This window comes from Rhizomonospora bruguierae (assembly GCF_018397995.1).
GTDB lineage: Bacteria > Actinomycetota > Actinomycetes > Mycobacteriales > Micromonosporaceae > Rhizomonospora > Rhizomonospora bruguierae.
Genome location: NZ_BBQH01000030.1, coordinates 1 through 57165 on the forward strand (window position 1 = coordinate 1; position 57165 = coordinate 57165).

At 73.4% G+C, this 57165-nt stretch carries 52 protein-coding genes and 1 tRNA gene (1 of these 53 only partly in view); 25 read left to right on the top strand and 28 right to left on the bottom strand.

The features are described 5' to 3' along the window. The first annotated feature begins 171 nt into the window (after nt 1–171). Nucleotides 172–1122, top strand: a complete 951-nt coding sequence (locus tag KJS59_RS16800) for a hypothetical protein (RefSeq protein WP_213453848.1) — start codon at nt 172–174, stop codon at nt 1120–1122. A gap of 137 nt (nt 1123–1259) precedes the next feature. Here KJS59_RS16800 and KJS59_RS16805 read toward each other — a convergent pair whose 3' ends face one another. Next, entirely contained in the window at nt 1260–1769 is a 510-nt protein-coding gene (locus tag KJS59_RS16805) for a GNAT family N-acetyltransferase (RefSeq protein ID WP_213453849.1), read from the bottom strand. A gap of 414 nt (nt 1770–2183) precedes the next feature. Here KJS59_RS16805 and KJS59_RS16810 point away from each other — a divergent pair, with 414 nt between their 5' ends. Then, entirely contained in the window at nt 2184–2378 is a 195-nt protein-coding gene (locus tag KJS59_RS16810) for a hypothetical protein (protein WP_213453850.1), read from the top strand. A 38-nt stretch (nt 2379–2416) separates the two neighbouring features. Continuing rightward, nucleotides 2417–2953: a hypothetical protein gene (locus tag KJS59_RS16815; protein WP_213453851.1), complete on the top strand. Its 537-nt coding sequence runs from the start codon at nt 2417–2419 to the stop codon at nt 2951–2953. Between the two features lie 214 nt (nt 2954–3167). Here the strand turns inward: KJS59_RS16815 and KJS59_RS16820 are convergent. Next, nucleotides 3168–3244: transfer RNA gene (locus tag KJS59_RS16820), tRNA-Thr, on the bottom strand. A gap of 236 nt (nt 3245–3480) precedes the next feature. Between KJS59_RS16820 and KJS59_RS16825 the strand changes: the two genes are divergently transcribed. Further along, the gene (locus KJS59_RS16825; RefSeq protein ID WP_213453852.1) at nt 3481–4572 is read left to right on the top strand and encodes an ABC transporter ATP-binding protein; all 1092 of its coding nucleotides are present in this window, start codon (nt 3481–3483) and stop codon (nt 4570–4572) included. Nucleotides 4573–4629: 57 nt separating this feature from the next. Here KJS59_RS16825 and KJS59_RS31240 read toward each other — a convergent pair whose 3' ends face one another. The 7 genes from KJS59_RS31240 to KJS59_RS16860 form a co-directional block, all read right to left on the bottom strand. After that, nucleotides 4630–6243 carry a pectate lyase family protein gene (locus KJS59_RS31240; protein ID WP_249714313.1) on the bottom strand — a complete coding sequence of 538 codons (1614 nt, stop codon included), beginning with the start codon at nt 6241–6243 and terminating at the stop codon, nt 4630–4632. A gap of 43 nt (nt 6244–6286) precedes the next feature. Next, a complete protein-coding gene (locus tag KJS59_RS16835; RefSeq protein WP_213453853.1) occupies nt 6287–6622 on the bottom strand; it encodes a hypothetical protein in 336 nt (111 codons plus the stop codon). 234 nt (nt 6623–6856) lie between these two features. After that, nucleotides 6857–8020, bottom strand: coding sequence for a Gfo/Idh/MocA family protein (locus KJS59_RS16840; protein ID WP_213453854.1), 1164 nt, complete (start codon nt 8018–8020; stop codon nt 6857–6859). A gap of 7 nt (nt 8021–8027) precedes the next feature. Then, on the bottom strand, nt 8028–9506 hold the full coding sequence (locus KJS59_RS16845) for a mannitol dehydrogenase family protein (protein ID WP_213453855.1): 1479 nt from the start codon (nt 9504–9506) through the stop codon (nt 8028–8030). After that, nucleotides 9497–10786 (bottom strand): enolase C-terminal domain-like protein, encoded by a 1290-nt coding sequence (locus KJS59_RS16850; RefSeq protein ID WP_213453856.1) that lies wholly within the window; start codon nt 10784–10786, stop codon nt 9497–9499. The genes KJS59_RS16845 and KJS59_RS16850 overlap by 10 nt, the downstream gene beginning before the upstream one ends. Next, entirely contained in the window at nt 10786–12204 is a 1419-nt protein-coding gene (gene uxaC / locus KJS59_RS16855; protein ID WP_213453857.1) for a glucuronate isomerase, read from the bottom strand. The genes KJS59_RS16850 and uxaC overlap by 1 nt, the downstream gene beginning before the upstream one ends. Nucleotides 12205–12236: 32 nt before the next feature. After that, on the bottom strand, nt 12237–13613 hold the full coding sequence (locus tag KJS59_RS16860) for a Gfo/Idh/MocA family protein (protein WP_213453858.1): 1377 nt from the start codon (nt 13611–13613) through the stop codon (nt 12237–12239). Between the two features lie 253 nt (nt 13614–13866). Between KJS59_RS16860 and KJS59_RS16865 the strand changes: the two genes are divergently transcribed. The 9 genes from KJS59_RS16865 (at nt 13867) to KJS59_RS16905 (ending at nt 21580) form a co-directional block, all read left to right on the top strand. After that, entirely contained in the window at nt 13867–14889 is a 1023-nt protein-coding gene (locus KJS59_RS16865) for a LacI family DNA-binding transcriptional regulator (RefSeq protein WP_213453859.1), read from the top strand. A 7-nt stretch (nt 14890–14896) separates the two neighbouring features. Then, complete coding sequence (locus KJS59_RS16870) at nt 14897–16201, top strand: ABC transporter substrate-binding protein (RefSeq protein ID WP_213453860.1); 1305 nt, start codon at nt 14897–14899, stop codon at nt 16199–16201. Nucleotides 16202–16241: 40 nt separating this feature from the next. Next, a complete protein-coding gene (locus KJS59_RS16875) occupies nt 16242–17228 on the top strand; it encodes a carbohydrate ABC transporter permease (protein ID WP_249714315.1) in 987 nt (328 codons plus the stop codon). A gap of 119 nt (nt 17229–17347) precedes the next feature. Next, nucleotides 17348–18109, top strand: a complete 762-nt coding sequence (locus KJS59_RS16880) for a carbohydrate ABC transporter permease (RefSeq protein ID WP_249714328.1) — start codon at nt 17348–17350, stop codon at nt 18107–18109. Between the two features lie 131 nt (nt 18110–18240). Then, nucleotides 18241–18849, top strand: a complete 609-nt coding sequence (locus KJS59_RS16885) for a hypothetical protein (RefSeq protein ID WP_249714317.1) — start codon at nt 18241–18243, stop codon at nt 18847–18849. 101 nt (nt 18850–18950) lie between these two features. Next, entirely contained in the window at nt 18951–19328 is a 378-nt protein-coding gene (locus KJS59_RS16890; protein ID WP_213453862.1) for a hypothetical protein, read from the top strand. After that, a complete protein-coding gene (locus KJS59_RS16895; protein ID WP_213453863.1) occupies nt 19325–20242 on the top strand; it encodes a hypothetical protein in 918 nt (305 codons plus the stop codon). The genes KJS59_RS16890 and KJS59_RS16895 overlap by 4 nt, the downstream gene beginning before the upstream one ends. A 4-nt stretch (nt 20243–20246) precedes the next feature. Then, entirely contained in the window at nt 20247–20753 is a 507-nt protein-coding gene (locus KJS59_RS16900) for a hypothetical protein (RefSeq protein WP_213453864.1), read from the top strand. Next, nucleotides 20750–21580 carry a hypothetical protein gene (locus tag KJS59_RS16905; protein WP_213453865.1) on the top strand — a complete coding sequence of 277 codons (831 nt, stop codon included), beginning with the start codon at nt 20750–20752 and terminating at the stop codon, nt 21578–21580. The genes KJS59_RS16900 and KJS59_RS16905 overlap by 4 nt, the downstream gene beginning before the upstream one ends. Before the next feature lie 6 nt (nt 21581–21586). Here the strand turns inward: KJS59_RS16905 and KJS59_RS16910 are convergent, their stop codons facing one another. From KJS59_RS16910 to cysS, 3 genes are read right to left on the bottom strand one after another with little or no spacing between them, the layout of a single operon-like run. Continuing rightward, nucleotides 21587–24241 carry an Hsp70 family protein gene (locus tag KJS59_RS16910; RefSeq protein WP_213453866.1) on the bottom strand — a complete coding sequence of 885 codons (2655 nt, stop codon included), beginning with the start codon at nt 24239–24241 and terminating at the stop codon, nt 21587–21589. Nucleotides 24242–24292: 51 nt separating this feature from the next. Then, nucleotides 24293–25408 carry a 23S rRNA (guanosine(2251)-2'-O)-methyltransferase RlmB gene (rlmB, locus tag KJS59_RS16915; protein ID WP_213453867.1) on the bottom strand — a complete coding sequence of 372 codons (1116 nt, stop codon included), beginning with the start codon at nt 25406–25408 and terminating at the stop codon, nt 24293–24295. Then, nucleotides 25398–26807: a cysteine--tRNA ligase gene (gene cysS / locus KJS59_RS16920; RefSeq protein ID WP_213453868.1), complete on the bottom strand. Its 1410-nt coding sequence runs from the start codon at nt 26805–26807 to the stop codon at nt 25398–25400. The genes rlmB and cysS overlap by 11 nt, the downstream gene beginning before the upstream one ends. 33 nt (nt 26808–26840) lie before the next feature. Here cysS and KJS59_RS16925 point away from each other — a divergent pair, with 33 nt between their 5' ends. Together KJS59_RS16925 and KJS59_RS16930 are read left to right on the top strand one after the other, a co-directional pair. After that, the gene (locus tag KJS59_RS16925; protein ID WP_213453869.1) at nt 26841–27488 is read left to right on the top strand and encodes an IclR family transcriptional regulator; all 648 of its coding nucleotides are present in this window, start codon (nt 26841–26843) and stop codon (nt 27486–27488) included. A gap of 25 nt (nt 27489–27513) precedes the next feature. Then, complete coding sequence (locus KJS59_RS16930; RefSeq protein ID WP_213453870.1) at nt 27514–28242, top strand: dienelactone hydrolase family protein; 729 nt, start codon at nt 27514–27516, stop codon at nt 28240–28242. A 41-nt stretch (nt 28243–28283) separates the two neighbouring features. On the opposite strand, the gene KJS59_RS16935 is transcribed toward KJS59_RS16930, so the two are convergent. The 5 genes from KJS59_RS16935 to KJS59_RS16955 form a co-directional block, all read right to left on the bottom strand. Further along, the gene (locus tag KJS59_RS16935) at nt 28284–29672 is read right to left on the bottom strand and encodes a class II fumarate hydratase (RefSeq protein ID WP_376771193.1); all 1389 of its coding nucleotides are present in this window, start codon (nt 29670–29672) and stop codon (nt 28284–28286) included. 77 nt (nt 29673–29749) lie between these two features. Beyond that, nucleotides 29750–32806, bottom strand: a complete 3057-nt coding sequence (locus tag KJS59_RS16940; protein WP_213453872.1) for an AfsR/SARP family transcriptional regulator — start codon at nt 32804–32806, stop codon at nt 29750–29752. 337 nt (nt 32807–33143) lie between these two features. Further along, nucleotides 33144–34805, bottom strand: coding sequence for a fumarate hydratase (locus KJS59_RS16945; RefSeq protein ID WP_213453873.1), 1662 nt, complete (start codon nt 34803–34805; stop codon nt 33144–33146). Nucleotides 34806–34816: 11 nt separating this feature from the next. Continuing rightward, on the bottom strand, nt 34817–36223 hold the full coding sequence (locus KJS59_RS16950; protein ID WP_249714319.1) for an outer membrane protein assembly factor BamB family protein: 1407 nt from the start codon (nt 36221–36223) through the stop codon (nt 34817–34819). 108 nt (nt 36224–36331) lie between these two features. After that, complete coding sequence (locus tag KJS59_RS16955; RefSeq protein ID WP_213453874.1) at nt 36332–36835, bottom strand: Lrp/AsnC family transcriptional regulator; 504 nt, start codon at nt 36833–36835, stop codon at nt 36332–36334. 143 nt (nt 36836–36978) lie between these two features. On the opposite strand from KJS59_RS16955, the gene hppD reads away from it, so the two are divergent. The 4 genes from hppD to hisC are packed head-to-tail and all read left to right on the top strand — an operon-like array spanning nt 36979 to nt 40837. Beyond that, complete coding sequence (gene hppD / locus KJS59_RS16960; protein ID WP_213453875.1) at nt 36979–38148, top strand: 4-hydroxyphenylpyruvate dioxygenase; 1170 nt, start codon at nt 36979–36981, stop codon at nt 38146–38148. Between the two features lie 40 nt (nt 38149–38188). Beyond that, nucleotides 38189–38815 (top strand): RDD family protein, encoded by a 627-nt coding sequence (locus tag KJS59_RS16965; RefSeq protein ID WP_213453876.1) that lies wholly within the window; start codon nt 38189–38191, stop codon nt 38813–38815. A gap of 2 nt (nt 38816–38817) precedes the next feature. Further along, nucleotides 38818–39780 carry an RDD family protein gene (locus KJS59_RS16970; protein WP_213453934.1) on the top strand — a complete coding sequence of 321 codons (963 nt, stop codon included), beginning with the start codon at nt 38818–38820 and terminating at the stop codon, nt 39778–39780. Next, nucleotides 39758–40837 (top strand): histidinol-phosphate transaminase, encoded by a 1080-nt coding sequence (gene hisC / locus KJS59_RS16975; protein ID WP_213453877.1) that lies wholly within the window; start codon nt 39758–39760, stop codon nt 40835–40837. The genes KJS59_RS16970 and hisC overlap by 23 nt, the downstream gene beginning before the upstream one ends. A gap of 7 nt (nt 40838–40844) precedes the next feature. On the opposite strand, the gene KJS59_RS16980 is transcribed toward hisC, so the two are convergent. The 4 genes from KJS59_RS16980 to KJS59_RS16995 are packed head-to-tail and all read right to left on the bottom strand — an operon-like array spanning nt 40845 to nt 44645. Further along, the gene (locus tag KJS59_RS16980) at nt 40845–42065 is read right to left on the bottom strand and encodes an outer membrane protein assembly factor BamB family protein (RefSeq protein WP_249714332.1); all 1221 of its coding nucleotides are present in this window, start codon (nt 42063–42065) and stop codon (nt 40845–40847) included. 13 nt (nt 42066–42078) lie between these two features. Then, complete coding sequence (locus tag KJS59_RS16985; protein ID WP_213453879.1) at nt 42079–42543, bottom strand: SRPBCC family protein; 465 nt, start codon at nt 42541–42543, stop codon at nt 42079–42081. A 54-nt stretch (nt 42544–42597) separates the two neighbouring features. Continuing rightward, nucleotides 42598–43803, bottom strand: coding sequence for a fumarylacetoacetase (fahA, locus tag KJS59_RS16990; RefSeq protein WP_213453880.1), 1206 nt, complete (start codon nt 43801–43803; stop codon nt 42598–42600). After that, nucleotides 43800–44645, bottom strand: coding sequence for a hypothetical protein (locus tag KJS59_RS16995; RefSeq protein WP_213453881.1), 846 nt, complete (start codon nt 44643–44645; stop codon nt 43800–43802). Before KJS59_RS16995 ends, fahA begins: the two co-directional genes overlap by 4 nt. 96 nt (nt 44646–44741) lie before the next feature. Here KJS59_RS16995 and KJS59_RS17000 point away from each other — a divergent pair, with 96 nt between their 5' ends. Next, nucleotides 44742–45920 carry a homogentisate 1,2-dioxygenase gene (locus tag KJS59_RS17000; RefSeq protein WP_213453882.1) on the top strand — a complete coding sequence of 393 codons (1179 nt, stop codon included), beginning with the start codon at nt 44742–44744 and terminating at the stop codon, nt 45918–45920. Between the two features lie 74 nt (nt 45921–45994). Here KJS59_RS17000 and KJS59_RS17005 read toward each other — a convergent pair whose 3' ends face one another. From KJS59_RS17005 to KJS59_RS17020, 4 genes are all read right to left on the bottom strand, one after another. Continuing rightward, nucleotides 45995–47041 (bottom strand): tetratricopeptide repeat protein, encoded by a 1047-nt coding sequence (locus tag KJS59_RS17005; protein WP_213453883.1) that lies wholly within the window; start codon nt 47039–47041, stop codon nt 45995–45997. 329 nt (nt 47042–47370) lie between these two features. Further along, a complete protein-coding gene (gene ispF, locus KJS59_RS17010; protein WP_213453884.1) occupies nt 47371–47850 on the bottom strand; it encodes a 2-C-methyl-D-erythritol 2,4-cyclodiphosphate synthase in 480 nt (159 codons plus the stop codon). Nucleotides 47851–47871: 21 nt separating this feature from the next. After that, on the bottom strand, nt 47872–48594 hold the full coding sequence (gene ispD / locus KJS59_RS17015) for a 2-C-methyl-D-erythritol 4-phosphate cytidylyltransferase (protein WP_213453885.1): 723 nt from the start codon (nt 48592–48594) through the stop codon (nt 47872–47874). A gap of 46 nt (nt 48595–48640) precedes the next feature. After that, a complete protein-coding gene (locus KJS59_RS17020) occupies nt 48641–49126 on the bottom strand; it encodes a CarD family transcriptional regulator (protein WP_184535443.1) in 486 nt (161 codons plus the stop codon). Nucleotides 49127–49443: 317 nt separating this feature from the next. Between KJS59_RS17020 and KJS59_RS17025 the strand changes: the two genes are divergently transcribed. Next, a complete protein-coding gene (locus tag KJS59_RS17025; protein ID WP_213453886.1) occupies nt 49444–50313 on the top strand; it encodes a hypothetical protein in 870 nt (289 codons plus the stop codon). Between the two features lie 82 nt (nt 50314–50395). Here the strand turns inward: KJS59_RS17025 and KJS59_RS17030 are convergent, their stop codons facing one another. The 3 genes from KJS59_RS17030 to KJS59_RS17040 are packed head-to-tail and all read right to left on the bottom strand — an operon-like array spanning nt 50396 to nt 53404. Beyond that, nucleotides 50396–51448, bottom strand: a complete 1053-nt coding sequence (locus KJS59_RS17030) for a type III polyketide synthase (RefSeq protein ID WP_376771194.1) — start codon at nt 51446–51448, stop codon at nt 50396–50398. Beyond that, entirely contained in the window at nt 51442–52641 is a 1200-nt protein-coding gene (locus tag KJS59_RS17035) for an acyl-CoA dehydrogenase family protein (RefSeq protein WP_213453887.1), read from the bottom strand. The genes KJS59_RS17030 and KJS59_RS17035 overlap by 7 nt, the downstream gene beginning before the upstream one ends. After that, entirely contained in the window at nt 52628–53404 is a 777-nt protein-coding gene (locus KJS59_RS17040) for a methyltransferase domain-containing protein (protein ID WP_213453888.1), read from the bottom strand. Before KJS59_RS17040 ends, KJS59_RS17035 begins: the two co-directional genes overlap by 14 nt. Before the next feature lie 48 nt (nt 53405–53452). Here KJS59_RS17040 and KJS59_RS17045 point away from each other — a divergent pair, with 48 nt between their 5' ends. The 4 genes from KJS59_RS17045 to disA form a co-directional block, all read left to right on the top strand. Further along, on the top strand, nt 53453–54292 hold the full coding sequence (locus KJS59_RS17045; protein ID WP_213453889.1) for a UbiA family prenyltransferase: 840 nt from the start codon (nt 53453–53455) through the stop codon (nt 54290–54292). 96 nt (nt 54293–54388) lie between these two features. Next, nucleotides 54389–55213, top strand: a complete 825-nt coding sequence (locus KJS59_RS17050; RefSeq protein WP_213453890.1) for a hypothetical protein — start codon at nt 54389–54391, stop codon at nt 55211–55213. Nucleotides 55214–55254: 41 nt separating this feature from the next. Then, nucleotides 55255–56703, top strand: coding sequence for a DNA repair protein RadA (gene radA / locus KJS59_RS17055; RefSeq protein ID WP_213453891.1), 1449 nt, complete (start codon nt 55255–55257; stop codon nt 56701–56703). Nucleotides 56704–56831: 128 nt separating this feature from the next. Next, nucleotides 56832–57165, top strand: partial view of a DNA integrity scanning diadenylate cyclase DisA gene (gene disA, locus KJS59_RS17060; protein WP_213453892.1) — the 5' portion only. Its footprint extends 854 nt past the window's final position; 334 of the gene's 1188 nt are visible here — the first part of the coding sequence; the start codon lies at nt 56832–56834; the stop codon falls past the right edge of the window.

Genomic DNA, 57165 nt, shown 5'->3' on the forward strand with positions numbered 1-57165 from the left:
GGGCTGGGCTGGGCTGGGTGCTGCGGGCCGGGATGGGCGGGGCCGGGATGGGCGGATGACGGCTTTTGGAGTGAGCCGCACCGGTTTATGCCGATTGCTCGTTGAACTCCATGGCCAACCGCACATCCGCCGCGCCCGGCGCGCCGGCCAGGCAGGAGAGTGGGATAACGCATGAACAAGTGGCTCTACCGCACGGTGGGCACCGTGGGGCTCGCCGGCGGCGCGCTCCTGATCGCCGGTCAGGCCGCACAGGCCGACGCCCCCCGGCCCGGCACCGACCCCCAGCAGCTACGCGCCCTTGTGGACGGCCTGTTGGCCCCGATCGGCGACGTCCACCTAGGAGCGGCTCAGTTGGGCCTACCCGCCGACCAGGCCCCGCAGGTCATGTTCGCCTCCCAGGAAGCGTCCACGATCGCCGGCAGCACACTGGAGGCCCCGGCCCTTCCCGGTCTGCCGGATCTTGGAGGGCTTCCCGACCCGCGCGATCTGCCGATCTCGGATCTCACCGCCGCCCTCGGCGCCCTTCCCGCCGGTGGCCTCGGGCTGCTTGCCGCCACCGACGGCAGCGACCACGGGAACGACCGCGGCGGTGTCCGCAGCAGCGGCCTGCACGGCGTCAACCCCGCGGCCGACATCCTGCCGATGCCGGCCGGTCAGCAGGCGGGTCTCACGCCGCTGCCGCTCGACAGCAGCGTGCCGCTCGACACGCTCCCGCTCGCGGACGTGCCGCTCATCGCGGACGAGTTGGCCCAGCCGCTCGGCGGGCTGCTGCCCACCGACGGCCTCCCGAGCCGCGACACCGGCATCACCCCGCTCGACCCGCAGTGGCCGCTTCACGACCTGGTGACCGTGCCACCGGTGAACACGACGGCGCTGCCCTCGGCCAGCCTCCCCCTGCCCAGCGGCGCCGACCTGGGCGACCTACGGACGCCCTCCGCCAGCCCGCCCTCCGCCGGCCATCCCGCCCCGGACCGCACCCTGCCGCGGGGCGCCGAGCGCCCGGTGGCCGGTGAGGACACCCAGTTCACCGAGTCAGGGACGCCCTGGGCGACGATCCTCCCGTTGGATGGTCTTCCCGTCCTCCCCGCGCTGGACGACCCGGGCACCATCAAGCTGATCTGAGCATCGGCGCCCAACGACGTGGCGGGGGTGGCTTGCCGCTCCCGCCACGGTACTTCCGGTCTCGTATGGGCTCTCGTCCACCTGACTCCGCCCCGGCCACGCAGGGGCGGTCAGCGCCGACCGGCGGTCACGCCGCTTCAGGGCAGCGGGTGCGTGTCGATCCAGAAGCGGAGTTCCTCGTCGAGGGTCTGATCCGGCTGTCCGCCGTTGGCGAGGATGACGCGGCGGGACGGCTCGTTGTCCGGGTGGCAGGTGAGCAGGACCCGGGCCAGGCCCAGCCGCCGCGCTTCGACGAGCCCGCTGGCGAGCATGCGGGTGGCGTGCCCCTGGCGGCGCCACGCCGTGACGACGCGGTAACCGATGTGCCCGCCGGCGACCGCGAGTTCCGGCGTGAGTTCGTGCCGGATCACCAGGGTGCCGAGGTAGTGCTCCCCGGCGACGTACCAGTAGATGGACGAGGGCACACCCCACCGGGTGAGGACGCCACGCCGCGCCGCCGCGTGGCCCTCGAAATCCTCGCTGGCCGGGCCGAGCCAGTCGGCGCTGCGCCCGTCCAGCACGCAGTCCGCCTGCTCACCGGTCAGGTAGGAGACCCGGACCGCGGCCGTGGGCGGCACCAGCCTCGGCGGTTCCGGCAGCGTGATCATCGCCCTGATCGTATGCCTCGACGCCGCCACGTTCTGCGCGCGCCGTCCGGTCGCCGGTCACCTGTTCACTAGCTTGGGCCAGCCACGATCCGCCGTCAGCTTGGAAGCCACCACCTGCGAAGCCATCCCTCTGGCCGACCCACCACCCACCGCCGCTCCCGGCCGGCCGCGGGCGCAACATGGGAAGACACGTATTCAAGCTCACCTTCTACGTCGTCGATACCTCCGCGCTGGCGACCGGACGAGCGGTACGGGACGAGTTCATCAACATCGAACGGCCGCCGACCAGCTCACCCGAGGATGATTGCACCTTTTGTACTTTTTAACGACTACAACTCGTCACACCGACGTGTCATGCTGTTCCCACCTATCCTGCGGGTAGAACAAGGGCGACGAGGACGGAGGGCAGCAGAGTTGGCCACGAAGACCGGCGCCGAGTTGATCGAGTTCGGTGAGATTTCCGCCGAGGACCAGCAGGGCATGCTGGAACGTGCAGCACGAAGCCTGCTCAATCTATCGGCGACAGAGTTCCGCCAGCGCTGGGATGCTGGGCTGTACAGGGAAGATGGGGATCCCCGGGTCACGCAGGTGGCAATGCTGCTGCCCTGATGCCTGGCCGGACCCCGTACAACGCTTACAGCGCGTTCGTGACCCCGCTCGCGAGCGCGCTGTCTTGCGTCGCAAGAGCAAAAATCGTGTGCACTAGTGGCGGCAGCAGCCAGCTCGGCAAGGTGCATCTACTCCTGTTGGGCGGCGTCGACGAAGGCGCCTATGTCAGGCCGAAGGGCGGCGCTCGCCTGGAGCTGCGTGCGCGGATGCGATACGAGATCATCGAGGATGACCGCGAAGGCATGGGGCCGTATCGGGTTACCACCCGCTGGTACGAGTACTCACTTCAGGAGTCTGGGGGCCAAGCGGTAATCGAGTACCACTGGCACCCCGGCGGGAAGTCTCATGAGGATCGCCCACATGTGCACCTCGGCACCGCTCAGCTTCGGCCGAACGCTGTCATGACCAAGAAGCAGCACTTGCTGACCGGGAGGGTGACCTTCGAGCAGGTGATCCGCCAAGCCATCGAATACGGCGTCGAGCCGTTGTGTGCTGACTGGGACGACAAGCTGACGGCGGCTGAGACGCCACACGTCCTGCATAGAAGCTGGAGCGTAGCGCCGAGCATGCGTTAGGTGCGACGCAAGACGGCGCTTGGAGAAGCTCCGTCCGACAGCGCTGCTTCGGGAAGCCGTCGGCCCGCCCGGCGTCCGGCTGCACGACCTGCGCTACACCGTCGTCTCGCCGCTCATGGTGCTGGGCGTGCCGCCGCACGTCTGCCGTTGTTGTCTCTGTGGCTGTCACGGCCCGTCTGTCTGATCTTGGCCACCAGGAAACGCCTGGTAGGGCTGGAGCCCCCGGCCGGGCTCGAACCGGCGACATCTCGCTTACAAGGCGAGTGCTCTGGCCAACTGAGCTACAGGGGCATCTCCGTCCGCCCAGCATAGCTACTCGCCGGGCGTCAGGGTCCCAGTGTCGGGTGGCGGCGTTCGTACTACTGGGCGCTTTGTCCCAATCATCCCTGGCACGCCACCGACCAGGGAGGGGTGCACTTGGCAGTGGCGCCGCTGGTGATTACGGTTACGTCACCGGACCCGTGGGGCCCGGCTCTTTCACTCGGATCGTCCGGCACGTTCCTGCCGGTGGAAGGAAGCGCTGCGTCATGGCAACTGTCACGTACAGTAAGGCGACCCGGATCTACCCGGGTACCGAGCGGCCCGCGGTGGACCACCTCGACCTCGAGATCGGCGACGGGGAGTTCCTCGTGCTCGTCGGCCCGTCGGGGTGTGGCAAGTCCACCAGCCTGCGGATGCTCGCCGGCCTGGAGGACGTCGACGAGGGCACGATCTCGATCGACTCGCGGGACGTCACGCACCTGCCGCCGAAGGCCCGCGACATCGCGATGGTCTTCCAGAACTACGCCCTGTACCCGCACATGACGGTGTACGAGAACATGGCGTTCGCGCTGAAGCTGCGCAAGACGAGCAAGGCGGAGATCGACCGGCGGGTCAAGGAGGCGGCGGGGCTGCTCCAGCTGGAGGAGTACCTGAACCGCAAGCCGAAGGCGCTGTCCGGCGGTCAGCGGCAGCGGGTGGCGATGGGCCGCGCGATCGTGCGTGAGCCGCAGGTGTTCCTCATGGACGAGCCGCTGTCGAACCTCGACGCGAAGCTGCGGGTGCAGACCCGTTCGCAGATCGCGACGCTGCAGGCGAACCTCGGCATCACGACGGTGTACGTGACGCACGACCAGACCGAGGCCATGACGATGGGCCACCGGGTGGCGGTCATGCTCGACGGCGTGCTCCAGCAGGTGGACACCCCGCGGGCGCTCTACGACGCCCCGGCGAACGTGTTCGTGGCGGGCTTCATCGGCTCGCCGGCGATGAACATCAAGACGGTGCAGCTGACGGAGCAGGGCGCGGCGTTCGCCGAGATGGTCCTTCCGCTGACCCGGCAGCAGGTGGCGACGGCGCACGCCGACGGCGGCAACGGCAAGGTGACCGTGGGCTTCCGTCCGGAGGACACCGACATCGTGGGCGCCAGCGAGGGCGGCATGCCGATCGTGGTCGAGCTGGTCGAGGACCTGGGCGCGGACGCGAACGTGTACGGCCACGCGGCGATCGGCGGGGCCTCGGAGCGGTTCGTGGTGCGCACCGACCGGCGGCACATGCCGAACATGGGCGACACGGTCTTCATCAAGCCGCGCAGCGAGCACCACCACGCTTTCCACGCCGTCAGCGGCTCCCGCATCTGACCGGCAGCACAGCAGGACGAGGGGGCCCGCCGCCACGGCGGGCCCCTCGTGCTTCGCCTAGATCTTTCCGGTACCCGCACCCGCGGTGACCAGCGACTTGATGTTCGCTGCGGGGTCCACGGAGTAGCCGTACGGGATGCTCGCGACGCTGCCGTTGGTCAGCACCGGACCGGAGTTGACCAGCACGTTGTTGCGGGCGACCAGGTTGCCGCCCGGCGAGGAGCCCTCGCTGGTGTGCGTCGGGTCGGTCAGGTTCTCGAAGTAGTTGCTCTCGACGAGGACGCCCGCGCCGCACGTGGTGGCGACGCCGTAGCTGTAGCTGAGCGCGGTGGTGTTGACGTAGTAGTTGTTGAACACGTGCACCGGGTTGCCGAAGCGGACCCGGGGGTTGCGCTGGGCGCAGTTGCTGAACATGTTGTGGTGGTACGTCACGCGCAGGTGGCCGGTGTCCTCGGACGCGTTGCTGTCGCTGTGCCCGACCAGCGAGCACTTGACGTGGTCGTGCAGCTTGTTCCAGGACACGGTGATGTAGTCCGCGCCGTGCGTGATGTCCAGCAGCCCGTCGTAGTAGTCGGTGCCGTGGGTGGTGTCGCTGGACAGGTCGTTGTGGTCGAGCCACAGCCGGGTGGCGCTGTCGATGTGGATGGCGTCGCCGTTGCCGTTGCCGGCCCGCACGTTCGAGATCTTCAGGTTGCGGACGATCACGTTGCTCACGCCCCGGATGTTCAGGCCGCAGCCGTTGAGGCCGGAGCCGGAGCCGACCCCGAGGATGGTCTTGTTCGCGCCGACCCGCACGTCCGCGGAGCAGGTGAAGTTGCCGTTGACCTGCACGATCGCCGCCGAGTTTCCGGTGACGGCGCTGGTCAGGGCGGCGAGGCTGGTCACGGTGGTGGTGGAGCCGCCGGCACCGCCGGTGGTGCCGCCGCCCTGGGTCGCCCAGCCGATCAGGCCGCCGGCCGGGGGTGGTGGCGGCGTGGTCGAGGTGGGCGGCGTGCTGGTCGGCTGGGTCGTGGTGGGCGGGGTCGTGGTGGGCGGCGAGGTGGTGCCCCCGGTGGTCACGGCCACGTCGTCGAAGGACGCGCTGGCGTACGAGGTGACCAGGGCGATCCGGCCGGCGGTCTGCTGGGTGTTGGTGCCGGCGGCGACCTGCGCGCCGTTGACCAGGCCGCGGATGGTGCTGCCGGACATCTCGATCCGCAGGGTGTACCAGGTGCCGGTGTTGACCGACAGGGCCGCGCCGCCGATGACGGTGATGGAACTGCCGTTGACCGCCTGGAGTTCGGCCCGGCCGGAGTTGAGCAGGGCCAGCCGGTACATCTTGGTGTCGCTGCTGGAGCGGGCGGCGATGGCGACGAGGCGGCCGGAGCCGTTGAACGACAGCGGCTTGACCCGGGCCTGTAGCTGGTAGTCGGTCCAGCCGGTGTCGCCGGCGAAGGCGCGGGCGAGTTCGCTGCCATTGTTGGACTGCTGGTACACCGGGGTGCCGTCGGTGACGACCGTCCAGGTGCCGCCGGACTTGGACCAGCCGTTGGCGTTGCCGTCGTTGAAGTCGTCGGTGAAGGCGGTCGCGGCGTTGGCCACGGCGCCCATGGCGAGCGCCAGCGCCAGCGCGGTCGCGCCGGCACCAGCGGCGGCCAGCAGGCCGCGGCGGTTCGGGTTTCTGATCTGCACGGGTTCCTCCCGGGTGAGATGGGCGGGACGGTCACGTCCTCGGTCAGGCCGGTAGCCGGTTCGGGTCCGCCAGCAGCCCGGCCACGATGGGCACGAGCAGCGCGGGCAGGACCGGTCCGGTGCGCGGGGCGGGCGCCCAGCCGGCGTCGGCGGACAGGTCCGGGGCGGGCGCCGGCAAGAAAGCGACCCGCGAATACGCCGGGTCGACATAATCGGCGCACGACAACGAATTGTTTGCGTGGTCCACGTTGCCGTCGATCCGGCCGCCGGAGTAAATGATCGCGGGCTTGGCGTCCGCCCCGTTGGTGGCGTCGGCACCACCCGGCGCCGCGATCAGTTCGGCGCCGCCCAGGTCGCCGGCGGACGGCGCGGTTGCCATGACGGATGCCAATGTTCTTCTGCGCATCTGCACACCCCCGCACCAGTGGCCGGAAACATATATGAAAGCCGATGCCCCACGGTAGGCATGCGCAATTACGGCAGTCAATGGATTGGGTTTGCAGATAATTTGCAGAATCCCGCGACAATGTCGACCAACCCGGCGCCGAAATCGCCGAGTCCGGGGTGTTGGGCCCGACTTCTAGCGGACCGTCGTCGCCGTTGTTTGCAGGATTCAGCTCACCAACTCGCGATAGGGGTGGGCCGCCCAGGGCACACCGGTTTCGGACAGCAGCGCCAACCGCTCCACGCAGGCGCGCAGCGCCGCATTGATACCCGGGATCCGGTTGACCCGCGCGGGGGGCTCACCGGCCGGGACCACCACGTCGGGGCCGAGCAGGACGGGGTCGCCGGCCGCGCGCACCGCGTCCAGGACGGCGGTGAACGGCGCGGTCCGGGCCAGCGGCGCGACCAGCGGCACATCCCGGTCCGCGCGGTGGTCGAGCAGGTTGGCCAGGAGCGAGACCCGGCCGGGTACCTCGCGCGACGCCGGGTCGCCGGGCAGCCGGAGCCGGTCCGTCGGGTACTCGAGCAGCGCCCGCCCGGCCGTACCGGTGACCGCGATCTCCCCGGCCACGAAATCCTCCCCGGCCAGCGTGACCGCGACCAGCACGGGTGGCCCCTCCCGCGGGGTCAGCCGCAGCGTCGAGGTGTCGTCCACCTCGATCGGTCGGGTGCGGTAGCACTCCACCTCGACCGTGCCGGGGAGCACGCCTCGAGCCGCCCCGGCGTTGCCGGCCACGATGGCGGACTCGGAGACCGCGATCGCCTGCATGACCGCGTGGGCCAGTGGGTTCGCGAGCGCCCCGTCCAGCGAGGGGCGGCCGTCGACGGTGCGCCGGCCCGCCCACGGGGCGCGGGCGTAGTAGGCGTCGTCCCGCTGCCAGCAGGCGAGCGCGCTGACCCCGGTGACCCGGCCGAGCTGGCCGGCGGCGATGGCGCCGGTCAGCTCGGCGAGGGCGGCCGAACCCAGCGCCTGGAAGCCGACCTGGCACGCCCGGCCGGTCTCCGCGACGACGGCCGAGAGCGCCCGGTGCTCCGCCGCCGAGAGCACCGGCGGCTTCTCCAGCAGCAGGTCGGCCCCGGAGCGCAGGACGTCGGTCGCGATCGGCAGGTGGGTGTGCGGCGGGGTGCAGACCACCACGACCTCGGGGGCCGCCTCGCGCAGCAGATCGCGGTGGTCGGTGAAGACCGGCACGCCCGGCGGCGCGTCCCCGACCGGGCGCACATCGGCCAGACCCACCAGGCGTACCCGCCCGGCCGCCGCCAGCTCGGCGATGTGCCGCCGGTGCCAGCGGCCATGCCCGCTCGCCCCGACCAACGCCACCCGCACCGTCACCGGATGCTCACCGCGCGGCCCGGCGGATCGTCTCGGCCACGCCGTGCCGATCGAGGTCCACGAGCCAGCCCACCACCAGGTCGCGGACCACCGGGTCGGCGGCGAGGTCGGGCGGGAAGGTCGCGTCGATGCCGAACAGCGCCGCCACCACCCCCGCGGGGCCGGGGCGGGCCGCGGCCAGCGCCGACCGGATGCGCTCCGCCAGGGGGTCGTTCAGCGGCAGGTCGGCACCGTCGTCGGCCCGGCCGCAGACGAACCGGGCCCAGGCCGCCACCACGAGCGCCGCCCAGCGCGGCGCCGCGCCGGCCGCCCGCCGGTCGGCCAGCGTGTGCAGGACCCGCTGGGGCAGCTTCTGCGTGCCGTCCATCGCGACCTGGAGGGTGCGGTGCTGGATCGCCGGGTTGGCGAACCGTTCCAGCACCTCGTCCCCGTAGGCGACCGGGTCGACACCGGGTGGCGGGGTGAAGCTGGGCGCGATGTCCTCCGCGATGAGCCGGCGCATCGCGTCCGCCATGCCCGGCACGGCGAGCGCCTCGGCGATCGTCTCGCGGCCGGCGAGCGCGCCCAGGTACGCCAGGGCGGAGTGCACGCCGTTGAGCGCCCGCAGCTTGAGCCGCTCCCAGGGGCCCGCGTCACCGGTGAGCACGGCGCCGGCCAACTGCCACGCGGGGCGCCCGGCGGCGAAGTCGTCCTCGATGATCCATTGGCTGTACGGCTCGGCGCCCACCGCCGCCAGGTCCACCACGCCCAGCGCCCGCTCGGCGGCGGCGATCGTCTCCGGGGTACTGGCCGGCACGATCCGGTCCACCATCGTGCCCGGGAACGAGACGTTCTCCGCGACATAGCCCGCCGCGTCGGCGACGCCCGGGTACCGCAGGGCCGCCGTCACCAGGCCGCGCAGGCGGCGCCCGTTGGACGGGAGGTTGTCGCAGCTCAGCAGCGTGATGGGGCCGGCGCCGGCCCGGTTGCGGGCCTGGAGCCCGCGCAGCAGCAGCCCCGGCACGGTGACCGGGGGGCGGTCGGTGCTCAGGTCGGCGACCACGTCGCCGTCCGCCCGCAGCCGCCCGGTCGCCGGGTCGAGCAGGTACGCCTTCTCGGTCACGGTCAGCGTCACCACCCGGATCGCCGGATCCGCGATCAGGGCCACCACCGCGGCCGGGTCGTTGGCGGCGTGCCGCACCCCGGACAGCGCGCCGATGACCCGCGTCCGCGTGCCGCCCGCCGCCAGCGAGGCGACGCTGAACAGGCAGTCCTGCTCGCGCAGCGCGTCGTGCACGGCGATGCTGCGCGGGGCGACGCCGACGATGCCCCAGTCACCGCCGGCCGCCGCCATCGCGTCCTCGGTGAAGACCGCCTGGTGGGCCCGGTGGAACGCGCCGAGTCCCAGGTGGACGATGCCGGGCGCGGGCGGGTCGATCCGCGGGCGGGCCGCGGCCGGCACCCGCGCCAGCGCGGAGCGGGTGAGGCGGTGCGCGGTCACCGCCATGCCGGGCCGTCCGGGAAGGAGAACTCGGCGATCGACTCCGGCCTCATCGTCGCGCTGTACCCGGGCCGCTCGGGCAGTAGGTACCGCCCGTCGCGGGTGCGCACCGGGTCCACGAAGTGCTCGTGCAGGTGGTCCACGTACTCCACCATCCGCCCGTCCAGCGAGGTGCCGACCCGCAGGTAGTCGAAGATCGCCAGGTGCTGCACGTACTCGCAGAGCCCGACGCCGCCCGCGTGCGGGCAGACCGGCACGCCGAACTTGGCCGCCATAAGGATCTCGGCGAGCACCTCGTTGACCCCGCCGACCCGGCAGGCGTCGATCTGCATGACCCCGATCGCCTCGGCCTGGAGCAACTGCTTGAAGATCACCCGGTTGGCGGCGACCTCGCCGGTGGCCACCCGGATCGGCGATACCGCCCGCTGGATGCGGGCGTGGCCGAGCACGTCGTCGGCGTGCGTCGGCTCCTCGATCCAGTACGGCCGGACCTCGGCGAGCAGCCCCATGTTGGCGATCGCCTCGTCCACGTCCCAGACCTGGTTCGCGTCCATCATCAGCAGCGCGTCCGGCCCGATCTCCTCGCGGATGATCCGGGCCCGGCGCACGTCGTCCTCGATCGCGCCGCCGACCTTCATCTTCATCGCCCGCCAGCCCTCGGCGTACGCCTGGCGGGTCAGCGCCCGGACCTTGTCGTCCGGGTACCCCAGCCAGCCGACCGAGGTGGTGTACGAGGGGAAGCCCGCCTCCCGGAGTTCGGCGAGCCGTTCCTGGCTCCCGATCAGTCCTTTGTCGAGGATGGCGGTGGCGTCGTCGGGGGTGAGCGCGTCGGTGATGTGGTGGAAGTCGACGCAGCGCACCAGTTCCTCGGTGGGCAGCTCGGCCAGCAGCCGCCACAGCGGCTTGCCGTCGAGCTTGGCGCGCAGGTCCCACACAGCGTTGACGATGGCACCGGTGGCCATGTGGATGACGCCCTTCTCCGGCCCCAGCCAGCGCAGTTGGACGTCCGCGCTGAGCGAGCGCCAGAACGCGACCGGCGCCGCGAAGATCTCCTCGACCGTGCGCCCGACCACGTGGTGCGCCAGGGCGCGCACCGCCGCGCAGGTGATCTCGTTGCCGCGCCCGTTGGTGAAGGTGAACCCGGCGCCGGTGTGCGGGCCGTCGGTGACCAGTTCCACGTAGGTGGCGGAGTAGTCGCCGCGGTTGATGGCGTCCGAACCGTCGCCCGCGGCCGCGGTCGGGAACCGCACGTCGTGCACGGCGAGGTCGGTGATCGTGGTGACCATCAGCGCTCCAGCTTGAAGATCCGGCGGGGCAGGTGGTACGCGAGGTCGACGATCGTCTCGGCGGCCTCGTCCAGCGGCAGGCGGTGCTCGGCGACCAGGCGGGCCAGGTAGCCCGCGTCGATCCGGCGGGCCACGTCGTGGCGGACCGGGATCGAGCAGAACGCCCGGGTGTCGTCCACGAAGCCGGCGGTGTTGTAGAAGCCGGCCGATTCGGTGACCGCCTCCCGGAACCGGCGCAGCACCTCCGGCGAGTCCAGGAACCACCACGGCGCGCCCAGGTACAGCGCCGCGTACCCGCCGGCCAGCGGGGCCAGTTCCCGGGTGAAGGTGTACTCGTCCAGCGTGTAGAGCACCACCCGCAGGCGCGGATCGTTGCCGTACGCGTCCAGCAGCGGCGTGAGCGCGTGCAGGTACTCGGTCGCCTGCGGAATGTCCCCGCCGACGTCCCGGCCGTGCGTGGCGTGCAGCCACCGGTTGTGGTTGCGGACCGCGCCCGGGTGCAGCTGCATGACCAGCCCGTCGTCGATCGACATGCGGGCGAACTCGACGAGCATGTGCGCCCGGAACGCCTCCGCGTCGGCCGCCGTCGCCTCGCCCCGCAGCCCCTTGGCGTACAGCGCGGACGCCTCCACCGTGTCCAACCGCAGGGTCCGCGCCGTCGGGTGGCCGTGGTCGGACGAGGTGGCGCCGGCCGCGATGAACGCCTCCCGGCGCCGGCGCAGCGCCTCCAGGTACCCGGCGTAGGTGCCCGTGTCGGTGCCGGCCACCTCGCCGAGGCGGCGCACGTTGCCCGCCCAGTTGTCGAACTCCATGTCCACCACGTTGTCCGGCCGGAACGTGGTGATCACCCGGCCGCCGGGGCCGCCCCAGCCGTCCGCGGCCAGCTTGGCGTGCTGGTGCAGGTCGTCCAGCGGGGATTCGGTGGTGGCCAGCACCTCGATGCCGAACCGCTCGAACAGCGCCCGCGGCCGGAACTCCGGCTCGGCCAGCCGGGCGGCGATCGCGTCGTACACCTCGTCGGCGGTCGCCGGCCGCAGCGCCGTCTCGACGCCGAACACGTCCCGGAACGTCTGCTCCAGCCACAGCCGCGACGGCGTGCCGCGGAACAGGTGCCAGTGCTCGGTGAACAGCCGCCAGATGGCCCGACCGTCGGTCTGCACCGGCTCGCCGTTGACCGACGGGACGCCGAGCCGGGCCGGCGGGACGCCCTGGCTGAGCAGCATCCGGGTCAGGTAGTGGTCCGGCACGATGATCAGTTGAGCCGGGTCCGGGAACGGCCGGTCCTCGGCCAGGATCGCCGGGTCCACGTGCCCGTGCGGCGAGATCAGCGGCCGGTCGCGGACCAGGGCGTACAGGTCCCGGGCGATGCTCCGCTGGCTCGGGTCGGAGGGCAGCAGCAGGTCGGTGGGCGGGGGCACGGCGGTCGCTCCTGTCGACGGGTGCGGTCAGGTCAGGTCAGGTCCAGCAGGCCGGCAACGCGAACGGGCCGGCCGGTGGCGAAGGAGGCGTTGGCCGCCAGCCCGGTGAGCAGGGCGAGGGCGCCGTCCCGGGCGGTGGCGCCGCGCCCCATCGGGTCCGTCTCGCCGCCGAACAGCACCGCGGTCATCCGGGCGTCCGCCCCGCCGTGCCCGTCCCGGGCGTACCCGGGCACCGGCACCTCGCGCGGCGGCTCCCAGTACGGGTGGACGGTCAGCCGGGCGTGGCCGAACTCGGCGGCGGCCTCGGCGCCGTGCAGCACGGCGGAGCCACCGGAGCCGGCGGAGCCATCTGAGCCACCGGAGCCGGCGGAGCCCTTGACCGTCCGGGCGGCCGCCGGGCTCACGTAGCCGTTCTCCACCACCTCCAGTTCCAGCCGGCCCCGGCTGCCGTTGAACATCACCCGGTACCCCTCCCACGGCGCGTACGCGGTGAGGTGGTACGACATGGTGGCGCCGGTGGAGTAGCTGGCCAGCACGGCCATGTCGTCCTCGATGGTGACGCCGGGGGCGAACACGTTCCGGTCCCGCTGGTACCCGTCGGCCGCCTCGGCGTCCAGGTACAGCGCCTTGAGCTTGGGCTGCCCGGCGAGGTCCAGGGCGAACGGGTCGTCGGCGGCGGCCGGCGACCCGTGGGCCCGCTCGTAGTCCCGGGCGTACCCCTCGGCGGCGCCGGCGCCGGCGTCCCCGTAGAAGAACAGGCGGCCCTTGGCGTAGACCTCGACCGGCGTGGCGTCCAGCCACCAGTTGACCAGGTCGAAGTGGTGGCTGGCCTTGTGCACCATCAGCCCGCCGGAGTTGGCCTTCTCCCGGTGCCAGCGGCGGAAGTAGTCCGCGCCGTGCCGCACGTCCAGCAGCCACTCGAAGTGCACCGACCCGACGGTGCCGATCTCGCCGCCGGCCAGCGCCCGCTTCACCGCCTCGTGCAGCGGGTTGTACCGGTAGTTGAACGCCACCGACACGTCCCGGCCGGTGCGCCGCACCGCCTCGAGGATCCGCCGGCAGCGGCCCTCGTTGGTGGTCATCGGCTTCTCGGTGACCACGTCGCAGCCGGCGTCCAGGGCCGCCACGATGTACTCGTCGTGGGTGTGGTCGACCGTGGTCACCAGCACCGCGTCCACCCGCTCCTTGGCGAGCATCGCGGTGAACTCGGCGGCCGGGTACGCCGGTACCGGCGCCGCGCCCAACTCGGCCAGCCAGGCGTTGTGGGCCGCCATCCGGCGCGGGTTCACGTCCGCCAGCGCGACCAGTTCGGCCACGTCCGCGTGGTCGCGCACCAGGGCCTGGGCGAACATCTCCGCCCGGGCCCCGGTGCCCACGATCGCGTAGCGGGTGCGTGCGCGGTCGGTCATCCGGTACCGCCTCCCAGGTTCTGCAAAGGTTTGCAGCAGAACGTCCCACGGGCCGCCGCGCGCGTCAACAGGGGGCGACGAAGGCGTCCGATTTGTCGGGCTCATCGCCGGTCTCTCGATCAGGATTGCGCTTTCTTAAGGGGTTCCCGTCACCGAACCGCAATCCGGAACCGTTGACACCGGCGCAACCGTTTGCATTAATTGGGCCTCTCAACCAGCTCAGCGTGACCACCAACACATCGAAGGGCCAGCCGTGCCAGCCACCATCCGAGACGTCGCGCGCGCGTCGGGGGTACACATCTCCACCGTGTCGCGGACCTTCTCGGCTCCGCACCTGGTCAACCCCGAGACCCGGAGCCGGGTGCTGGCCTGCGCGGAGAACCTCGGCTACCGGCCCAACCGGGCCGCCCGGGCGCTGATCACCGGCCGGACGCACAACGTCGGCCTGATCGTCGCCGACCTCGCCAACCCGTTCTTCCCACCGCTGATCAAGGCGGCGGAGAGCCAGGCCCGGCACCGCGACTACCACATCTTCGTCACCGACACCAACGAGGACCCGGCGGTCGAGGAGGAACTGATCCACGCGCTGGCCAAGCAGGTGGACGGCATCCTGCTGTGCAGCCCACGGCTGAACAACAGCCTGATCGAACAGCTCAGCCGGGAGGTGCCGCTCGTACTGATCAACCGGCAGGTGGCGGGCCTGCCGGCCGTGGTGATGGACGTCGGCCAGGGCGCCCGCCTGGCCATCGAACACCTCATCGGCCTCGGCCACCACCAGATCGGCCTGCTGGGCGGCCCCCGGGGGTCGTGGACCAACCGGGAGATCCGCCGGGCGGTCACCGCCGCCGCCCGGTCCGCCGATGCGGTGCTGACCGGCATCGGACCCAACCAACCCACCGAGGCGGGCGGCGCGGCCGTGGCCGAGCAGGTCCGGCGTAGCGGCGTCACCGCGGTGCTCGCCTACAACGATCTGATGGCGATCGGGCTGATCGAGGAGCTCGACGCGCTCGGGGTCCGGGTACCCGCCGACATCAGCGTGGTCGGCATCGACGACATCGCGCTGAGCCGGCGGATCCGGCCCCGCCTGACGACGGTGGCCAACCCGACACCGGCCGCCGGCCGGGCGGCCGTCGACATGCTGCTCCAGCGAGCTGGCGACGACCGCCGCACCACCGCACAGGTAACGCTCCAGACCGAACTGGTCATCCGCGATTCCACGGCGCCACCACCGGCAACCCGCACCGCCGTGGTGCTCGCTTCCCACGTCAAGGAGTGAGACAAGAATGCACCCCACCACACCCACCACCCTCGGCCGGCGGAGATTCCTGCGCGGCATCGCGGCCCTCGCCGTCGCCGCGCCACTGATGTTCGGCGCCGCCGCCTGCGGCGACGACAAGTCCGGCGACGACGGAAAGGTCGAGCTGTCCTTCTTCTGGTGGGGCGGCGACGCCCGCGCCAAGCTCACCGAGCAGGCCCTCGACCTGTACACCACGAAGCACCCGAACGTGACGTTCAAGAAGACCTGGCAGGCCAACCAGGGCTACTTCGACAAGCTGGCGACGCTCACCGCGGGCGGCGACGCGCCGGACATCTTCCAGATCGACGACAACTACCTGACCGAGTACGCCGCCCGCAACGTCACCCTGGACCTCATGTCGTACAAGGACTCGGGCAAGCTGGACGTCTCCAAGTTCCCCGAGAGCCTGTGGAAGTACGGCCTCGTCGACGGCAAGCTGGCCGGCCTGGCGTTCGGCGAGAACACCCAGGGCATGGTCTACAACAAGACCCTGCTGGAGAAGAACGGCCTGCCCGAGCCGACGATCGGCATGAGCTGGCAGGAGCTGATCGACTGGGCGGCGCAGGTGACCGCCAAGACGAAGATCCCCGGCACCCAGGACCCCAGCGCCGACTACAAGGCGTTCTGGATCTGGCTGCGCCAGAACGGCAAGGACATGTACAAGGACGGCGGGCTCGGCTTCACCGCCGAGGACGTCACCGCCTGGTTCCAGATGTGGAAGGACGCGGCCGCCAAGAAGGCCACCCCGACCGCGGACGTCATCCACGAGGGCAACGACACCGACATCACCAAGCAGCTCGTGGTGACCGGCCGGGCCGCCACCTCGTTCGTCTGGGTCAACCAGATGCCGGAGCTGAAGAAGAACACCAAGGACGAACTGGGCGTCGTCTCCTACCCCGGCGACCCGAGCGCCCAGTGGGCCCGCGCCTCGATGTACTTCTCGGTGTTCCGGAACAGCAAGCACAAGGACGCCGCGGTCGACGTCATCAACTTCCTGGCGAACGACCCGGAGGCCGGCGAGATCCTCGGCACCGACCGGGGCCTGCCGTCCAACCAGGACATCCGCAAGACCGTCGCGGACACCACCACCGACCCGGCGATGAAGCAGTCGATCGAGGTGGAGACCGAACTGGCCACGAAGTTCGGCCCGTCGCCGCAGGTCCCGCTCAAGGGGCACAGCAAGGTGCGCAGCGAACTGGTCAAGGCGGCCGAGAACGTCCAGTACGGCCGGCAGACGCCCGCCGAGGCGGCGGAGGCATACCTGAAGACGTGCCAGGCTGCGATCGCCTGACAGCGGCACGGTACCGACGAATGCGGAGAGGAGTCGACTCGTGGCGTTGACCACGACGTCCACCCCGGCCCTTCGCGACCGGCGGCCCCGGCCCGGCCCCGCCACCCGGCGGGGGCGGGCCGGGGCCGCCCGGCGCGGCGAGGGTGCCGCCGGGTACGTCTTCCTGTCGCCCTGGCTCCTGGGGCTGATGGGCATCACGGCGCTGCCCATGCTGCTGTCCCTGTACCTGAGCTTCACCAACTACGACGTGCTCACGCCGTGGTCCGAGGTGGAGTGGGTGGGGCTGGCGAACTACCGCCGGATGTTCACCACGGACCCCACCTTCTGGCACTCCGTGCAGGTGACGCTCAAGTTCGGCCTGATCGCGGTACCCCTGAAGCTGGCCGCCGCGCTCGGCGTGGCGATGCTGCTGCACCGGGCGTGGCGCGGGGTCGGCCTGTTCCGTGGCCTGTTCTACCTGCCGTCGCTGCTCGGCGGCAGCGTGGCGCTGGCCATCGTCTGGGTCAACATGTTCAACCGGGCCGGCGCCTTCAACTCGCTGCTCAGCCTGTTCGGCATCCACGGCAAGGCGTGGGTCAACGACCCGGACTGGGCGCTGCCGACGCTGATGCTGCTGGCCATCTGGCAGTTCGGCGCCCCCATGGTGATCTTCCTGGCCGGACTCAAGCAGGTCCCGGTGGAGTTGTACGAGGCCGCGGCCGTGGACGGGGCCGGCGCCTGGCGCAGGTTCCGCAACGTCACGCTGCCGATGCTCTCCCCGGTCATCTTCTTCAACCTGGTGCTGGAGACCATCCACGGCTTCCAGGGCTTCACCTCCGCCTTCGTGCTCAGCAACGGCAGCGGCGGACCGATCGACTCCACCCTCATGTACACGCTGAACCTGTACATCCACGGCTTCACCGAGTTCGAGATGGGCTACGCGTCCGCCCTGGCCTGGGTGTTCCTGTTGGCCATCGCGCTCATCACGGTGGTGCTGTTCAGCACCGGCCGGTTCTGGGTGCACTACACCGACGGAGACGACCGCTGATGGCCACGCACGTCGCCCGTGGGCCGGCCAACCGCCGTCTGAACACCGGGACGCGCGCCGCGTTCCGGTACGCGATCCTGCTCCTCATCCTGGCGCTGGTCCTGTACCCGCTGGTGTGGATGGTCGGCACGTCGCTGAAGTCCCAGCAGGAGATCGTGAACAACACCGGCCTGTGGCCGGCGGAGTTCACCCCCGGCAACTACGCGCAGGGCTGGGTCAACTTCGACGTCCACTTCGGCCGGTTCTTCGCCAACAGCCTACTGCTGTGCGCGCTGATCGTGATCGGCAACGGCCTGTCCTGCCTGCTGGCCGCGTACGCGTTCGCCCGGCTGAGGTTCCGGCTGCGCGGGTTCTGGTTCGCCGTGATGATCGGCACCCTGCTGCTCCCCGGGCACGTACTGATCATTCCCCAGTACATCCTGTTCAAGACGCTGAACTGGGTCGGCGGGCCGTGGCCGTACCTGCCGCTGGTGGTGCCGCACTTCCTGGCCACCGAGGCGTTCTTCGTCTTCCTGATGGTCCAGTTCATGCGGGGCATCCCCCGCGACCTGGACGAGGCGGCGAAGATCGACGGGGCCAGCCCGTACGGCGTGTTCCGCCACGTGATCCTGCCGCTCAGCCGGCCGGCGCTGGTCACCACGGCGATCTTCTCGTTCATCTGGACCTGGAACGACTTCTTCCGCCAACTCGTCTACCTGTCCGACCTGAAGGACTACACCGTCCCGGTCGCGATGCGCCTGTTCATCGACTCGACCAGCGAAAGCGCGGTCGGGCCGATGTTCGCGATGTCCGTGATGAGCCTGCTGCCGGTCTTCCTGTTCTTCGTCGCCTTCCAGCGCATGCTGGTCGAGGGCATCAACACGAGCGGGCTCAAAGGATGAGACCGGAGGGTCGCGGCGGGGTGGTCGGGGGTGTAGGAGGCGGGTCGAGGCCGTTGGCTGGTGGGCTGGGCGAGACGGGTCCGGCTCGGCCGGCGGCTGGTGGGCTGGGCGAGGCCGGTCCGGCTGGGTCGGTGGTGGGGTGGCCGGAGGAGGCGGGTCCGCCGCCGGGGCGGCGGGAGTGGCGGGAGACCGTCCGCAACGCGGCGGACTTCGCGCTGCTCGGCATCCTCACGGCGGTGGCCGCCGCACCGGTGGTCACCGCCGGCGCGGCGGCGGCCACGGCCAGCGCCGCCGTCCACGACTGGGCCACCACGCAGAGCTTCCCCGACCTGCGCACCTGCGCCCGGCGGTACGTGCGGGCCATCGTCCCCGGGCTGGGGGCGACCGCCGTCGCCGCCGTCACGGTCTGGCTGCTCGCGGTCGACCTCTCCGCCCTGCGCGCCGGGCGGGTACCCGGCGGCACGCCGCTGCTCGTGGCGACCGCCGTCCTCGCGGCCCTGGCCGCCGGCCTGGCCGGGCTGATCATCGTCGCGGTCGGCCGGCGGGGCGGCCAGGGCTGGCGGGCCGCCGCGGCCGAGGGGGTACGCGGCGCGTACGAACGCCCCGCCGCCCTGCTGGCCGCGACCGGGGTCGTCACGCTGGCCACCCTCATCGGGCTCATGGTCCTGCCGCCGCTGATCCCCGTGCTCCTCGGCTACGCCCTGCTGGCCCTGCACGGAGTTACTGCGGCCTCGCGGTGATCAATCACCACATGGCGATTAATCGTCGTCCATCAATTGACCGGTGCAATATCTCATGAAACAGTGACTCGTCATGTCGATGCCGTTACGGGGAGGGCGTAATGGGCAAGACTGGCGAGGCGCTCGCCGCCGACCTCTACCGGCTTCTCGTCGTCGCACGGAATGACCTGCCCAGCGTGGCGGACGCGTACCACGAGTGCGCCAAGCACTCGGGAAGCGCGGGTACCGGCGCCGCGGCGGCCATGACCCGCCCAGTGTACTTCGGCGGCAGGCTCGGTCCGGTACACGACGCATGGGTGGACCTGCACGAAAAAGTGCACAGGCACCTGGCGGTGACAGGGGAGAACCTGGATGACGCAGCCGCCGCCCTCGAACTCGCGGCACGGCAGTACCACGACACCGACGCCACCGCCGGCCAGAAGTTGGACGCGCTGCTGAAGCAGAACGGCGACCCCGCAGGGGAGCGGGGCACGGTATGAGCTACGAGCAGCTCATGGAGCACGCGAACAACATCCGGGCAAAGGCCGTGTGGCGTGCGGTCCAGAAGCACGAGGTGGAGCCGATCTACGCCGCCACCAGTGGCCCGGAGGGCTACTACGCCAACATCCCCGAGTTGTTCCGCCCGTTCTCCGAACTGCCGGACCCGAACGGCTACAGCCCGCTCATCGCCGACTACCGGGTCATCCTGTCCAAGCTGTCCAGCGGAAACCAGGACCAGGACCCGATCGACGGCCATCAGACGTACCTGGCGAACCCGCAACTGGACAAGATGCAGGCGGCGAACAGCAACCTGCTGGACTGGACCGGCCATGCCGCGGTCGCCTTCCGCAGCCGCTTCCTGACCCCGTTCCCGTCCCTGGTGAAGAACCAGTTCATCATCGCGAGCGTGCTCAAAGCCGCACTGGAGGCGCACCAGGCGATGTGGGCCAGCGCACGCCGGGACATCGACGCGCTGGCGGAGACGACGATCAAGGCGCTGGACTCCGATCCCTGCTGCGACCCGACGAAGTGGAGCGTGGAGTTCACGATCGCGGCCTCGATCGCCGCCGTGGCGGCCGTCCCCCTCGCCGCGGTGACCGAGGGCATGAGCGTGCCGCTGACACTGACCGCGGTTGGCGCCGCTGCCCAAGTGGTGGCGGCCAAGCCCCCGGACAGCATCAAGGAGAACAAGTCCGGAAGCACCGCGCTCCAGATCGTCGAGGAGATGAAGAAGGACATCAAGACGATCGAGCAACAGATCACAAAGGCCGAGGAGCGGATCACCATGTCGCTGGCCGCGAACGTCTCCGACATCGGCCGCCATCCGGATCTGTTCGTGGCCGCCCGGCCGGCCCTGGCGAACGCGACCGCCGCCAACGTGCGCAGCGGCGGCTTTCTCGGCGAAGCGCTGTGATGCCATGACCGAGGTCGGGCAGAGCGAGCACGCGCTGCGAGTCGACGCGATCCACCTGCGGGTCCAGGCGGGGCGTGCGGAGATCCGCGCCGACCTGCGGCACCGGGATCAGGTAAGCGTCGCGTTCGGCCCGGGCATCTATCGGTTCCTCAACGAACGCACGCTGGAGGCGCACCTGGCCAATCTCGGGCGGCTGCTGGTGGCGGGGTGGACGCGGGCCTACCTGGAATCCCTGGATGAGGAAATCCGGCAGGCGCAGGGCGTCCACGACCAGCGCGACCGGTCGTACGCGGAGGATCGGAGCCGGATCGCCTCGTACGGCGCCTCGTCTGACGAGAGCGTCATCATCACCGGCCGGGGCATGACTGACATCCGGATATCCATTGAGGACGGCGCCCTGCGCCGGATCGGCGAGCGGGAGTTCGCCGACCGGACCCGCGAGGCGGCCGCCCACCTGATCGGGGACTACATGGACCAGGTCCGCGAGCTTCAGCGCAGGTACTACGGATGAGGCCCCGGGGCCCGTGGCCGCCTGCCGCAGCGGCCCTGCTGGTCCTCGGCACCCTGACCGCCTGCACGTGGACACCTCCGGAGGCGTCGTGCGCACTGCCGTCCAGCGCGCCCACGGCCGCGGCTACGGAAGGCCCGGCCCCGGACGGCAAGTCCGTGAAGGTGGTGCAGCAGGGGTACAGCATCGCCCCGAACAACGAGGTACTGATGGGTGCGATCCTGGCGAACACCAGCACCTTCATCGCCTACCGCACCCGGATCCGATTCCGGCCGTTGGATGCGCAGCACCGGCCGGAGGCCCCCTCGTCGGAGCCGGCGATGGCCTTCCAGGAGATCCCGGTGGTGCTGCCCGGCCAGCGTATCGGCGTGGGCGCGAGGCAGCTGGTGACGCGCAACGACGCGGGTGCGCCGATGCGGGTGACCTCGTTCGAGATCGAGATCGGCCCGATCCATTGGCTGCCGCCCGAGGCGCTGCCCGGCTACCGCCCGGTGACCGCCGCCCTGGTGCGCGTCGAGCGTCCGAGGCCCATGCAGCCGTACTACCGCACGTTCACGTACGACGAGAAGTCGACGAACTGCACGGACCTGACCGACCGGGGCGCCGGGATCGTCCTGCGGAACGGTCACGGCACGATCATTGGGGGCACGCACCCGCTGACGATGGGCAGCAACGCCGGGCGCACCTGCTGGCAGGGTTCGTCGCAGCAGACGGCGCAGCCGCTGCACGAGATCAGGGTGCCGTTCGACGAGGCACGCACGGAAATCTATCCGTACTGCGACGTTGATCGGCCGCCGCACATGGGCGGTTCGGTGGCACCGTTCAACTGACGCGGCTCACCCGGCGTAGCGCCAGATGCGGAACTCGGTGTCGCTCGGGCAGAGGATCACCGACCGGTTCCAGGAGCAGTCGCCGCCCTTGGCCCTGCGCAGCAGCCCCAACTCGACCGGGTCGCCGCCGGACGACACCGCCAGCCCCGCCACGCTCTGGTCCGTTGGGGTGGTCGACAGCGAGGTGGCGAACACGAGGACGTTGCCGCCGTCGATCCGGACCGTGATGCCGGTCCGGTCCATCACCCTGGTGCCCTTGCTGTCGAACAGCAGTGACCGCTGCGGTGTGGCCGCCATGGCGCGGACCAGGACGTGATCGCCGACCGGGGCGAGGCGGTCCATGCCGGCCGCGTCCGCCCGCCAGACCTGGCCGCCGTCACCCGTCGTCTTCAGCGCCGCCAGCTGCGTGGTCTTCTCCTTGTCGGAGGAGACGGCGTCCAGGACGCACAGCCGGTCCTCGCCGCAGGGTGCGAAGTCCACCAGTTCGCGCCGGCCGTCGGTGGCGCGGTAGATGGCGCGCGGGCCGGTCATGGTTTCCAGGTCGTACGAGAGGAACTGGTATCCGGTGCCGGTTGCGGCCACGTAGAGCCGGCCGTCGTACGCCACCAGGTTGTCGTCCGGGTCGGCGACGTTGTCGCGCTCTTCGCGGACCGTGCCCGTTGCGGCGTCGAAGACGCGCACCGACTTGTCCTGGTTCACCTGAACCAGCCTGACGTTGCCCTGGTACTTCGGCGCGTACGCCTTGGTGTTGCCGGCGGGCGCGCCGGTCACCCCGGCGGGCGCGGCGTAATCGGCGGTGGTGTGGACGTACAGGAGCCTCGGCGCACCATACGACTCGGTCTCCACGTCTGGTTCGGAGCGGATGACGGCGCCCGTGGCGGCGTTGAGGAACACCAGTCGTTTACCCGCCCGGTCGTCGCGTACCGCCGTGCCGCCCAGGAACCACAACATGTCGTTGTAGCCGAGCGGGACGCTCCAGCGGTCGCCCTCGCCGCCGCCACGCAGCACCGTGACCGTGGTCGGGGTGGACGACGACCGGTACGGGACGGCCGCCACGCCGTCCTCGAAGCCGATGATGCCGCTCCAGTAGTCGTCGGTGGGCGGGGTGAGCGTGGCGCTCCACCGTTCCTCGCCGCCCGGCAGGGTGATCGAGCGCACCTGGAGCAGATGGCCGTCCTCCTCCCAGGCGACGTACCCGACGTCACCCGAGACGAAGGTCCAGCTGTGGCTGCGGTCGCCGCCCATCTGGACGGTCGCCACCGGGTCCTTCACCGGCTGGAAGGCCAGGGCCGGGTAGGGGTCGCGGAAGGCGACCAGCCAGGTGAGGGAGAGGGCGGCCAGGGCCACCACCACCCCGGCCACGATCCACGGGACCGGGCGCCGGTGGATGGGGCGCCGAGCGGCCGGCGGGGCAGCCGGCGAGACGGGCGGGGGCACGGCCGGCGAGATCGGCGCCGGGACGGCACCCGCACCAACCGGCACGGCGGCGGTTGGCGCGGCGGCGGGCATCGCGGTGGCGAACACCGCGGTCGGGGACGCCGCGGGGAGCGGCACCGGTACCGCCGCGGGTGCGGGCAGTTCGGCGAGGGCCCCCTCGGCGACCGGAAGTTCGGGCTGCTCCAGCACGGTCGGGGCGATCCCCAGCTCGGCGTGGAGCAGCCGGGCCACCAGCGGTACCCGGGACGAGCCGCCGACCAGGAACAACCCGGCGAGCTGACCCGGTTGCAGGCCGCCGGCGGCGATCACGGCGGCCGTCTCGGCGACGCCCCGGCGCAGCAGCGGGGCGATCAGCCCCTCCATCTCGTCCCGGGTCAGGTGGGCGGCCCGCTCCACGCCCGGCACCGCGACCGGGGCGGTGGTCGACCGGGACAGCATCTCCTTCGCGGCGCGGACCTCGTCCCAGAACTGGCGGCGGATCCGCCACTCACCGGTCCCCTCCGGGTGGCTGATCCGGCGCCACACCTGAGGGGCGGAGCCGGCGAGCACGCCACCGAGGTGGTCGACCAGGGCGGCGTCCAGGTCCAGGCCGCCCAGTTCGGCGACGCCACCCGCGCCGGTCACCGCGAACCGGGGGCGCCCGGCCGGGTCCACGCCCTCGTTGCGGACCACCGCCACGTCCAACGTCCCGCCGCCGAAGTCGAAGACGGCGATGCTGGCGCCGACCGGTACCGGGCGCCGCAGCAGGTCGGCGAAGTACCGGGCCGCCGCGACCGGCTCCGGCACCAGGGCCACGGGCGGCCAGCCGGCCCGGGCCACCGCGGCGGTGAGCAGCTCGCGGCGGCGGCCACCCCACGTGGCGGGGTAGGTGAGGACCGCCGGCGGCAGGAAGCCGACCGCCTCCACGGCGGCCCGCGCCACCGCGCCCAGCACCGCCGCGAGCAGGTCGACCGTGGCCACCTCGCGGTCGCCCAGCAGCACGCTCGCCTCGTCCACCCGGCGCTTCGGGTGCGGCTCGTAGCGGGCCGGGTCCGCCTGCGCGAGGCGCTGCGCGTCCCGGCCCAGGTGCCAGTGGCCGGCCGGGTCCAGGTACACGCCGGACGGGGTGACCGGCTGGCCGTCGAACAGCAGCGGCCGGGTCCGGCCGTCCGGCCAGCGCACCACCGCCACCGTGTTCGATGTGCCCAGGTCCACGCCGAGCGCGAAGCCGTGCGGTTCGATCATGCCCTGCCCTCCCGGCCCAGCATGTTACGGGCGCCGGGCTTGGCGGGTGGGTCAGGCGGCCGGTGCGGGCCAACCGGCGGCGGCCCGGCGGCGGGTGATCTCGGCGAGCGTGACCGCGGCGGCGACGCTCGCGTTCAGCGACTCCACCTCCGCCGCCATCGGGATGGACACGCGCAGGTCGCAGGTGCTGCCGACGAGCCGGGACAGGCCCCGGCCCTCCGAGCCGACCACGACCACGACCGGGCCGACCGCGACCTCCAGGTCGTACAGGTCGGTCTCGCCGTCGGCGTCCAGGCCCACCACCACGAAGCCCGCCTGCTGGCACGCCTTGAGGGACCGGGTCAGGTTCGTCACCTGGGCAACCGGCAGCCGGGCCGCGGCGCCGGCGCTGGTGCGCCAGGCGGTGGCGGTGATGCCGGCCGCGCGGCGCTCCGGCACGAACACGCCGTGCGCGCCGAACGCGGCCGCCGAACGGATGACGGCGCCCAGGTTCCGCGGGTCGGTCACCCCGTCCAGCGCCACCAGCAGCGGTGCGGCCTGCTCGCCGGCCGCCGCCAGCAGGTCCTCGAACGGCTCGTACGCGAACGGCGGGACCTGCAACCCGATGCCCTGGTGCAGCACCCCGCCGGTCATCCGGTCCAGTTCGGCGCGGGTCACCTCGAGGATCGCGATGCCCCGGTCGGCGGCGGTCCGCACGCTCTCCGCCACCCGGTCGTCCAAATCGATGCCCTGCGCCACGTACAGCGCCGTGGCCGGCACGTTCGCGCGGAGGCTCTCCAGCACCGGGTTGCGCCCGACGAGCAGCTCCGGCGCGTCCTTGGCCGGCGCGGCCCGGCGCCCGGGTGAGACGCGCGGCCCGCTGCGGGCCGGCGCCGGCCGGCCGCCACCGGTGCCGGCGCGCTTCGAGGTGGTGTCCCGGGTGCCCGGCTTGCCGATCTTCGGCGCGCGGCCCTCGGCCGCCGCGGCCCGGCGCTCCTTCTCCTGCTTCCAGGCGGTGCGCTCGGGCAGCGGCTCGGTGCCCGAGTACCCCTTGTGCCAGGGGCGCTCGTCCGCGGGCAGGGTCCGCCCCTTGCCCTTCAGCCCGGCGCGGTTCTTCCCGCCCGAACCGATCGTCGCGCCCTTCCTGGGCGTGGCGCGCCGACCCCGGCGCTGGGAGTTACCGGCCATCGATCGTCCACCTCGGTCCGTGCGGCGTGTCCTCGACCACGATGCCCGCATATTTGAGTTGGTCGCGCACCGCGTCCGCGGCCGCCCAGTCCTTGCGTGCGCGGGCCTGCGCCCGCTGCTCCAGCGCCAGCCGCACCAGCGAATCGACGGTGGCGTACAGGTCGCCGCCGGCGCCGTCGCCCCGCCACGCCTCGTCCAGCGGGTCCAGCCCGAGGAGGCCCAGCATCGCCCGGACCGCGCCCAGCGCCCCACCGACGCCCGCGTCGTCGGCGGCGTTCAGCGCCGTGTTGCCCTTTCGGACCGCCTCGTGCAGGTACGCGAGGGCGGCCGAGGTGTTCAGGTCGTCGTCCATCGCCTCGACGAAGCCGGGCGGCAACTCGCCGGGGGCGAGCGCACCCACCCGCTCCGCGGCCCGCTGGACGAAGCCCTCCACCCGCCGGTACGCCACGGCGGCCTCGTGCAGCGCCTCGTCCGAGTAGTCGATGCGGGACCGGTAGTGCGGCGCCGCCAGGTAGTAGCGCAGCTCGACCGGGCGGACCCCCTTCGCGGCCACCGCCGGCATGTCGATGACGTTCCCCAGCGACTTGCTCATCTTCGCCTCGCCGAGGTTGAGCAGGCCGTGGTGCACCCAGTACCGGGCGAACGGCAGCCCGGCGGCGCGGGACTGGGCGATCTCGTTCTCGTGGTGCGGGAACACGAGGTCCAGCCCGCCGCCGTGGATGTCGAACTCGGCGCCCAGGTACCGCCGGGCCATCGCGGAGCACTCGATGTGCCAGCCCGGCCGGCCCCGGCCCCACGGGGACGGCCACTCGGCGTCCTCGGGCTCCTCGGGCTTGGCGCCCTTCCACAGCGCGAAGTCGCGCGGGTCGCGCTTGGCCCGCTCCGGGTCCTCCCCGGGGGCCAGCATCTCGGCGCGCTGACCCGACAGGGCGCCGTACTCCGGATACGACGTCACGTCGAAGTACACGTCGCCGGAGCCGTCCGCGGCCGGGTACGCGTGCCCGGCCGCGATGAGCTGCCCGATCAACTCGTGCATCTCCGGGATGTGCCCGGTCGCCCGCGGCTCGTACGTCGGCGGCAGCACGTTCAGCGCCTCGTACACGGCGGCGAGGATGCGCTCGTTCGCGTACGCGATCGACCAGAACGGCCGCCCGCTCTCGACCGCCTTCGCCAGCACCTTGTCGTCGACGTCGGTGATGTTGCGGACGAAGCGCACCGCGTACCCCGAGCGCACCAGCCAGCGGCGCAGCACGTCGTAGTTCACGCCGGAACGAAGGTGGCCGATGTGCGGCGGGGCCTGGACGGTGAGGCCACACAGGTAGACACCGACCTGACCGGGCACACGCGGGACGAAGTCCCGCACCGAGCGGGTCGCGGTGTCGTACAGCCTCAGCGTCACCTTCCCAGGGTAACCGCCGTACCCTGTCCGACTGTGACCGAGCCGGACCGGGTAGCCGAGACGGCGCAGACCCTGGACCGTGGCCTGCGCCTGCTGCGCCTGGTCGCCGAAACGCCGGACGGGCTGACCGTGACCGCGGCCGCCGCCCGCCTCGGCGTCGGACGCGCGGTCGTGTACCGCCTGGTCGGCGCCCTCGTCGCGCACGGCCTGGTACGCCGGGACGACGCCGGGCGGCTGCGCCTGGGCGTGGGCCTGCTGAGCCTGGCCCGGCGGGTCCAGCCGCTGCTGGCCGACGCCGCGCTGCCGCAGCTGCGCCGGCTCGCCGAGCGGGTCGGCGCCACCGCCCACCTGACCGTGGCCGACGGCGCCGAGGCGGTCGCGCTCGCCGTCGTCGAGCCGAGCTGGACCGCCTTCCACGTCGCCTACCGCACCGGCTCCCGCCACCCGATCGAGCGCGGCGCCGCCGGCCAGGCCATCCTCGCCGGCCGCCGCGGCGAGACCGGCTGGACGGTGTCCGCCGGGCAACTCCAGCCCGGCGCGTACGGGGTGGCCGCCCCCGTCGCGGGTATCGAGGGGCTGGAGGCGAGCGTCGGCGTGGTCGCCCTCGCCGAACTGGACCCGTCCGAGGCCGGCCCGGCCGTCGTAGCCGCCGCCGAGACCCTCGCCCGGGTGCTGCGTTGACCCTTCCCGCACGAAGGAGACCGTCATGTGCCACGACACCGACGCCCTGCCGCCCGCACCGCCCGGCCACGGCGCCGTCGCCTCCCGGGAGGAGCCGGTGCTCACCGCCGCGGACGGCAACCGGTTCGCCGCGTACGACGCGGTGCCGGAGCGGCCCACCGGCGCGGGCGTGGTGATCCTGCCCGACATCCGCGGACTGCACCCGTACTACCTGGCGCTGGCGGACCGGTTCGCCGAGGCCGGCGTCCAGGCGGTGGCGATGGATTTCTTCGGCCGCACCGACGGCGCCCGGCGGCGGGACGACTTGTTCGACTACCGGCCCGCCGTCGCCCAGCTCACCCCGGAGCACGTCCACGCGGACGCGGCCGCGTGCGTGGACCGGCTGCGCGAATCGGGCGTCGAGCGGGTCAGCACGGTCGGCTTCTGCTTCGGTGGCGGCCACTCCTGGCGCCTGGCCAGCACCGACCTGGGCATCGACGGCAGCGCCGGCCTCTACGGGCGCGCGGCGCTGCTGGAGGAGGTCGCCGACCGGGTACGCCGACCGCTGCTCATGCTGCTGGCCGGCGCCGACCACACCCCGCCGGAGACGTTCCTCGCCCTCGCCGGCCGGGTGCGAACGGCGGGGGTGAGCGTCGAGACCCACGTGTACGAGGGGGCGCCGCACTCGTTCTTCGACCGTGCGTGCGCCCAGTACCGCGACGCCTGCACCGACGCCTGGCACCGGCTGCTCGCCTTCGCCCGCCCGACCGGCTAGCGCCCGTTGCGGAAGGGTCGGTCGGGCCGCGAAACGGGCAGCTAAGCCGGGCGCGTCATCCGGAGCACGTCCAGGGCCTCGTCGAGCTGCTCGGCGGTGAGTTTGCCCGGCACGTGGCCGCGGTCCAGCACCACCGCCCGGATGGTCCGGTTGCTGGCCAGCGCCTCCTTGGCGACCGCGGCCGCCTCGTCGTACCCGAGGTACCGGTTCAGTGGCGTGACGATCGACGGCGAGCCCTCCGCGTACTCCCGGCACACGTCCTCGTTGGCCGCCATGCCGGCCACGCACCGGTCCGCCAGCAGCCGGGCCGCCGCCGCCAGCAGCCGGATCGACTCCAGCAGGTTGCGGGCCATCACCGGCAGCATCACGGTCAGCTCGAAGTCGCCCTGCGACCCGGCGAACCCGACCGCCGCGTCGTTGCCGATCACCTGCGCGCACACCTGGCGCACCGCCTCGCAGACCACCGGGTTGACCTTCCCCGGCATGATCGACGATCCGGGCTGGAGGTCCGGCAGGCGCACCTCGCGCAGCCCCGCCCGGGGTCCGGAGCCCATCCAGCGGATGTCGTTGGCGATCTTGTACAGCCCGACCGCCACCACCCGCGCCTGCCCGGACGCCTCGACCAGCGCGTCCTGCGCGCCCTGCGCCTCGAAGTGGTTGCGCGCCTCGGTCAGCGGCAGCCCGGTCGCCGCCCGCAGCTTCTCGATCACCCGGGGCGCGAAGCCGGGCGGGGTGTTCACCCCGGTACCGACGGCGGTTCCGCCGAGCGGCAACTCCGCCAGCCGGGGCAGCACGGCCCCGAACCGTTCGACCCCGTACCGCACCTGCGCGGCGTACCCGGAGAACTCCTGCCCCAGCGTGACCGGCGTGGCGTCCATCAGGTGCGTGCGGCCCGCCTTGACCACGGTCCGCCACCGCTCCGCCTTGGCCTCCAGCGCCCCGGCGAGGTGGTCCAGCGCCGGCAGCAGGTCCCCGGTCACGGCCGCGGTGGCCGCCAGGTGGATCGACGAGGGGAACACATCGTTGGACGACTGCGACGCGTTCACGTGGTCGTTCGGGTGGACCGGCCGCCCCAGCTCGCGCCCGGCCAGGGTGGCGATCACCTCGTTCGCGTTCATGTTCGAGGACGTGCCGGAGCCGGTCTGGAACACGTCCACCGGGAACTGGTCGTCGTACCCGCCGTCCGCCACGCGCGCCGCCGCCGCGGCGATCGCCGCGGCCAGGTCGCCGTCGAGCACCCCCAGCTCCGCGTTGACCCGCGCCGCCGCCCCCTTGATCCGTGCCAGTGCGGCGATGTGCGCCGGCTCCAACCCCCGCCCGGAAACCGGGAAGTTCTCCACCGCCCGCTGCGTCTGCGCCCGCCACAGCGCCTCCGCCGGCACCCGCACCTCGCCCATCGTGTCGCGTTCCACGCGGTATTCGTCGCTCACCACCCCATCGTGCCCTTCCCGCCCCGCCTCCGCCCCCGACGCCGCCACTGCGGCCGTGCGCGGATAACCCGGCAGGCTCAGGCCGGCCCGGCCGGGAGGTCGGCGAGGGCGCGCCCGACCGCGTCCCGTTCCGGGAGGCCGAGTTCGGTGAGCAGTTCGACCGCGCGCAGGTAGTAGTTGCGGGCGTGCTCGGGGTCGGCGCTGGCCGTGCAGTGGGCGATACCGGCCAGGGCGAGGGCGATCTGGGTGCGGTGGCCGGCCCGGGCGGCGCGGTCCAGTGCCTCGCGGTGCCGGGCGAGCGCGGCCGCCGGGTCGCCCAGGTCGGCCAGGACGGCGCCGAGGTGGTTGAGGCTCGCGCACTCCCCCGCGCTGTCGGTGCTGCCACGGGTGGCGACCAGGGCCTGGTGGTGGTAGCGCAGGGCGGCCCCCGGATCACCGGCGGCGCGGTGGGCGCGGCCGAGTTCGTTGAGGGTGTCGCCCTCGCCGTACCGCATGCCGTGCTGGCGCTTCATGGCCAGGGCGGCGGTGAGCAGGGCGATGGCGGGGCGGTGGTCGCCGAGCCGGCTGCGGGCCGCGCCGGCGTGCTCCAGGGACTCGGCGCGGGTGAACGAGTCGCCGCGCTGGCGGGTGATGAGCATGATCCGCCGGGCGTACTCCAGCCCGTCCGCGTACCGGCCGGTGAGGATCGAGAGGCGGGCCAGTTCGATGAGGCTGTTCGGCATCGCGGTCAGGTGCGCCGGCACCGGGTCGCGCCGCCACAGCCGCTGGGCCTCCTGGGCGTGCTCGATCGCCTCCGGGTACCGCTCGCCGGCGGTGTAGGCGACCGCGAGGTTCTTGTGGACCCGGGCCTCCCACTCGGTGCTGCGCAGCCTGCGCCACAGGTCGAGGGTGCGGTGCAGGCAGTCGATGCTGTCCTGGGGGCGGCTGAGCCGGAAGTAGCCGGAGGCGAGGTAGTTGAGGCAGACGGCCAGCGCCTGCTCGTCGCCAAGTGCCTCGGCGGCGGCGACCGCCCGGCGCTGGGTTTCGACCAGTTCGTCGATGTGGCCCGAGACGTACAGCGAGCGCCACACCGCCCGGGCGAGCCGCCAGACGTGCTCCAGCAGGTTCCACTCCGCGGCGCAGCGCACGGCGGCGATCAGGTTGCGCCGCTCGGCGGCGAGCCACTCGCGGCCCGAGGTGGCCGCCGCCTTCACCAGGTCGGGGCGGCTCGGCGGGCCGGTCTCGACGCCGCGCTGGCCGGTGTTCTCGATCTCGCGGCGGGCCACGTTCGCGGTGTCGAGGTAGAAGTCGAGCAGGCCGGCGGCGGCCAGCCGGCGATCCGGCTCGCCGTCGGTCGCGGCGACCAGTTGCCTGGCGTACTCGCGCACCAGATCGTGCAGGCGGAACCGGCCGGCGACCGGCTCCTCCACGAGGTGGCCGTCGGCGAGCTCGTCGACCAGGTCCTCGGCCTCGCTGTGGGACAGCCCGGTCAGCGCGGCGACGGCGTACGAGTCGAAGTCCTCGCCCGGGTGCAGGCCGAGCAGCCGGAACATCCGCTGCGCCGCCGGGGTGAGCTGGGCGTACGACAGGTGGAAGGCGCTGGCGACGGTGCGGTGCTCGGCGGCCAGTTCGGGCAGCACGGCGCGGTCGCGGGCGAGCCGGTCGGCCAGGTCGGCGATCCGCCAGCGGGGGCGGTGGGCGAGCCGGGCGCCGGCGAGGCGGATCGCCAGCGGCAGGTACCCGCAGCGCCGGACGACCTCGGCGGCGGCCGCCGGCTCGGCCCGGACCCGGCCCTCCCCGGCGACGGTGGCCAGCAGCCGGACCGCCTCGCCGGCGGACAGCGCCGGCAGCGGCTCCGGCTGCACGCCGTCCAGGCCGAGCAGCCGGCGGCGGCTGGTGACCAGCACCAGCACCCCGGGCGCGGCGGGCAGCAGCGGCGCGACCTGCGCGCTGCTGCCGGCGTTGTCCAGCACCACGAGCAGGCGCCGGGTGGACAGCTCGGCGCGCCAGAGGGCGGCGCGCTCGTCCACGTCGGCGGGTACCCGGTCGCCGGGCACGCCGAGCTGGCGCAGCAGGGTGGTCAGGGCGGTGCCGGGGTCCATCGGGTCCCGCTCGCTGTGCCCGTGCAGGTCGACGAAGAGCTGGCCGTCCGGGTACCGGCCGGCGAGCAGGTGGCCCAGGTGCACGGCGAGGGTGGTTTTGCCGCTGCCGGGCATGCCGTCGATCACCCGCACGACGGGGGTACCGGCCGGGGCGCGCTCGATCGCGTCCAGCAGCCGGGTGACGGCGGCGGCCCGGCCGGTGAAGTCGGTGGCGCCGCGGGGCAGGGTGCGTGGCGGCGGCGGGGGCGGCGGATCGGTGCCCGGGGAGAGCCCGGCCGCCAGGGCCCGGTCGCCGCGCAGGATGCGTTGGTGCAGGTGCTGGAGCGCCGGCCCGGGCTCGATGCCCAGCTCGCCGGCGAGCGCCTGGCGGGCCTGCCGGTACGCCGCGAGCGCGTCACCCGCCCGGCCGGCCCGGTACAGGGCGATCATGAGCAGCGCCCGCAGCCGCTCCCGCAGCGGGTACCGCTCGACCAGGTCAGTCAGCTCGGCGACGACCTCGCGTTCCCGGCCGGCGTTCAGCTCCGCCTCGGCGCAGTCCTCGAGGGCGACGGCGCGCTGCTCGTCCAGGGCGGAGGCGCCCTGGCGGATCAGTCGGCTACCCATGCCGGCCAGGGCCGGGCCGCGCCACAGGTCCAGCGCGGAGCGCAGCAGTTCCCGCGCCTCGTCCCAGCGGGCCGCGGCGGCGGCCTCGCCCGCCTGGCCGACCAGCCGGGCGAACACCTCGCTGTCCAGCTCGTGCGGGGAGACCCGCAGCAGGTAGCCGACCGGGTCGGTGAGGATGGCGTCCTCCGGGATGCCGAGCCGGGCGAACGCGCGGCGCAGCCGGGACACGCAGGTCTGCAACTGGCCGCGGGCGGTGGCGGGCGGGTGGTCGCCCCAGACGGCGTCCACGAGCTGGTCCACGTCGACGACGCGGTTGGGGCGCAGCAGCAGGGCGGCGAGCACGATGCGGTCGCGGGCGGCCGTGATGGCCGGCTCGCCCGCACCCGGCCCGAGGTCCGGCCCGCCGGTGTCGGCGGCCACGGCCAGCGGACCCAGGATCCTGAACCGCATGCCAGCCCCCGGTGACCTCCAGTCAGCCGCAATCTAGCCAACCTGACCATGATCCGCGACCCCCCGCCGAGAGCGGGACGACAGCGAAACGAGACCGCAACCCGACATGATCACCAATGCCGGCCCGAACGGGGGCCGCGCGGCGTCGGGTCGCGGGGTTGCGCGGCGTCCGGCCGCGGGACACGCGGTGTCGCGTCGCGCGGTGGGAGGGCATACGCGGCGGGGCGGGCGGCGTCGAGGTGTCGGACGACGCCGCCATGGCTCCGGCATGGCCAAGGCGACCCTCCAGCCGCCCCGATCCCCGCCGTCCGAAGACCTACCCCACCGGCCGGCAGGGCTAGCGGCGCCCGACCGTGAGCACGGGCTGGCTGGTCGCGGCGAAGAAGTCGTTCCCCTTGTCGTCCACCACGATGAACGCCGGGAAGTCCGCCACCTCGATCTTCCAGACCGCCTCCATGCCCAGTTCGGGGTACTCGAGCACCTCGACCTTCTTGATGCAGTCGCGGGCCAGCCGGGCCGCCGGCCCGCCGATCGACCCGAGGTAGAAGCCGCCGAAGCGCTGGCAGGCGTCGGTCACGCCGCGCGACCGGTTGCCCTTGGCCAGCATGACCAGCGAGCCGCCGGCCTCCTGGAACCGGGCCACGTACGCGTCCATCCGCCCGGCCGTGGTGGGGCCGAACGAACCGGAGGCGTACCCGTCCGGCGTCTTGGCCGGGCCGGCGTAGTAGACGGGGTGGTCGCGCAGGTATTGGGGCATCGGCTCGCCCGCTTCCAGCCGCTCGGCGATCTTCGCGTGGGCGATGTCGCGGGCCACCACGAGCGGCCCGGTCAGCGCGAGGCGGGTCTTCACCGGGTACTTGGACAGCTCCGCCCGGATCTCGTCCATCGGGCGGTTGAGGTCCACCCGGACCACGTCCTCGGCGTCGAGCTGGGCGTCGGTGACGTCCGGCAGGAACCGGGCCGGGTCGGTCTCCAGCCGCTCCAGCCAGACGCCGGACGGGGTGATCTTCGCCACGGCCTGCCGGTCCGCGGAGCACGAGACCGCGATCGCGACCGGGCAGGAGGCACCGTGCCGGGGCAGCCGGACCACCCGCACGTCGTGGCAGAAGTACCGGCCGCCGAACTGGGCGCCGATGCCGAACTGCCGGGTCAGTTCCAGCACCTCGGCCTCCAGGTCCAGGTCCCGGAAGCCGTGCGCCAGCATCGAGCCGGCGGTGGGCAGCCCGTCCAGGTACTTGGCGCTGGCCAGCTTGGCGGTCTTCAGCGCGTGCTCGGCCGACGTACCGCCGATCACGATCGCCAGGTGGTACGGCGGGCAGGCGGCGGTGCCGATCAGGCGCAGCTTCTCCTCCAGGAACCCCATCATCCGCTTCGGGTTCAGCAGCGCCTTGGTCTCCTGGTACAGGTAGGACTTGTTGGCCGAGCCGCCGCCCTTGGCCATGAACAGGAACTTGTACGCGTCCGGCTGGCCGGGGTCCTCGGCGTACAACTCGATCTGGGCCGGCAGGTTCGTGCCGGTGTTGCGCTCCTCCCACATGGTCAGCGGGGCGAGCTGCGAGTACCGCAGGTTGAGCCGGGTGTACGCCTGGTAGACGCCGCGGGCGATGGCCTCCTCGTCGCGGCCGTCGGTGAGCACGTGCCGGCCCCGCTTGCCCAGCACGATGGCGGTGCCGGTGTCCTGGCACATCGGCAGCACCCCGCCGGCCGCGATGTTCGCGTTGCGCAGCAGGTCCAGGGCCACGAACCGGTCGTTCGGGGAGGCCGCCGGGTCGTCGATGATCGACCGCAACTGGGCCAGGTGCGCCGGGCGCAGGTAGTGCGCGATGTCGTGCATCGCCTCGGCGGTCAGCAGGGTCAGGGCCTCGGCGGAGACGGTCAGGAAGCTGCGCCCGCCGGGCCCCCGCTCCACGTCCACCCCGTCGTCGGTGACCAGGCGGTACTCGGTGGAGTCCGGTCCGGTGGGCAGCAGGGGTGCGTAGGAGAACTCGGCGGCGCTCATGACGGAAAAGCCTATGCCACGCCGCCCTCCTTCTTTTCGGGGTCCAGACCGGGTGTGGTGCCGGCCGGCGGGCTGAACGGCTGGGGCAGCGGCGTGCCGGTCGGCGGGGTCGACGACACGACGCCCCCGAAGGCGAGGAACGCGAGCTGCCGCGAGTCGCTGACGATCACCCCGGTCGGGCCCACTGCCCGGATCTTCCCCGAGCTCTTGACGGCGAACAGTTCGCCGCCGCCGCGCCGGTCCAGCGCGACGATCCGGTCCGGGTCCCGGTCGGTGAGGATCGCCGCGTACGGGGTGAGGGCCGCCTCCACCCGGTTCTTGACCGTGCGGCTCCACAGCGGCTGGGACCGCCCGTGCGCGTACCCGGAGACCGTCCGCTTGTCCGGCGAGCGCACCAGCACCGCCGCGTCGTCGAGGGCGAGCACCTCCTCGCCGGGGCCGCCGGACCACATGAGCCGCCCGTCGTAGGCGTCCATCGTGGCCTCGCGCCCGTTCGCGGCGAGCACCGACAGCGCGCTTCCGGCCCCCACGGGCCCTTCGCGCTGGGCGCACCCGGCGGCGGCGGTCTTGAAGTTGTACCCGTCCCGCTGCCACACCTCGACGCCGTTGGCGGCATCGACGGCGCGGGCGGTGTAGTAGCAGTTGCCGGCGGCGGAGGTGGCGGTGATCCGCAGCACCCGCCCGACCACCGCGATCCGCTCGTTGCGCTCCGGCTTGATCTGCGGCAGCACCCGGCCCGACGCGGTGTCCACGACGTACGCGCTGCCGTTGATGGGGAAGCCGAGCAGCTGCGGCATCGGGACCGGGCCGCCGGCGCCGTCGTCGACGCGTGGCGAGCCGACCGCCCGGCTGCCGAGCAGTCCGGGGTTGTCGGCGAACAGCACGAAGCCGATGCCGGGCAGTTCGACGCTCCACAGCGGCGTCGCGCCGCGCGGCTCCCAGGCGCGCAGCGTGCAGTCCTCGGCCCCCTCGCAGTACACGTCGAGCAGCGCGTCGCGGTAGGTCCAGACGGCGCTGGCCCGGGTGTCCTTGCGCAGGACGGTGCCGGTGGTCGGGTCGAGCAGCTCGTACCCCTTGACCAGCAGCTTGCCGACGGCCGCGACCGAGCCGGTGCCCTCGCCGGCGACCGCGGACCAGTCCGCGTCGCGCTGCCACAGCTGGCGCCCGTCGGTCAGCGACCGGGCCTCGACGGCGGTCCGGTGCTCCACGACCACGGCCGATCCGGCGATCGTGACGGTCTTCGGCGGCCCACCCAGGCGCACCTGCCAGGCCGCGGCCGGGGCGGCGATCGGGCCGTCGCGGTTTACCAGCGACCAGAGGGCGGGAAAGGGGTTCCAGGTACCGGTGGCGACGAGCACGGTCAGCACGATGACGCCGGCGACCAGCCAGCCAGAACCACCGGCCCTCCCCTTGGCCATGCGGGGACCGTAGCGGCGTGGGCGCCGGGATGGGGCGAGCCTGATCCGCCCGTGTCGATCACGTATCGGCCGCTATGTGGCGATCTTGCCGGAACACCCCGGCGGCTCTCACGCCGAGCGCGGACCGGGCGGCGGGTCGCCGCGCCGCGCCGCCTCCTCGACCAGCGGCAGGGTCCGGTACGGGATCTGCTCGGCCAGCGCGATGATCGTGGCGGCGCGGACCACCCCGTCGTACGCGACCACCTCGTCGATGACCCGCTGGAGGTCGGCGTTGGAGCGGGCGACGATCCGGCAGAGCAGGTCCGCCGAGCCGGTGATCGTGTACGCCTCCAGCACCTCGGGGATCCGGGCCAGGTGCACCGCCGCCGGGTCGTGCCCGCGGCTCTGGCGGATCTCCAGGGTGACGAACGCGGTGACCGTGAAGCCGAGCGCGCCCGGGTCGACGTCCGGGCCGAACCCGCGCACGACGCCCCGGCCGACCAGCTTGTCCAGCCGCGCCTGCACCGTGCCGCGGGCGACCCCGAGCCGGCGGGCCAGGTCCAGCACGCCGACCCGGGGGTGCTCGGACAGCAACCGGAGCAGCCTAGCGTCCAGGTCGTCGACGGTAGTCATAGTGACCAGAGATTCTGCCGTACCGCCTGCCAGATTGTGCAATCTGGCCACGGAACACTGGCACTGTTGCCTAGTCTGACCCGGTGCCCGATTCTCTCGGCATAGCTCAGCGCTGAGCTTGTGTCGAAGGGGGATGAGCGGCAATGACCCAGGCCATCGACCGGCCCGACGTGGCGAGCACCGCGTCCGGGGCCGACCCGTTCCCGGTCCGCGGCGTGGACCACGTCCTGTTCGTGGTGGGCAACGCCCGCCAGGCCGCGCACTACTACTCCACCGCGTTCGGCATGACCTGCCTGGCGTACCGGGGCCCGGAGCAGGGCCACCGGGACTACGCCGAGTACGTGCTGGTCTCCGGCTCCGCGCGGTTCGTGCTCCGTGGCAGCGTCCGCGCCGGCACGCCGGGGGCCGAGCACCACGCCCGGCACGGCGACGGCGTCCTCGACATCGCGCTGGAGGTGCCGGACGTGGACGCGGCGCACGCGTACGCGGTCAAGCAGGGCGCCACCTCGCTGGCCGAGCCGTACGACGTGACCGACGAGCACGGCACCGTCCGGTACGCGTGCATCGCCACCTACGGCGAGACGCGGCACACACTGGTCGACCGGTCCCGGTACTACGGCCCGTTCCTACCCGGCTTCGTCGCCCGCGACCCGATCGTCGACCGCTCCGCGGCGATCGCGGCCGGCACCCAGCCCAAGCGGTTCTTCCAGGCGGTCGACCACATCGTCGGCAACGTGGAACTGGGCCGGATGGACGAGTGGGTCGAGTTCTACCGGCGGGTCATGGGCTTCACCAACATGGCCGAGTTCGTCGGCGACGACATCGCCACGGACTACTCCGCGCTGATGTCGAAGGTGGTCGCGGACGGCACCCGCAAGGTCAAGTTCCCGCTGAACGAGCCGGCGGCCGGCAAGCGCAGGTCGCAGATCGACGAGTACCTGGAGTTCTACGGCGGGCCGGGCGCCCAGCACATCGCCGTGGCCACCAACGACATCCTGGCCAGCGTCGACGCGATGCGGGCGGCCGGCGTGGAGTTCCTCGGCACCCCGGACTCGTACTACGACGACCCCGAACTGCGCGCCCGGATCGGGCCGGTGCGGGTCCCGATCGAGGAGCTGAAGAAGCGGGCCATCCTGGTGGACCGGGACGAGGACGGCTATCTGCTCCAGATCTTCACCAGGCCGGTGCAGGACCGCCCGACCGTCTTCTTCGAGCTGATCGAGCGGCACGGCTCGCTCGGCTTCGGCAAGGGCAACTTCAAGGCCCTGTTCGAGGCGATCGAGCGGGAGCAGGAGCGACGCGGCAACCTCTAGCGCCGTCCCGGCCGGCGGGCGGCCCTGCCACACTGTCCGCGTGACGGAACAGACCCCTCCACGGGTACCGGAGCAGGGCTACGCGCCGCCCGCGCAGCCCTACCCGGGCCACCCCCCACCACCCCCGCGCCACCCCGGGTACGGGCTGCCGCCGGGGTACCAGCCCACGCCGCTCAGCCCCGGCGGGCAACCGCTGGCCAGCTTCTCCGACCGGCTGCTCGCGTACCTGGTCGACGCCGCCGTCGCCGTTGGCGTATCGCTGGTCCTGGTGATACCCGCGGTCATCGTGCTCGTCATGCTCGTCGTGGACTCCGCCTCGCACGGTTCCCCGGACGAGTGGGCGTTCATCCTGTGGTTCCTGCTGATCGAGGGCGCCCTGATCCTGGTGGTGCTCGCCTTCTCGTACCTGTACCACGTCGAGTGGCTCATCCGGCACGACGGGCAGACGTTCGGCAAGAAGGTGATGAAGCTGCGCATCGTGCCGCTGGAGCCCACCACCCGGCTGACCCGGGGTGTGGCGGCCAGGCGGTGGCTGGTCACCCAGGGCTGCGGGCTGCTGCCGGGAGTCAGCTACCTGGACGGGCTCTGGCAGTTGTGGGACAAGCCGTACCAGCAGTGCCTCCACGACAAGTGGCCGAAGACCGTGGTGATTAAGGTTCCGGCGTGAGCATGAACTCGGACGGCGGGGTGAGCGGGGTCGCCCCGGGCTGGTACAAGGACCCGGCGGACCCGACCACCCAGCGCTACTGGGACGGCGAGGGCTGGCTGGGCGAGCCGCTGCCCGCGGACGCACCCACCCCGGAGGGGCCCCCGGAGGTGCCCGCCTCGCCGCCCCCGACCCCCCTCCCCGGCGGCGCCGCGCCCGACGGCCCCTTCCCCGGCGGCTTCTTCCCCGGCGGCGCTCTTCCCGGCAGCCCAGCCGGCGGCAGCCCAGCCGGCGCACCGGACCAGCCGCCGCCGATGCCGCCACCACCACCGGTACCGGGCCTGTCCCAGCCCTACCCTCCGCCGTCCGGCTACGGCACGCCGGGGTACGGGCCGCCGGGGTACGCGTACCCGATGCCGGCGCCGCGCCCGCACGGCCTGCCGCTGGCGCCGCTGGGCGTACGCCTGGTCGCCCGGCTCATCGACATCGGCATCGTGCTGGTGCTGAACGTGGTCGTGAACGGCTGGTTCGTGCTCGCCTACCTGCGCGAGGCGCTGCCGGTCAGCCAGCGGATGGCGGAGACCGGCGACTGGTTCGGCGCGAACAACCAGATCTCGTCCCGGGGCCGCCTGCTGGAGGTGGTCATCTTCCTGGTCGCCACCGCGCTGTGGTTCGCGTACGAGGTCCCGTCGATGGCCAACACCGGCCAGACCATCGGCAAACGTCTGGTCGGCATCCGGGTGGTGGGCATGGAGGGCACGGCCCCGCTGGGCTTCGCCCGGGCGGTGCGGCGATGGTCGCCGCTCGGCCTGCCCACGCTCCTGTGGTGGTGCTGCGTCGGGTTCGTCTGGCAGTTCTTCGACTGCCTGTCCGCCGCCATCGATCAACCTCTGCACCAGGCGATCCACGACAAGTCCGCGCGCACGGTCGTCGTGTACGCCCCGAAACTCCCGGAGGAGCCCCATGACCCGGTTGACCCGAGCTGACCTGGACGCGCTGCCGAGCTACGTGCCCGGGCGCAGCCCCGCCGACCTGGCCCGCGAACTCGGCCTGCCCGAGGCGATCAAGCTGGCGAGCAACGAGGTGCCGTACGGCCCGCTGCCCGGGGTCGCCGAGGCCGCGGCGGAGGCGGTCCGCGAGTCCAACCGGTACCCGGACATGGGCGTGCTGGCGCTGCGAAACGCCCTGGCCGAACTGTACGGCGTGCCGGCCGAGCGGGTGGTGACCGGCTGCGGCTCGGTGGCACTGGCCGAGGCGCTGGTCCGGGCCGCCGCGCTCCCCGGCGACGAGGTGCTGTACTCGTGGCGCTCGTTCGAGGCGTACCCGATCATCGTGGCGGTGTCCGGCGCGACCAGCGTCCGGGTGCCGAACACGGCCGGGCACGCGCACGACCTGGCGGCGATGGCGGCGGCGGTCACCGACCGCACCCGGCTGATCTTCGTGTGCAACCCGAACAACCCGACCGGCACCCCGATCCACCGGGTCGACCTGGACCGGTTCCTCGCCGCCGTGCCGGAATCGGTGCTGGTGGTGATCGACGAGGCGTACCGGGAGTTCGTCACCGACCCGGAGGTGCCGGACGGCCTGGCGACGTACGGGAACCGGCCGAACGTGGTGGTGCTGCGCACGATGTCCAAGGCGTGGGGCCTGGCCGGCCTGCGGATGGGCTACCTGGTCGCCCAGCCGGAGGTGGCGGCGGCGGTGCGCAAGGTGGTCACCCCGTTCTCCACCTCGGCGGTGGCGCAGGCGGCCGCAGTGGCCGCGCTGGCCCAGGAGGACGAGGTCAGACGCCGCTGCGCGCTGGTCGTCGAGGAGCGGGAGCGGCTGCTGCGGGCGGTCCGGGCGCTGGTCCCGGACGTGCCGGACACCCAGGCGAACTTCGTCTGGCTGCCGCTGGGCGAGCGCTCGGCCGAGTTCGGCCGGGGCTGCGAGGCGCGCGGCGTGATCGTCCGTCCGTTCGCCGGTGACGGGGTCCGGGTCACGGTCGGCACCCCGGCGGAGGACGACGCGTTCCTGGGCGCGGCCGAGGCGGCGCTCAAGTAGCCGCCGGTCAGATCGTGCGCGCCAGCACCACCGGCCGCGCGTCGAAGTAGTAGGCACTGTTCGGGTCGTCGGGGCGGGCACCCCAGTGCAGCCGCTCGATGGAGAGGTAGCCGTCCATGGCGGCGACCGCGCCGGCGGCCCAGCGCAGCCCCTGGCCGTACACGGTGCCGTAGAACCGCGTCCGCAGCTTTCCGCTCGCCGCCTCCAGCGTGATCAGGCGCCGGGACGAGGTGAGCAGGTGCACCAGGCCGGGCTCGACGGCGATCACCCGGGCCCGCCGCTCGGTGGAGCGCCACAGTTCGCGGCCGGTGGCGGCGTCCCGGGCGATCAGGTCGCTGCTCATGGCGACGGGTACCACGCTGCCCTCGCCGCTGTCCCCGGTGGTCCTGCCGGCCGGCACCAGCCGGGTGCCCTCCGGGTCGAGGGCCGGCGCCGACCACGGGGCCTCGGTCTGGGGTGGCCAGAGGTAGCCGTGGGGGCCGGCACGCAGCCCGGCGCAGTCGGAGTGGCCCAGGCGGCAGCCCAGCGGGGTGACCGCTCCTGCCACGCTCCAGTCCGGCAGGTGGGCGCCGGTGGTGGCGTCGACCGCGGCGAGGGTGCCCCCGCAGACGCGGGCGAAGCGTGTCGTGGACGTGAAGTCCACCCCGTCCGCGCAGGCCGGCACGGCGGCGCGCCACAGCTCACGCCCGGTGGCCGCGTCGTACCCGCGCGCCTCGCCCATGCCGGCCGCCACGATCGCCGAGCCGGCGGTGTACAGGTGCGGCGGCGAGTACACGGTCTGGGCGCCGGTGCGCCGGCCCCCGTACGCGGTTTCGGGCAGCGCCGGGCCGGGCGCCCGCCAGCGCACCGCGCCCCGGTCGGCGGACAGGCCCACCAGGTACCCGTCCGACCACTGGCTCACCACCGTGCTCCCGGTCGCGGTGACCCCGACGAGCTGCGCCGGCCAGCGCCGGTACGACCAGATGGGGGTCATCTGGGTGCGCTCGTCCACCGGCCCGTCGGCGCGGACCTGGCGCTGGCTCGCGTAGACCCGCACCCGCCCGTCCACCACCAGCGGCGACGCGGTGAACGTGCCGATCACCCCGAGCTTTTTCCCGTGCGGCCCGGGAGGGGCGGCCTTCGCGGGGGTGCTGACCTCCGCGGGGGCCAGCACGCGGTACCCGACGACCACCGCCGCCACGAGCGCGACGGCACCCGCCACCCAACCGATCCACCGGCGACCCCGCATCACGGGCGCCACCCTAGGGGACGGGGTGCATGCGCTCCGCGGCGGCGGCGAGATCGTCCAGGTCCGCGCGGAGCGCACCCTCGGAAACCCGCACCGCCAGACCGCCGAGCACCGCCGCGAGCAGCCGGCCGGACGTGCCGACCGGGCCGGCCTCCTGCACGGCGGTGACGGTGGTCTGCCCGCGCCGCTCGGTGAACGTGTAAGTCATCCGGTACTCGGCGCCGTCGCCCGGTGAGGCGACCACGCAGCACTCCCGCGGCCGGCACTCCAGCACCCGGAACTCCTCGGTGACCCGCAGGCCGTCCGCCATCTCCCGGGTCTCGCGCCAAGCCGTGCCGGCGCCGAACGCCGGCCCCGGCAGCACCTCGACCGATTCCACGGTGGACAGCCAGGCGGCGCGGGCCGGCAGGTCCGTGAAGACCCCCCACACCCGCTCCACCGGTGCCGCCACCGCCCGCGTCACCACGACCGTCGACATCCCCGCCTCCCGGCTCCACGGTACTTGGGGCGACGCCGGCCACGAGCGGGTTTCTCAGCGCGGTGCCAGGATGGATCCGGTCACCGGGGCGAGGGTGATCCGGGTGCCGTCCGGGCCGGGTGCCGTCGCGCCGATCGTGACCGTGTCGCCGTCCGCCAGGAACATGCGGGATTCGCCGCCGGCCAGGGTCACCGGTTCGGCGCCACTCCGGGTCAGTTCCAGGAAGCTGCCGGTCTGCGCCCGCTCCGGTCCGGAGACGGTGCCGGACGCGTACAGGTCGCCGGTCCGCAGGGCGGCGCCGTTGACGGTGAGGTGCGCGAGTTGCTGCGCCGGGGTCCAGTACATGCCGGCGAACGGGGGCCGGGAGACGAGGGTGCCGTTCCACTCCACGGTCAGCGCCAGGTCCAGCCCCCGGCGGTCCTCCTCCCGCAGGTACTCCTGGACGGGTGGCTCCTGCCGGGGCGCGGGTACCCAGGCGGCCCCCAGGGCCTCCAGCGGGGTGATCCAGGCGGCCACGGACGTGGCGAACGACTTGGCCAGGAACGGGCCGAGCGGCTGGTACTCCCACGCCTGGATGTCCCGGGCGGACCAGTCGTTGACCAGCACCACGCCGAACACGTGGTTCGCGAAGGCGCCGGTGGGCACCCGCTCCCCCAGGGCGCTCGGCACGCCCACCACGAAGCCCACCTCGGCCTCGATGTCCAGCCGGGCGGAGGGACCGAAGACCGGCTCCCCGGCGCCCGTGGACCTGCGCTGCCCGCACGGCCGCACCACGGGGGTACCGGAGACGATCAGGGTGCCGGCCCGGCCGTGGTACCCGATGGGCAGGTGCTTCCAGTTGGGCAGCAGCGGCTCCTGGCCCGGGCGGAGGATGCGGCCGACGTTCGTGGCGTGGTACTCGGAGGAGTAGAAGTCGACGTAGTCGCCCGGCGACCAGGCCAGCACCGGCTCCACATCGGACACCGGGGACAGCAGCGGCTCCACCGCCGGCCGGTGCCGCTCGTCGGTGAGCAGGTCGACCAGTCGCGCCCGCACGGCGGTCCACTGTGGGCGCCCCAGGGCCAGGAACGCGTTCAGCGTGGGCGCGCACAGCGACCCGCCCGCCAGGACCAGTTCGGCGCGCTCGGCGGCGGCCAGGTCCAGCACGAAGTCGCCGATCCGCGCGCCGAGGCGGGGCGCCGCGTCGCCGCGGGTGAACGCGCCGTACGGCAGGTGCCGCGCGCCGAAGCCGCCGCCGGCAGCACCCGGTACCCAGGTCATGCGGCCATCATCCCCAACTCGACGAGATCCTGGACCGGTTCGGCCACGCTGCACGAGCCGAAGGACACCAGCAGCGGACGGTGCAGGCCGGTGGCGACCCCGCCGGCCACGGCGCCGGCGGATCCGGCGGCGAGCAGTTCGGCCACCTCGATCACCTCGGCGCCGGCGGCGGCCCGCAGCGCGGCGGCGAGCACGTTGAGGAAGCCGTGGTGCACGAAGCCGGTCTCCGGGTCCGTTCGGCGGATCGCGCGGTGCAGCCCGGCGGTCAACTTGAACGGCAGCGACCGGTCCCGGCAGGCGCAGATCACCGCGGCCAGCTCCATCGGCGTGGGGAACAGCTCGGCGGCCAGCCCGCCGGTGCGGAACTTGGGCGCGATCCAGGCGCCGGCGGCCCGCGCCTCGGCCACCGTGTCCAGCGCGGCGATCAGACCCCGGGCGAGCGGAATCTCCGCGTACCCGATCAGGTCGGGCCAGCCGGAGAGCTGGTCGGCGAGCGTGCGCAGGCCGGGTTGCGGGTCCTCGCCGCGCTTGGCGACCGCGACCTCCACCTGGCGCGGGACCAGCCGGGGCTCGGCCCGCACGGCGGCGACGGCGGCGGGCAGCCCGGCCAGGCCGGTGTCCCCGACCAGGCCCACCTCGAGCCGCTCCTGCGGCCCCAGCAGCGCCGGCAGGTCGCCCAGCCCGGACGCGGGAACCAGCAGCGGACCGACCATCGGCGCGTACCAGGCGGCCCGGTGCTCGCGGTGCGCGGCGACCGCCCGGGGTAGCGGCGTGCCGGCGGGCGGGAACACGGCGGCGTCGTCGACGAGGCCGGTCAGCAGCTCCGGCACGGAAGTTGACACGGCTACCGAACCTAACGGACGCTACGTGTAGCGGACAACAGCGTCCGATTATCGAACGCTTGAGGCCGGACACCGCTACGCGCCGGGAGGGTCGACATGCCGTACTACCGCCGCGTCGGCGAGGTGCCACCGAAGCGCCACACCCAGTTCCGCCAGCCCGACGGCAGCCTGTACGCCGAGGAGTTGATGGGCCAGGAGGGCTTCTCCTCCGACTCCTCCCTGCTCTACCACCGGCACCTGCCGACCGCGATCGTGGCCGCGGAGGAGTACGACCCGCCCGCGTACGCCCGGGTGGCCAACCGGCCGCTCAAGCCCCGGCACTTCGCCACCCACAAACTGGACGCGGGCGGCACCGACCCGATCCTCGGCCGGCAGCCGCTGCTGGCCAACGACGACGTGCACATCTCGTACGTGGCCGCGGACCGCCCCTCCCCGCTGTACCGCAACGCGATCGGCGACGAGTGCGTGTACGTCGAGTCCGGCTCGGTCCGGCTCGAGTCCACGTTCGGCGCGCTGGAGCTGTCCGCCGGCGACTACGCGATCATCCCGACCTCGGTCATCCACCGGTACGTCCCGAGCGGCTCCCCGGCCGAGCCGGTGCGCATGCTCAGCGTGGCGGCGACCGGCCACATCGGACCCCCGAAGCGGTACCTGTCGGCGCGCGGCCAGTTCCTGGAGCACTCCCCGTACTGCGAGCGGGACCTGCGCGGGCCGGCCGCGCCGCTGCTCGCGGACGGCACGGACGTCCCCGTGTACGTGTGGCACCGGCGCGGGTGGAGCCTGCACACGTACGCCCACCACCCGTTCGACGTGGTCGGCTGGGACGGCCACCTCTACCCGTGGGCGTTCTCCATCCACGACTTCGAGCCGATCACCGGGCGGGTGCACCAGCCGCCGCCGGTCCACCAGACGTTCCAGGGCCCCAACTTCGTGATCTGCTCGTTCGTCCCGCGCAAGGTCGACTACCACCCGCTGGCGATCCCGGTGCCGTACAACCACCACAACGTGGACTCGGACGAGGTGCTGTTCTACACCGGCGGCAACTACGAGGCCCGGCGCGGCTCCGGCATCGGCCAGGGCTCGATCTCGCTGCACCCGTCCGGATTCACCCACGGGCCGCAGCCGGGCGCGCCGGAGCGGGCGATCGGCGCCGAGTTCTTCGACGAACTGGCCGTCATGGTCGACACCTTCCGCCCGCTGGACCTGTGCGAGCCGGCCCTGGCCTGCGAGGACGCCGCATACGCCTGGACCTGGGCGCACCGACCCGCACAGTAGCGGCCACCAGCCCGCGCAGTAGTCCCACCGCCCCGTTACCCCCCAGTGCGGCCACCCGGACGCCCGAACAGCGGCTACCGAGCCCCCCACCGGCGGCCGGCGAGCGCGGCGGCCCCCGCCAGGAAGCCCGCCACCAGCGCGAGGACCAGCGGCGTGGGGCCGCCCACGACGGCGAACGCCAGCAGGCAGAGCAGGCCCAGCGGGACCAGGCCGGCGGCCAGGGCCAGCGACCGGTCGGCGCGCAGCAGGGCGGGTACCCGCGCGCGGGGCTCCGCCGGTATCTGCAACCACCGGAGCGACAGCGCGGCGAAGCCGGTCGCCGCGGCGAGCACGGCGATCGTCCGCCAACCCAGAACACCCGTGACGGGCTGGTCCCCGCCCGCGCAGGCGCAGAGGACCGCCGCGACGATCACGTAGCCGGCGCCCAGTTGGAGCATCCGGCGCAGGACGGCGCCCACCGCCGCCGGCCCGCCCGGCTCGGCGGGTCGCGTCTCGGCCGCGCCGGTCAGCCGCTCCAGCGCCTCGTGGTACCGGCGGCGCTCCAGGTGCAGCAGGCCCAGGTCGCGCCGGGCCGTGGCCAGCTCCGGGTCCAGCCGCAGCGCCTCCCGGTACGCCCGCTCGGCCAGGTCGAACAGCTCCATCCGGGCGGCCACCAGGCCCAGGACCAGGTGCCCACCCGGCTCCTCCGGGGACAGTTCCACGCCGCGCCAGGCCGCGTTCAGCGCCGTCTGCCCGTTGCGCACGCCCGCCAGGATCGCCGCGGCGCTGCTCTGCGCGTGCGCGTCCGCGGAGCCCAGCAGCAGGATCCGCTCGGCGGTCGCGGCGGCCTCCGGGCGGCGGTCCAGTTCGGCGAGGGCGGTGCCACGGGCGGCCAGCGCGCCGAGGTCGTCCGGTGCCACGGCGAGCGCCCCGTCGGCGGCGTCGAGCGCCTCCGCGGCCCGGTCCTCGGCCAGCAGGACCCGGGCGAGCAGCGTCAGCGCCGGCACGTGGCCCGGGTCCAGCGTCACCGCGCTGCGCAGCTCGCCGGCCGCCTCGCCGTACCGGCCCAGGTCCGCGAGCAGCTCCGCGCGGGCTACGAAGCCGTCGGGGGTCACCTGTTCCGGTACCGCTCCATCGGGCACGCCACGAGCATACGGCGAGGCCCGCGAGAAACCCGCGCCCCGCCGGCGGCGAGCCTCCCGACGGGGAGGTCGAGGCCGACAGCTGCTTCGAACCGGGCGACCTCCTCGCGTGTCATGAGGATCAGCAGCGCCCGCCCGGGCACCGCCGGTCACGGCGCGGGGCGGCCCCGGCTGCTACGACGGTCCACTGTGATCAAACGCGTGGCGGGTCGGTTCGTCATCCTCGCCCTCGACGCCATCATCGTTGTCGCGCTCGGCCTCCTGGTCTTCGTCATGCATGACGTCCCCGCGCCGCTCGATCAGCCGTACCGGCTGGACGAGGCTGCGGGTCAGCCGTTCACGGCGTACACGAGCGCCACGGCGATGGCGCCCAGCCCCTCCCCACGGCCGGTCAGACCCAGGCCGTCCGTCGTCGTGCCGGCGACCGCCACCGGGGCGCCGGCCGCGGCCGACAGCGCCGCCTCGGCCTCCGCCCGGCGCGGACCGATCTTCGGAGCGACGCCGATCACCTGGACCGACACGTTGCCGACCCGGAACCCCGCGGCCCGGACCCGGCGCGCCGTCTCGGCCAGCAGCGCGACGCCGCCCGCGCCCGCCCACTCGGGTGCGGCGACCCCGTAGTTGCCGCCCAGGTCGCCGAGGCCGGCGGCGGAGAGCAGGGCGTCGCAGGCGGCGTGCGCGGCGACGTCGCCGTCGGAGTGCCCGGCCAGCCCCGGCGCGTCCGGCCAGCGCAGGCCGGCGACCCAGCAGGGCCGCTCGCGGTCGAAGGCGTGCACGTCGGTACCGATGCCGACCCGGGGAACGATCACCGCCGCAGCCTACGGCGGCCGTCAGGCGGGGCGGGGATGCGGGCCGGCGGCGGGCTGCATGCGCAGGAGCGCCTCGGCGAACGCCAGGTCCACGGGACGGGTGATTTTGAGCGCCCATTCGGAGCCGGGTACGCACGCCACCGGTACGCCCAGCTCCTCGACCAGGCCGGCGTCGTCGGTGAGCGCGTCGACGGCGGCGCCGTGCGCGGCGGCGAGCAGCGACCGGCGGAAGCCCTGCGGGGTCTGCACGGCGCGCAGCCCGGACCGGTCGACGGTGCCGACGACCCGCTCCCGCGCGTCCACCTCCTTGATCGTGTCGACGACCGGGAGGACCGGGATGACGGCGTCGTGGCCGGCGCGCACGGCGGCGGCGACGGCCTCGATCAGCGCCGGCGGGGTGAGCGCGCGGGCCGCGTCGTGCACCAGGACGATCTCCAGGGGCGCGGGTACGGCCGCCAGCGCGGCGGCGACCGACTCCTGCCGGGTCGCACCGCCGGGCACCACGGTCACCGGGGCCACGGGGGCGAGCATCCGTCGCACGTCGCTCTCGCCCTCCGGCGGGGCGGCGACCACGATCGTGCCGACGGACGGCGCGGCGGCCAGCCGGCGCACCGCGTGGACCAGGAGCGGCTCGCCGGCCAGGGGGCGCAGCGCCTTGGGCGCGCCCGGGCCGAGGCGCAGTCCCAGGCCGGCCGCGGGAACGAGGACGGCGACGTCACCGCGCGGTTCCGGTACCGCGGTCACGTCGCCGTCCTCGTGGTGGTGTTCAGGGGTGGGCCGAGCCCACCGTTCAGGCCTCGGTCAGCACCTTGTCGAGCAGCGTCTCCGCCTCGTCCTTGGTGCTCTTCTCGGCGAGGGCAACCTCGCCGACCAGGATGTCCCGCGCCTTGGCGAGCATCCGCTTCTCGCCAGCGGAGAGCCCCCGCTCCCGCTCACGACGCCAGAGGTCCCGCACGACCTCGGCCACCTTCAGCGGGTTACCGGAGGCCAGCTTCTCCAGGTTGGCCTTGTAACGCCGCGACCAGTTCGTCGGCTCCTCGGTGTGCGGAGCGCGCAGGACATCGAAGACCTTACCCAGGCCCTCCTCGCCGACCACTTCCCGTACGCCCACGATCTCGGCGTTCTCAGCGGGCACCCGCACCGTCAGGTCACCCTGAGCGACCCTCAGGACGAGGTACTGCTTCTCCTCGCCCTTGACGACCCGAGTCTCGATTGCCTCGATGAGTGCGGCCCCGTGGTGGGGGTAAACAACGGTCTCGCCGACACTGAAAACCATAGGTTCGAAACCCCTTTCGCTGTGTCTAGGGTAACACGGCCGCGCCCCGATGTTCCATCCGGGTCCAGACCGTTATCGCAGCTCAGAGGGGGTGTGAGTCGTGCTGCTCGGGCTTGACAGACGCACTGAGGCGTGTCGCCACCACGGTGAGTGATGGCGCGCGGTCGGTTCAGCCACGAAACCCGAAATACCGGAATTGCCCGACACATGTCTATACCCGCAGTTCGCGGCTCAGCCAGGCCGCCGCCGACTGGCGTCCGGGCGCGGTCTGAGCGAGAGTAGTAGGGCCCGGGGAACACCACTTCGAGGAGCCGTCCATGGGCAGTCTGGGCGGAGGCAACGGCGACAACTGGCCGCCGGATGGCGGTGGTCAGTCCGAGGGCCTACCCGGCCTGCCGCCCGAGTGGGGACAGATCATCATCCCCGACGATCTCGCCGCGCTCGCCGACGAGTCCGCCGCGGTCCGCCGCGAACTGCGCCGCGCCGCGCGGGTTGCGCACCTGCGCCGCCTGGCCGGCCTGCCACCCCCGCCGCGCCCGGGCGTGCCGCCGGCCGCCCCGTCGGTGCGGCTTCCGTTGATCATCATGGTGCTCGCCGTCGTCGCGACCCTGGCCAGCCTCTTCCTGGTCACCTGGAGCGGCCCGGGCCGGCGAAGCGGGGTACCCACCACGCTCCCGCACCAGAGCGGCGCCCGACTGGCCGTGCCCCGGCTCACCCTCACGGATGACCGCGGCGACCCGATCTCGCTGCGCGAACTGCTCCCCGCGGTCCTGCTACTGACCGAGGGGTGCGACTGCGCCACCCTGGTCCGCACGACCGCGGACGCGGCGCCGCCGGGCGTCTCGGTCATCGCCATCGAGCGCACGCCACCCGCCCTGGCCACGGCCCCACCGCCGTTCGTCAGCGGTACGGGCGGGGGTGGCGGCGTTCCCGCCGCACCTGGTGCGTCCGCGCCCGGGGCGGGCCCATCGAGTCCCGGGGTGGGGCCCACGGCCGAGCCGCCGGCGCCCGTCCGCACGCTCGTCGACCAGTCGGACGCGCTGCGCACCCAACTCGACCTGCCCGGCCCCGGCCCCGGGGCGGTGGTGCTGCTCGCCGACCGCGAGGGCACCCTCGTCCGCACGGTCGTCGCGGCCAGTTCGGTCGAGGACTACCGCTCCGACCTGTCAAGGCTCGCCGGGCGCTGACCGGCCCTCCGCCGGTGCCACCAGTCCTGTGTGCGCGTGGCCGGCGGGGCCGCCGAGCACCACCGGGTAGGCCGGCGGCCCGTCACGCGCCACCGCCGGCCGTCCAGCCGAGCAGGGCGGCGTACAGCGTCAGGCCGGGGCCGAAGGCGAGCATGACGACGGTGCGCGGCGGCACCGGCCGGCGGCGCAGCTCGTCCAGGATGAGCAGGACCGTGGGGGACGAGCAGTTGCCGTGCGCCGCGAGCGTCGCCCGGGACTCGGCCAGCGCCTCCGGCGGCAGGCCCAGCTCCTTCTCGACCACGGTGAGGATGCGCGGACCGCCCGGGTGCACCGCCCAGCCGTCCACCTCCGGCAGGGCCAGGTCATGCCGGTCCAGCAGGCCGGCGACCAGCTTCGCGACGTGCTGGGAGAGAACCTGCGGGACCTTCGGGGACAGCCCCATCCGGAAGCCCATGTCGGTGACGTCCCAGGTCATGTGCTCCGCCGTGGCGGTGTCCGTGACCGAGGTGATCTCGTGGACCGCGTACCCCGGCCGGCCGTCGGGGGTGAGGACGACGGCGGCGACGGCGTCCGAGAACAGCGCGTGCGCGACGATCTGCTGGGTGTCCACCGTGGACGGCTGGAGGTGCAGCCCGGTCAGTTCGGCGCAGAGCAGCACGGCCGGCCGGCCCCGGGCGTTGACGAAGTCGCTGGCCACCCCGAGCCCGGGCAGGGCCGCGTAGCAGCCCATGTGGCCGACGAACAGCCGCTGCATGTCGGCCGGCAGGGCGAGATCCCGGGCGAGCAGGATGTCCAGCCCCGGCGTCACGTAACCGGTGCACGAGCAGACGACCAGCAGTCCGACCTCGGCCGGGGCCAACCCGGCGTCGGCGAGGGCGCGGCTGACCGCCTCCTTGCCCAGCGGCAGCGCCTCGGTCAGGTACCGGCGCATCCGGCGCTCGGTCGACCACGCCGAGACGTCCTCCAGCAGCGGGCTGACCGCCGCGTGCCGGGTGGTCACCCCGGAGTTGGCGAAGATGCGCTTGGCGAGCCCGTTCGCGGCGCCCGTGTAGTGCCGGTCGAAGTATCCGGCCCACAGATCGTCCTGGCTGGCGGTGGGTGGCAGCGCCAGGCCGGCGCCGGCGATCGTCACCATCGCGGCGCCGATCCGTCGCGGTTCGGGTCGCCGCCGAGCGCCGCGACCCCGAGGTAGTCCGCGCACACGTCCGAGGTGGCGGGCTGGAGCGACCCGCAGCGGGCGTCCCGGTACAGGCGTTCGAGGGGGTGGCCCCGGCGGGAGGCGGAGGTGCCCGCGGCCTCCAGCATCGACGCGGCCACGTCCGCGGCGGTGGTCCCGGCCAGCAGCTTGGCCCGCCACACCCAGCGGTTGGTCTCCGGGTCGCCGGGCGCCTCGTCGACCCGGCGGGCCGCCTCGAAGACCGCCATCCGGGCGGCGCACACGGCGGCGTCCGCCCGGCCGATGCGGGACCGGACCGCGGGCAACGCGTCCAGCCTGCGGGCCCTGGCGTGCTCGACCGCGGCGTCCACCGCGGCCTGGGCGACGCCCACGTACACGGCCGCGTAGCTGGCGACCATCCAGTGCGGCATCAACGCCGCCACGGCCAGCGCCAGACCCTCCACGCCCCCGAGGAGTGCGCTGGCCGGCACGGTCACGTCCAGGTGCAGGTCGTGCGAGGACGTGGCGCGCATGCCGAGCGAGTCCCAGGCGGGCTCGACGGTCAGGCCGGACGCGTCCCCCGGCACCAGGAACTGCGAGACCACCGACTGGTCCTCGACGCTGCGGGCGGCGACCAGGTAGGCGTCCGCGTGCCCGGCCCCGGAGCAGAACGTCTTCGCACCCTTGATGTGGTACCCGCCCGGCACCGGCGTGTAGGCGGTGCTCAACTGCGACAGCCGCGAGCCCGCGCCCCGCTCGCTCATCGCCACCCCGTAGAACTCCCCCCGGGCCGCGCCGGCCAGGAAACCGTCCCGGGCCTCCAGCGCCTCGTCCGGCACGCCGAGCGTCTCGGCGACCTCCTCGTCCACCGCGTTGAACGCACCGGTCACCGAGGCGTGCATGTTGAACACCAGGGCGGTCGCGCCGTTGCCCCGGGCCAGTTCGTAGGCGACCCGGGCGTACCGGGCGAAGCTCGCGCCCGCCCCGCCGAGCCGGGCGGGAACCATCAGTCCAAAGAGGCGGGCCGCGCGCAGGTCCGCGAAGTCGTCCACCGGGAACGAGCCGTCCCGGTCGTGGTCGGCGGCCCGCGCGGCGAACCGGGGCGCCAGCCGCCGGGCGACCGCCTCGTGCTCCTCGCCCTCCGTCGCACCGCCGGGGTCACGTCCCGCCATCTGCCTCCCCCTCCCCGGCCCCGTGGCCCCTGGTCCCATCCTTGGACCCCCAGCCCTGGTAGCACACGGCCGTCGACCAGGTGGGGACGATGCGGGCGGGCGGCGGTGCGTCCCCCGGACCGGTCGCCACCCGGTAGCGGTGCCGGAGCCAGCGCAGCAGACCACCCGCTGTCGGACGGATACCGCGCACCCGGAGCTTTACCCCGTGCGCGGCGCACTCATCCACAAGCCGGCGGACCGGCACGAACAGCCCGGGGTCATGGAGGCCGCGGGGCACGCCCGGCACCCGCTCCCCGAGCGTCACGATCAGCAACCGGGACAGCCGGGTCGCGTTGAGGGTGTCCAGCACCAGGCGCCCGCCCGGCCGCAGCACCCGGCACAGTTCCGCGACCGCGCGCCCCAGGTCCGGCACGTGCTCCAGGATCTCGCCGGCCACCACCACGTCCGCCGCGCCGGCGGCCAGCGGCAGCGCGGCGGCGTCCCCCCGTAACGGGTGGACGCCGCGCTCCCGGGACGCCCGCGCGCAGGACTCCATCAGGTCCACCCCGAGGTGCCGGTAACCCTTGCCGGCCAGGTAGGGCGCCAGCAGGCCGCCGCCGCAACCCACGTCCACGAGCAGGGCGCCGGGGCGGGGCGCCGGCGGCACCAGCCGGGCCCGCGCCTCGGCCAGCCAGTACAGCGGCGCGAACGGGCCGGCCGGCGCGGACCAGTGCGCCACCAGGTCGTCGTACTGCCTCGGGTCGTTGCGCGGAAGCGTCCGCATGTGCCGAGCCTGGCACGACCGCCCCGGATCGACCAGACTTCCAGAGTTATGCGGCGAACCTTGCTGGGGCTGATCCGGGCGACTCACCCCGAACCGGCGGTCGCGGTCCCGGCCGTGACCGTGCTACTCGGCGCTGCCGTCGGGATCGCCCCGGCGCACCTGGTGCCGCTGGGCGCCGCGATGCTCGCCGCCCACCTGGCCATCGGCTGGGCCAACGACTGGCTGGACGCACCCCGGGACGCGGCGGTCGGGCGCACCGACAAACCGATCGCCACCGGGCAGGTCAGCCGGCGCGCCGTCGGCGTCGCCACCCTGCTGGCGATCGTCGCCACCGTCCTGATCGGACCGCTTAACGGCTGGCGGTCGGGGCTCACGCTGGACATCAGCCTCACCTCCGCCCTGCTGTACAACTGGCCGCTCAAAGCCACCGCCGCCTCGGTCCTGCCGTACCTGGTCTCGTTCGGACTGCTGCCCGCGTACGTGGTGCAGGCGCTGCCCGGCGCGCCGCTGCCACCGGCCTGGATGGTGGCGGCCGGTGCCCTGCTCGGCGCGGGCGCCCACTTCGCGAACGTCCTGCCCGATCTGGACGACGACGAGCGGACCGGGGTGCGGGGCCTGCCGCACCGGCTGGGCCGGACCGGGTCGCTGATCGCCGGCGCGGCGGGCCTGCTCGGGGCCACCGCGGTGCTGGTCTTCGGGCCGCCCGGCGCGCCGTCCCCCCTGGGGATCGCCGGCGCCGCGCTCGCCGTCGCGGTCCTGATCACCGGGTGGTACCTGGCGCGCTCGGCGGTCGCCCGGGGCGGCCGGCCGGTGGCGATCTTCCGCGCGGTGCTGATCCTCGCCGTGATCGACGTGGTGCTGCTGCTGGCCAACGGGAGCGCGCGTTAGGGGGTACCGCACATCGCGGTGACCATGGGCAACTAGGCTGATCCGCGGTCTACGTGCGGGCGTGCGCCCGCACCGGTTGTTCGAGGAGGACCGACGGTGACGCGCTCGATCACGGTGGGCTGGCGGGTTGCCCTGCTGGCGGGTGTCGCGGCGGCCGGGCTCGGGCTGACCGCCTGCAGCGCGGGGCAGTACGCGGAGACCGCGCGGAAGCGGCCGTCGGTCACGGGCAACCAGATCGAGATCCCGCTGCGCACCACGCAGGGCGCGGTCGGCGGGCTGTTCTACGTCCGGAACCTCCAGGTCGCCTACAACGGAACCGAGGGCTACCCGTCCGGCGGTTCCGCGCCGGTCGAGGTGCACCTGGTGAACGAGTCCGCGGTGCCGCTGACCGTGCGGGTCAGCCTGTCCACCGCGAACGGCGGCCCGAGCGCGGACCCGCAACTGGTCGGCGCGGCCGACGTCCGACTGGCCGGCGGCCACAGCGGGCAGGTCGAGCCGCAGCAGACGCTCGGCGGCACCATCTCGCCCTCGCCCGCCACCGGCCAACTGGCCACCCCGGCCGCCGGCTCCACGAACGCCACCGCCGACGCGGGCGCCTCGGCCGCGGCGACCGAACCGACCGCGAGCGCCTCGGCCGGCCCGACGCCCACCGCCCCGGCGGACCAGCCGGCGGAGGTGCAGGTCCCCCCGCGCTCCGTGGTGGTCTTCGACGCCCAGAGCGCGCAACTGCTCCAGGTCCAGGGGCTGAGCGGCAAGCTCGCGCCGGGCGGCGGCGTGCGGCTGCGCTTCGAGGTGGCCGGTGCGGGCCTCGCCCAGGTCGGCCAGGATCTGATCGCCCCCGTCGGGCTGCCGCTGTCGCCGGCGCCACGCGCCACCCCGGTGGCGCCGGGGCCGCACGAGCAGGGCGGCGTCAGCGAGTGAGCAACGCGGGAATCGTCGCACCCGGCCGGTAGCTTCGGGCCGTGACGAATTCGCGGTCCCGATCCGGGGCGGGGGTGCGCGGCGCCAACGGGCAGGCGCGCCCCGCCTTCGAGTGCGATGCCTGCGGCCACCAGCCGCCGAAGTGGGTCGGGCGCTGCCCGGAGTGCGGCGAGTGGGGCTCGGTCGTCGAGTGCACGGTGAGCCCGGCCACGGTCGCCGGCAAGGCGGTCGCCGCCCGGTCGCCGGCGGAGCCGGCCCGCCCGATCGCCACGATCAGCGCCGCGCCCGCCCAGCGCCGCCCCACCGGCGTCGGCGAGTTGGACCGGGTGCTTGGCGGTGGCCTGGTCCCCGGCGCGGTGGCGCTGCTGGCCGGTGAGCCGGGCGTCGGCAAGTCCACCCTCCTGCTGGATGTGGCGCAGCAGTGGGCGGCCGGCTCGGGCTCGCCGGCGCTGGTGGTCAGCGGCGAGGAGTCGGCCAGCCAGGTCCGGCTGCGGGCCGAGCGGATCGGCGCCCTGCACGAGCGGCTGTACCTCGCCGCCGAAACCGACCTCGGCGCGGTCCTCGGCCACCTCGACACCGTCCAGCCCGGCCTGCTCATCCTGGACTCGGTGCAGACCGTCACGTCCCCGGCGGCCGAGGGGGTGGCCGGCGGTGTCACCCAGGTCCGCGCGGTGACGGCCGCACTGGTGGCCGTGGCCAAGGAGCGGGGCATCGCGACCGTGCTGGTCGGCCACGTGACCAAGGACGGCAACGTGGCCGGCCCGCGGGTCCTGGAGCACCTGGTCGACGTGGTGCTGCACTTCGAGGGCGACAAGCACTCGTCGCTGCGCATGGTGCGCGGCATGAAGAACCGGTTCGGTGCCGCGGACGAGGTGGGCTGCTTCGAGATGCACGAGGGCGGCATCACCAGCCTGCCCGACCCGTCCGGCCTGTTCCTCACCCGGTACGCGGAGCCGGTGCCGGGCACCTGCGTGACGGTGGCGATGGAGGGGCGCCGGGCACTGGTCACCGAGGTGCAGGCGCTGATCGGCGCGACGGTCGCCGGCTCGCCCCGCCGCACGGTCTCCGGGCTGGACGGCGCCCGGCTGGCGATGGTGCTGGCGGTCCTGCAGCGCCGCACCGAGCGCCTGACCCTGCACGATCGGGAGGTGTTCGCCGCGACCGTGGGCGGCATCCGGGTCGTGGAGCCGGCCGCCGACCTGGCCGTGGCGCTCGCCGTCGCGTCCGGCGGGCTGAACCTGGCGATGGCCCCGGAACTGGTCGCCATCGGCGAGGTGGGGCTGACCGGCGAGGTCCGGCGGGTGGGTGCGGTGCCGCGGCGGCTGGCCGAGGCGGCCCGGCTGGGCTTCCGGTTCGCCCTGGTACCGCCGGGCTGCGGCCCGGCCGCGACGGGTCCGGCGCCGGCGGGGATGCGGGTACTGGAGGTCGCGGACGTGCGCGCCGCCCTGCACTGGGCCGCCCGCGCGTCCGCCGAGTCGGCGTCGGAGTGACGGGGGGAGTCGAGGATGGGCGAGCCGCAGCGCGCGCTGAGGGCCCCGGGGCCGCGTCCCGGCACCGGCAATGTGATGCAGCCGTACCGTGACCGCACCTGATGGATGACAATCCGTAGACTGTGCGGGTGCCGATCGACCGGGATTCCAACCGAGCCGCCAGCGCCAGCCTGGCCGGCCGTCCTGGCGTGGTCGGCGGAGTTCCCCGGCCGGTGGCGGCGCCCGCGGTGAACGCGGTGGTGAACACCTCCAGCGGCGACCCGTTGCGCGCGAACCTGGCGCTCATGGCGCCGGGCACCGCCCTGCGCGACGGGCTGGAGCGGATCCTGCGTGGCCGCACCGGCGCGCTGATCGTGCTGGGGTACGACAAGGTGGTGGAGTCGCTGTGCACCGGCGGCTTCCCCCTGGACGTGGAGTTCTCCGCCACCCGCCTCCGCGAACTGTGCAAGATGGACGGCGCGG

Bases quoted from the DNA above. Each gene is read 5' to 3' on its own strand.
- KJS59_RS16800 (WP_213453848.1), top strand. From the start codon at position 172: ATGAACAAGTGGCTCTACCGCACGGTGGGCACCGTGGGGCTCGCCGGC.
- KJS59_RS16805 (WP_213453849.1), bottom strand. From the start codon at position 1,769: ATGATCACGCTGCCGGAACCGCCGAGGCTGGTGCCGCCCACGGCCGCG.
- KJS59_RS16825 (WP_213453852.1), top strand. From the start codon at position 3,481: ATGGCAACTGTCACGTACAGTAAGGCGACCCGGATCTACCCGGGTACC.
- KJS59_RS16835 (WP_213453853.1), bottom strand. From the start codon at position 6,622: ATGGCAACCGCGCCGTCCGCCGGCGACCTGGGCGGCGCCGAACTGATC.
- KJS59_RS16845 (WP_213453855.1), bottom strand. From the start codon at position 9,506: ATGGCGGTGACCGCGCACCGCCTCACCCGCTCCGCGCTGGCGCGGGTG.
- KJS59_RS16850 (WP_213453856.1), bottom strand. From the start codon at position 10,786: ATGGTCACCACGATCACCGACCTCGCCGTGCACGACGTGCGGTTCCCG.
- KJS59_RS16860 (WP_213453858.1), bottom strand. From the start codon at position 13,613: ATGACCGACCGCGCACGCACCCGCTACGCGATCGTGGGCACCGGGGCC.
- KJS59_RS16870 (WP_213453860.1), top strand. From the start codon at position 14,897: ATGCACCCCACCACACCCACCACCCTCGGCCGGCGGAGATTCCTGCGC.
- KJS59_RS16880 (WP_249714328.1), top strand. From the start codon at position 17,348: ATGGTCGGCACGTCGCTGAAGTCCCAGCAGGAGATCGTGAACAACACC.
- KJS59_RS16890 (WP_213453862.1), top strand. From the start codon at position 18,951: ATGGGCAAGACTGGCGAGGCGCTCGCCGCCGACCTCTACCGGCTTCTC.
- KJS59_RS16895 (WP_213453863.1), top strand. From the start codon at position 19,325: ATGAGCTACGAGCAGCTCATGGAGCACGCGAACAACATCCGGGCAAAG.
- KJS59_RS16900 (WP_213453864.1), top strand. From the start codon at position 20,247: ATGACCGAGGTCGGGCAGAGCGAGCACGCGCTGCGAGTCGACGCGATC.
- KJS59_RS16905 (WP_213453865.1), top strand. From the start codon at position 20,750: ATGAGGCCCCGGGGCCCGTGGCCGCCTGCCGCAGCGGCCCTGCTGGTC.
- KJS59_RS16910 (WP_213453866.1), bottom strand. From the start codon at position 24,241: ATGATCGAACCGCACGGCTTCGCGCTCGGCGTGGACCTGGGCACATCG.
- rlmB (WP_213453867.1), bottom strand. From the start codon at position 25,408: ATGGCCGGTAACTCCCAGCGCCGGGGTCGGCGCGCCACGCCCAGGAAG.
- KJS59_RS16930 (WP_213453870.1), top strand. From the start codon at position 27,514: ATGTGCCACGACACCGACGCCCTGCCGCCCGCACCGCCCGGCCACGGC.
- KJS59_RS16940 (WP_213453872.1), bottom strand. From the start codon at position 32,806: ATGCGGTTCAGGATCCTGGGTCCGCTGGCCGTGGCCGCCGACACCGGC.
- KJS59_RS16945 (WP_213453873.1), bottom strand. From the start codon at position 34,805: ATGAGCGCCGCCGAGTTCTCCTACGCACCCCTGCTGCCCACCGGACCG.
- KJS59_RS16950 (WP_249714319.1), bottom strand. From the start codon at position 36,223: ATGGCCAAGGGGAGGGCCGGTGGTTCTGGCTGGCTGGTCGCCGGCGTC.
- KJS59_RS16955 (WP_213453874.1), bottom strand. From the start codon at position 36,835: ATGACTACCGTCGACGACCTGGACGCTAGGCTGCTCCGGTTGCTGTCC.
- hppD (WP_213453875.1), top strand. From the start codon at position 36,979: ATGACCCAGGCCATCGACCGGCCCGACGTGGCGAGCACCGCGTCCGGG.
- KJS59_RS16970 (WP_213453934.1), top strand. From the start codon at position 38,818: ATGAACTCGGACGGCGGGGTGAGCGGGGTCGCCCCGGGCTGGTACAAG.
- hisC (WP_213453877.1), top strand. From the start codon at position 39,758: ATGACCCGGTTGACCCGAGCTGACCTGGACGCGCTGCCGAGCTACGTG.
- KJS59_RS16980 (WP_249714332.1), bottom strand. From the start codon at position 42,065: ATGCGGGGTCGCCGGTGGATCGGTTGGGTGGCGGGTGCCGTCGCGCTC.
- KJS59_RS16985 (WP_213453879.1), bottom strand. From the start codon at position 42,543: ATGTCGACGGTCGTGGTGACGCGGGCGGTGGCGGCACCGGTGGAGCGG.
- fahA (WP_213453880.1), bottom strand. From the start codon at position 43,803: ATGACCTGGGTACCGGGTGCTGCCGGCGGCGGCTTCGGCGCGCGGCAC.
- KJS59_RS17000 (WP_213453882.1), top strand. From the start codon at position 44,742: ATGCCGTACTACCGCCGCGTCGGCGAGGTGCCACCGAAGCGCCACACC.
- KJS59_RS17020 (WP_184535443.1), bottom strand. From the start codon at position 49,126: ATGGTTTTCAGTGTCGGCGAGACCGTTGTTTACCCCCACCACGGGGCC.
- KJS59_RS17025 (WP_213453886.1), top strand. From the start codon at position 49,444: ATGGGCAGTCTGGGCGGAGGCAACGGCGACAACTGGCCGCCGGATGGC.
- KJS59_RS17030 (WP_376771194.1), bottom strand. From the start codon at position 51,448: ATGGTGACGATCGCCGGCGCCGGCCTGGCGCTGCCACCCACCGCCAGC.
- KJS59_RS17035 (WP_213453887.1), bottom strand. From the start codon at position 52,641: ATGGCGGGACGTGACCCCGGCGGTGCGACGGAGGGCGAGGAGCACGAG.
- KJS59_RS17040 (WP_213453888.1), bottom strand. From the start codon at position 53,404: ATGCGGACGCTTCCGCGCAACGACCCGAGGCAGTACGACGACCTGGTG.
- KJS59_RS17045 (WP_213453889.1), top strand. From the start codon at position 53,453: ATGCGGCGAACCTTGCTGGGGCTGATCCGGGCGACTCACCCCGAACCG.